This is a genomic window from Mesorhizobium sp. M8A.F.Ca.ET.165.01.1.1 (assembly GCF_004792065.1).
Taxonomy (GTDB): Bacteria; Pseudomonadota; Alphaproteobacteria; order Rhizobiales; family Rhizobiaceae; genus Mesorhizobium.
In genome coordinates, this window is the sequence record NZ_SRTH01000004.1 from 398,434 (window position 1) to 453,306 (window position 54,873).

The following is a 54,873-nucleotide window of genomic DNA, read 5'->3' on the forward strand; positions in this document are numbered from 1 at the left end:
TTCGAGGCCGAAGTGTGGATGGTTGCCGGCCTTGCCGGTTTCCCTTCGGTCTGGCTTTGGCAGAAGATATCGGCGCGGATCGGGCTCTATGCCGCCTATGCGTTGGGGTGCTTCGTCGAAGTTGTCGGCGTTACCGCGAGCGTCGCCGCAGGCGGGCGCACGGGGCCGCTGCTTGGCGGCGTGCTGCTCGGCGGCACCTTCATTGCCATCACGGCGCTTGGCCTGCAGGCCGCACGGCAGCAGGCGCCGAAGTCACCCCGGCGCATCTTTGCCTTGATGACCGCCTCCTTCGGTCTTGGCCAGATCATCGGCCCGATCGCGGCCGGGCTTCTGGCCCAGGCGTCGGGCGATTTCTTCCTCGCCTCCATCGTCGCCGCGGCCGTCCTGGTCGTCTCCGGCGCCGTCACATGGTCGGCCGCGCCAAAATCGCCATGATTTGTGGTCTTGCTCTGCGCCTGAACTCGGGCAGGCATTTTCTTTCCCCCTAATGTGTGACCTTATGCCCGCCGAACCCACCTGATTTGCGCATAGATCGAGGAATTCGCCACAGTGTTCGTATCCTTCTTCCCGCAGCCGAAGCTTTTCTTCTCTTCGGCCGCCATCTGGAGCCTTGCGGCGATCCTGTTCTGGTTTTTCGGCGGGGAGCAATTGGGGGGCCTTGTGGGCCTTCCGCCGGCAGCCGCCGATGCGGCGCCCATCATCGGCATCGCCGTGCTGGTGTCGAAACCGTTCCTCTGGTTTTACATCTATTTCGCGCTTTGCGTGGCCATCTTCTACGCATTCTGGAGCTGGTATTCGCCGCATCCTTGGCAGCGCTGGTCGATCTTGATGACGGCGGTCATCCTATTTTTCATCTATTTCAACGTGCAGGTCAGCGTCGCCGTCAACGCCTGGTACGGCCCCTTCTTCGACTATGTGCAAGGGTTGATGTCGGGGACCGGAAAATCGACCAACGGCGAATTCTACACCGGGCTGGCCGACTTTTCGTGGCTCGCGCTGGTCGGCATGAACGTGCAGGTGGTCAATGCCTTCATCGTCAGCCACTGGATCTTCCGCTGGCGGACGGCGATGAACAACTACTTTATCGAGAACTGGAGCAGGCTGCGCCATATCGAGGGCGCCTCGCAGCGTATCCAGGAGGATACGATGCGGTTCTCGCAGATCATGGAGGATCTCGGTTCCAGTTTCGTCCAGTCGATCATGACCTTGATCGCCTTCCTGCCGGTGATGATCCAGTTGCAGGCCCATATCAGCGAACTGCCGATCATCGGCGCGATCCCGCAGCCATTGGTGGTCGCGGCACTTGCCTGGTGTCTGTTCGGCACGATCTCGGTGATGATTGCCGGCATGAAGCTTCCGGGGCTGCAGTTCCGTAACCAGCGCGTCGAAGCCGCCTACCGCAAGGAACTCGTCTATGGCGAGGATCATGCGGACAGGGCGCAACCCGCCACCACCGCCGAGCTGTTTGCCAATGTCCGGCACAACTATTTCCGGCTCTATTTCCACTACATCTATTTCAACGTCGTCCGGTACACCTACCTGCAGGCCGACAACATTTTCTCGCTGTTGATCCTGGGTCCGTCGCTGGTCGCGCACAAGATAACGTTCGGTGCGCTGAACCAGATCTCCAACGCCTTCGGCAAGGTGACGGGTTCGCTGCAATTCCTGCTTACCTCCTGGTCGACTATCGTCGAACTGCAGTCGGTCCATAAACGCTTGCGCGCCTTCGAGGCGACGCTGCTGGGTGAGCCGTTACCGGACATCGATCAGCGCTATCTGGCAAGGCAGGGTGCAGAAGACCCGGCTTAGGAAGTCTGGGATTTATGCGAAACGGGTTGGCAGCTCAGCCGCCAACCGTCGCCTGCTTCTGGCTGCCGTCCCGCCGCGAAACATAATCGCGAAAACTGATGCACTCGACATCTGATTTGACGCAGACCTCGCCGGCAAAGCGTTCCAGTGCGTTCCAGTAGGCGCCGTCATTCATCAGTGTGAAGTGGAAGCCGAGTTCCAGCGGAATGCGCTTGCCCTGATATTGCGTGTTGAAGGCGGCGCGGAAGGCCTGGTAGGTGCGGTCGGCGAATTCGCCGGCCTTGCTTGGCCGCTCGAAGCCGCCGGAATGCCGGACATAGAGATTGTAATCCATGGCGATCACCGGCCGTGATTTCGGCCCTTCCGGAATCAGCGGCAGGGAAAAGCGGGTGATGCCGCCGATGGTCGGCGGCAGGGCAGGGCCCTTTGAAACGCCGCTGGCGTCGAACTGATAGCCGGCTGCCGGCAGCGCCTCGTAAAGCGCCTTGCTTGCCGACAGGTAGGGCGCCCGGAAACCCGCCACCGCATGCGCGAAATCGCGCCAGCCCTCGGGTTCGGGCGCAATGCCGTTGATGGCATAGGCGTTTTCTAGAATGTGCTCGAACGAGGCGAATTCCGTCAGCCAGTCGGCCTTGCTCCAGTCCTTGCCGTCGAAATGGCCGCAGGCGTGGCTGGCGATGTCGTGGCCCTCATGGGCGGCGAGACCGATCTGTTCCAGCCGCTCGGCCACGTCCTGCCTGGAGGCGGCAAAGCCGATGTTGGATTTGCCCGCGGTCTTGCCAGGTGCCGCGTATTGGCCGCGTGTCTCGGGCGACAGCAGGAAGACACAGGACAGAAAATAGGTGAAATGCGCCCCGGTGCGCTGGGCCAGCGCCCGGCTACGCTTCCACTGCGAGATGTCGCGGGCACTGTCGAACGAGATGATGACGACCTGCTTCGGCCTCGCTGGTTCTGCTGGCGCGGGCGGGTCGGCCAGGGCCGCGCCGGCGGCGGCGAGCGAGGCAAGCGAAAACGCAATAACACGGGACAGACTGGGCATCGGCAATTTTACAGGCTCCGGGTGGTCAGCAAGCCGGCTATCCCCGAAATGTGGCGCCGGTGCGATTGGGTTTTCGTGGGTTTGCCCCGGGGCAAACATCCGTTTGCCCCCGGGAATAGCCGATTTTCCGGTCGAACCCCTTCCATGCCGACAAAATTTCGCTAAAACGCGGGCTCACGAACGGCCCCGGCCCGGGGCCAAGAATGGTTTTGATCGATGTCCGACGACAGTTTTATCCGTGAAGTCAATGACGAGATGCGCCGCGAGCAGGCGCAGAAGCTGTGGGACCGTTTCGGCCCGGCCTTGCTTGTGATTGCCATCCTGGTGGTGCTCGGTACCGCCGCCTTCGTCGGCTATCGCTATTGGGACGAGACGCGCGCCAACCGCTCCGGCGATGCTTTCTCGCAGGCGTTGAAGCTTGCCAATGACGGCAAGAACGACGACGCGCTGGCCGCGCTCGATCAGCTGGAGAAGGATGGCTACGGCGCCTATCCGCTGCTCGCCCGCATGCGCGCAGCGACCGTCAAGGCCAACAAGGGCGACGTCGACGCAGCCGTCAAGGATTTCGACGACGTCGCCGCCGACACCGCCATTCCCCAGGGCCTGCGCGACATGGCGCGGCTGAGGGCAGCACTCCTGCTCGTCGACCATGGCTCCTTCGCCGACGTGTCCAGCCGTGTCGAGGCGCTGACCTCGGACACCAACACGCTGCGCCACAGCGCGCGCGAGGCGCTCGGGCTTGCGGCCTGGAAGGAAGGCAAGACGCAGGACGCGCTGAAACTGTTCGACCAGATCGCCTCCGATGACGGCGCCCCGCGCAACACGCGCGAGCGGGCGACCTTGATGTCCGAACTGATCCGCGGGTCGGGCAGTGCATCGTGACCTTCAAAGTCGCCATCATAGGCAGACCTAACGTCGGCAAATCGACTCTTTTCAATCGGCTGGTGGGAAGGAAGCTGGCGCTTGTCGACGACACGCCGGGCGTCACCCGTGACCGCCGTGTCCATGCCGCCAAGCTTTACGATCTGCATTTCGACGTCATCGACACAGCGGGCTTCGAGGATGCCGGCGCCTCGACCTTGCCGGGCCGCATGCGCGCGCAGACCGAAATCGCCATCCGCGAGGCGGATCTGATCTTCTTCACCATCGACGCCAAGTCCGGCCTGCTGCCCGATGACAGGACCTTTGCCGAGATCGTGCGCAAATCCGGCAAACCGGTCGTCCTCGTTGCCAACAAGGCCGAGGCGAAGGGCGCGCAAGGCGGCATGCTGGAGGCCTGGGAACTCGGGCTTGGCGAGCCGATCCCGGTTTCGGCCGAGCACGGCCAGGGCATGCCCGACCTGCGCGACGCCGTGATCGAAGCGCTTGGAGAGGCGCGCGCCTTCGGCGAAGACGAGGACAGCGAAAACGAAGAAGCCGCCATCAACGAAGTGCTGATCGGCGAGGACATCGCCGATCCGGATGCCGAGCCGGCCTATGACGATACCAAGCCGATGCGCATCGCCGTCGTCGGCCGTCCTAACGCCGGCAAGTCGACGCTGATCAATGCGCTGATCGGCGAGGAACGGCTGCTGACCGGACCGGAGGCGGGCATCACCCGCGATTCCATCTCCGTCGATTGGGACTGGCGCGGCCGCCGCATAAAACTGTTCGATACGGCCGGCATGCGCCGCAAGGCCAGGATCCACGAAAAGCTGGAAGTGATGTCGGTGCAGGATGGCTTGCGCGCCATCCGTTTCGCCGAGATCGTCATCATTGTGCTCGACGCCACCATTCCCTTCGAGAAGCAGGATCTGCAGATCGCCGACCTGATCATCCGCGAGGGGCGGGCACCGGTGATCGCCTTCAACAAATGGGACCTGATCGATAACCCGCAGGAGCTGTTGGCCGAACTGCGCGAGAAGACCGAGCGGCTGCTGCCGCAGGCGCGGGGCATACAGGCCGTGCCGGTCTCGGCCGAGACCGGACGCGGCCTCGACAAGCTGATGGATGCGGTGCTGAGGACGCACAGGGTCTGGAACAGCCGTGTTTCCACCGGCAAGCTCAACCGCTGGCTCGAGGCCATACTGGCGCATCACCCGCCGCCCGCCGTTGCCGGGCGCCGGTTGAAGGTCAAATACGTCACCCAGGCCAAGACGCGGCCGCCGGGTTTCGTGGTCCAGTGCTCGCGGCCGGACGCGATGCCGCAGAGCTATGTCCGCTATCTCTCCAACAGCCTGCGCGAAGCCTTCGACATGCCGGGCGTGCCGATCCGCATCGCGTTGCGCACCTCGGACAATCCGTTCGCCGGCCGGGCCAAGAAGCGCGGCTGAGCCTCGGCGCTCGTGCTGATCAGGCCGCGGCACGCAAGCCGGCGGTCCGCGTATTTTCCGGCAGGGCCTGCCGCGCCGCCTCCAGTAATATGTCGGCAAGGCGGGCCGCCACGGGCTCGGGTTCGGCATCCCGACGATGCAGGAACAGCGCCATCTTGGGCAACGCCGGCAGGCCGGCGATCTCGGGCTTCATCGCACTGACGCTGGCCGGCAAGCCGATGTCGGTGCGGATCGTCAGCCCCAGCCCCGCGGCGACAGCCGCCCAGATGCCACCCAGACTGGGGCTCGAGAAGGCCATGCGCCAGGGCAGCCCGGCGCGGTCGAGCGTTTCAGTCGCGACCGTGCGCAGCAGACATGGCGCTTCGAGCGCCACCAGCGGCAGTGGCTCGCCGTCGCGCAGGCTCGTCTCGATGCGCTTGGCCGGACCGATCCAGCGCATCGGAACATCGGCGACATGCTCGCTATAGGGCAGCGTCTGGCCACAGTGCCAGGCAAGCGCGATGTCGAGGCTGCCTGACATCACCCTTTCGGCGAGGTCGTGGCTGCGCGCGATCCTGGCCTCGATCTTGACCTTGGGATGGGCTCGGGCAAATCGGCCCAGCACGTCCGGCAGCACGGCCTCGCCGAAATCCTCCTGCAGACCGAGCCGCACCCAGCCTTCCAGTTCGACGTCATGGATGGCCGCCGCCGCTTCGTCGTTCAAATCGAGCAGCCGGCGCGCATAGCCGAGCATGGTCTCGCCGGCCTCCGTCAGCGCCAGGCCGCGCCCCACTTTGCGGAAGATCGGCGTCGCTGCCTGTTCTTCCAGTTTCTTCAATTGCGCGCTGACCGCCGAGGTCGACCGGCCAAGCCGGTCGGCGGCCTTGGCGAAGCTGCCCAGCTCCATGCCGGTGACGAAACTTCTGAGGACGTCGAGGTCGAATGCCACCCGTTGCATCGTAATGTCCTGTTTTTCAGGATTGATCGTCAAAAACTTCCTTATTTTAAGGACGGATTTATGGCGATAGAGAGATGCCGTCAAGGCCTGAGACACCGGCCCGCAACGGGAATGAAATCATGTCCGCCATCGACTGTGCAGATCAACAGCCACCACAAATCCTGCAAGGCAGCGCTGCCAGCCCTGCCGGCAGAGTGTTCGGCCCCAACCACCGCTGGAAGGTCCTGGGCATCGGGGTTGCCGCGAATGCCGGTTTTTCGGCCACTTTCTCGGGCATACCGGCAACGGCGGTGGTGCTTCGCCAGAGCTATCACCTGGGCAATGCCGAACTCGGCCTGGCACTCGGCCTGCTTGGGCTGGGGGTTGCGCTCAGCGAATTGCCATGGGGTCTGCTCACCGATCGCTGGGGAGATCGCCGCGTGCTTCTGATCGGGCTTGGCGCGACGGCGGCCTGGCTCCTGGCCATGGCGATGCTGGTCGTGCCGACAATGTCAGGCATTCCCGATGTCATGCTGCTGGCGGCAAGCCTGCTCCTCACGGGACTGCTCGGCGGCAGTGTCAATGGTTCGAGCGGCCGCGCCATCATGGCCTGGTTCAGGGAGAATGAGCGCGGTTTTGCCATGAGCATCAGGCAGACGGCGGTACCGCTCGGCGGCGGCCTCGGCGCGCTCGTCCTGCCTTCGCTTGCCCTGGCTTTCGGTTTTGCCGCGGTATTCGGGCTTCTGGCGGCAGTATCCGCGCTCTCCGCCTTGTTTGCCTGGCGTTGGCTGCACGAACCGCCGCCGGCGGCTGAAGCCCACGCCGTCTTATCGGATGGACCGGCTCCGTTGCGCAACATCGAGGTCTGGCGCATCTCGACCGCGATCGGCCTGCTCTGCTATCCGCAAGTGGCGGTCCTCACTTTCGCGTCGGTGTTCCTGCACGACTTCGCCGGGCTTGGCACGACGGCGATCAGCGCGAGCCTCGTCGCTGTACAGGTCGGCGCCATGGTCATGCGCGTCTGGAGCGGCCGCTTTACCGACCGCCACGGCAACCGCCGTCAGTTTCTTCGCTTGTGCAGTGCGCTCAGCGCGCTGGCCTTCGTCGTGCTCTGGGTGCTGGTTCTGGCCGTTCCCGCAATGCCTGCCAGCCAATCCTTCCTGATCGCTGTCCTGCCCTTGGTGCTTGTCGTCGCCGGCATCTCGGTCTCCGCCTGGCACGGCGTTGCCTATACCGAACTTGCCACGCTGGCCGGTGCCGGCCATGTCGGAACGGCACTCAGCCTTGCCAACAGCTTTGTCTTCGTCGGCTTCTTCCTCGTACCGGTGGCCATTCCAGGGCTGCTGCACCTCTGGTCATGGCCCGGCGTCTGGCTGTCGGCCGCCGCCTGCGCCCTGGTTGCCTGGCCGATCTTCCTGAAGCGGGCCTGAGCGCTCCCGTCGCAAAACCGCCGGACTTCGAAGCCACGACCTCCAGCCGGCTGAGAAAACCCGACCGATCCCGTTAACGTCCCATCAAGGTTAATGCATCATTTTGCTCTCCAGTGGGGTCAGTAGCGTTCCTGGAGAGAGTTCCGTGCATCGACGTGTCTTGACGCGGCTGGCCGCCGCCGCCGGTGAGAAGAAACGCGGCCTTGTGTCTCCGTTCATCATCGGCCTCGGCATCTGGATCGGCTTTCCGACCGTCGCCGCCTACCAGGACATGACAAGCCTTGTATCCGGCCTCGAAGCGCCGACCGCCCGCTGGAACTCCTATGTCGAGAAATCCGTCGCCGGCTCGGTCCACGCCGCCGAGATGCCGTTCGTCGATTCCGACGTCACCGGCTCGATCTCGGGTTCCGGCGTTCGCCTTCCCGGTATCGGCTCCGTCTCGTTCCGCGGCAAGGGCGGCAAGGTCAGCGGGTCGCCCGACGAGGATCGTGTCGTGCGCGCCGACAAGAAGGGCCGCATCGTCCAGGTCTCTCCGGTAGCGCCGCCGAAGAACTTCAATGCCGGCTCGATCTTCCAGCGGACCTCCTCGCTGATGCGGCCGAGCATGGACAGCGACCTGAAAATGGCCTTCGCCAAGCCTCAGATCAAAGGCAAGGAAATCCTGATCGCCGCCGCATTCCACGCGCGTGAAGACAAGAAGCCGGATCCCGGCGTGCCGGCCATGCTCGCTGCCCTCGTCAACAACGACCACCCCGATGTGCTGGCGACCGCCTACGCACAATCCGAGCCGGACTACGCCAAGGCTTCACCCTTTGAAGCCCTGCTTCAGGACGAGCAGCCCAACAGCGGCCGCTTCATTCCGCCGATGGCCAAGGGCGACCACGCCTGGATCCAGAATCCGCTCCCGGCCAGCGTCTTCTCCAAGCCGGAGCAGAAATGCCTGGCCAACGGCATCTATTTCGAGGCACGCGGCGAAACCGTGCGCGGTCAGGCCGCTGTCGCCCAGGTTATCCTCAACCGGGTCCGCAATCCCGCCTATCCCAATTCGATCTGCGGCGTCGTCTACCAGAACGACAGCTGGTTCAACCGCTGTCAGTTTTCATTCGCTTGCGACGGCAGAAAGAAGCGCATCGACAACCCTGTCGCCTACAAGACCGCGCAAGACATCGGCATGGCCGTCACCGCTGGCAAGATCTTCATTCCGGAAGTGGGATCGTCAACACATTACTACGCCAACTATGTCCATCCCGGCTGGGCGCGCACGATGCAGAAGATGACCAAGATCGGCCTGCATATCTTCTACCGGACCTATGGTGGCGGCTGGAGCTGAGCGGGTCGCCGGGCGCCGCTCTTTTCGCGCGGCCGCACGGTCGATCGGAGAGCCATTGCCTGGGGGATTCGCGCAACGCATCCCCCCGATCGCCGCGGGCACGATGTCGCACCTTTCTAATCCATTGATTTTACTATTTAAAATACACAGCGCGGAACTTCCCTCCGTGGCTTGACGGGCGCAAACCCTCTAACTATGTTGCCGGCGACTTTAGAAGCGGACGGACGGTGACGGTCTGCCCGGGCAGGGGGGTTGCGATGGCCGAGAAAAAAGGGCCAGACGGAACCGGAGAAACCGGCCGCGGCAAAGAGCATGACGCCGAAATCCGCGACGACGATCTTGAGCGACGTCGGCGTGAACTTGGAGCATCGCTTGCGACAAGGCTGCCGAACCGGCTCGAGGGGAAAGACGACGCGAAACCAGTGACCGGATACGGTCAGGCGATCAAACTATCCAGCGAGTTTATCGCCGGGGTGGTCGTGGGCGCCGGCATCGGCTGGATCATCGACCGTATGGCGGGGACATCGCCGTGGGGTCTGATCGTTTTCCTGCTGCTTGGTTTTGGCGCCGGCGTGCTCAATGTCATGCGTTCGGCTGGCGTTGTGGCGGAATTCGGGCAAGGCGCGAAGCCGCGCCGTGACCGGGACGACGGCAAATGACCGCCCTTCAGGCGGCATTTGGAAATAGCCGCTTCCATGCGGCAAGGTAATTTTGGCCGTACGCGGCATTGACGGGGTTTGAACGTGGCAGCTGACAAGGTCGATCCGATCCACCAGTTCCATATCAACAAGCTGATACCGATCGAGATCGGCGGCTATGACCTGTCTTTCACCAATTCCGCCCTGTTCATGGTCGCCACCGTGGTTGTCGCCGCGGCGTTCCTGTTCCTGACGACGTCGAGCCGCAGCCTGGTTCCAGGCCGGCTGCAGTCGGTCTCCGAAATGGCTTATGAATTCGTCGGCAACATGCTGCGCGACGCCGCCGGCACGCAGGGCATGAAGTTCTTTCCCTTCGTGTTCTCGCTGTTCATGTTCGTGCTGGTCGCCAATCTGCTCGGCCTGTTTCCCTATTTCTTCACGGTCACCAGCCACATCATCGTCACCTTCGGCCTCGCGGCCCTGGTGATTGGAACCGTGGTGGTCTACGGCTTCATGAAGCATGGTCTTGGTTTCCTCAAGCTGTTCGTGCCGCATGGCGTGCCGGTGTTCCTGCTGCCGCTGGTGGTGCTGATCGAGGTCATTTCCTTCGTGTCGCGCCCGGTCAGCCTCTCGGTTCGTCTGTTCGCCAACATGCTTGCCGGCCATATCACGCTCAAGGTTTTCTCCGGGTTCGTCGTCAGCCTCTCCGCGCTGGGCGCGGTCGGCGTGGCGGGTTCGATCCTGCCGTTGGCTATGGCGGTGGCGCTGACGGCGCTTGAACTGCTGGTCGCCTTCCTGCAGGCCTACGTCTTTGCCGTATTGACCTGCATGTATCTCAACGACGCCCTGCATCCCGGGCACTGAGGCAAGAGTTCCGGCCAAGAGTTTTCAACATTGGTGCCGGATGAAATCGCAACGGAATTTTCAGATCCAAAGGAGTTGAACAAATGGACGCAGAAGCAGCAAAGTACATCGGCGCCGGCATCGCTTGCCTGGGCATGGGTGGCGCGGGCATTGGCCTGGGTAACATCTTCGGCAGCTACCTCTCGGGCGCGCTGCGCAACCCTTCGGCTGCCGACGGCCAGTTCGGCCGCCTGATTTTCGGCTTCGCCGTGACCGAAGCTCTGGGCATCTTCTCGCTTCTCATCGCGCTGCTGGCCCTGTTCGGCTGAGTACTGAGAAGATTGGACAGGCCGGCCGCGCAAGCGGCGGGCCTGATATCTGGGGATAGTCCATGTTCGTGACATCTGCCTTCGCGCAAGAGTCCGCGCCATCAGCCGACACCAGCCACGCTGCGACCGGAGGCGACACGCATTCCGGCACCAGCGTGCCTGCCGAAGCGCACGGCACGTTTCCGCCATTCAATCCGGAGACGTTTCCGTCGCAGCTTCTGTGGCTGGCGATCACGTTCGGGCTGTTCTACCTCTTCCTGAAGCGGGTCGTGATGCCGCGCGTCGGGGGCATCATCGATGTCCGCAACGACCGCATCAGCCAGGATCTCGACCAGGCTGCCAAGTTGAAGGGCGAGGCAGACGCCGCCGTTGCCGCTTACGAGCAGGAACTGGCGGAAGCCAAGAAGAACGCGAGCTCGATCGGCCAGCAAGCCAACGATGCGGCCAAGGCGGAAGCCGATGCCGCGCGCAAGAAGATCGAGGCTGCGCTCGACGGGAAGCTTGGCGAGGCCGAGGCACGCATTGCTTCTATCAAGGCCAATGCCATGAAGGAAGTCGGCAGCATTGCCGAGGATACCGCTTCGGCGATCGTCGAGGCACTCGTTGGCGGCAAGGCCAGCAAGGCCGAGATCGCGGCCGCGGTCAAATCCGTGGCCCGGTGAGGAGCGCATCATGGACGCTACATCTCTCGCAACGCTCTGGGCCACGATTGCCCTGATCATCTTCCTGGCCATCGCCGTCTACATCAAGGTGCCCGGCATGATCGCCAAGGCGCTCGACGCCCGCGCCGCCAGGATCAGCAGTGAGCTCGACGAGGCACGCAAGCTGCGCGACGAAGCCCAGCAATTGCTTGGCCAGTACAAGAAGAAGCGCAAGGAAGCCGAGCAGGAGGCTGCCGACATTGTCGCGGCCGCCAAGCGCGAGGCCGAACTGCTGGCCGCCGAGGCCCACAAGAAGACCGAGGACTATGTCGCCCGGCGCACCGCGCTTGCCGAACAGAAGATCGGCCAGGCCGAGCGCGAAGCGATCGGCGAAGTGCGCGCCAGCGCCGTCGACATCGCTGTCGAGGCGGCACGTGCATTGCTCGCCGCCAAGGTTGACGCCAAGGCAGGAGCCGATCTGTTCAAGTCCGCGCTGCAGGATGTGAAGGCCAAGCTGAACTGAGCTGACAACATCAAGCAAATCAAAAGCCGTCCGGGAAACTTGGCGGCTTTTTTTGTACGGTGCGTTGACGCCGCCAATCTCCCCCCTCATGGGGAGATGCCCGGCAGGGCAGAGGGGGGCGCGAAGGATCGCCGGCGTTCGATTCTTTATCCGTCGCACCGGCTGAGAAGTATCCGGCGAATCTGATCGCAATGAAATGACAGGTCGGCGGGACAGCGCCCCCTCTGTCCTGCCGGACATTTCCCCCACGAGGGGGAGATCGGCTGTAGTTCGGCGCCGCTTTCGCCTCACTCCAGCCCGGCCAAGCTCTCTTCCTCAACCACCTCGACACCCCCAAGCCTGAATGGTGCGAACGAAGTGCGGTGCAGCCGCGCTACCGGCCCGTGCGCCTCGATCGCCGTGCGATGCCGGGCCGTGGCGTAGCCCATATGGACTTCGAAGCCGTAACGATGGTGATGATTGCCGCAGCCACACATCATGCGGTCGCGCATGACCTTGGCGACGATCGAGGCGGCGGCGATCGATTGCGAGCGCTGGTCGCCCTTGACCAGCGCGCGTCCCTCGCAGGGCAGTCCCGGCGGCACGTCGCGCCCATCGGCGAGCGCGAGCTTTGCCTGAACCGGCAGCCCGACCAGCGCGCGGCGCATCGCTTCGAGGCTCGCCTTGAGGATGTTGCTGCCATCGATACCCTCCGCGCTGATCGACGCCATCGAGACGCCGAGCGCGGAACCGAGGATGCGCAGGAACAGCGCTTCGCGCTGCAAGTGGCTAAGCCGCTTGGAATCGTCGAGCCCTTCGGGAATGTTGGCGGGGTCGAGCACCACTGCCGCCGCGACCACCGGACCCGCCAGCGGGCCACGGCCGGCTTCGTCCATCCCCGCGACCGGCCACAAACCATCGGCCATCGCCTTCGTCTCGAAGGAGAAATCGGGTTTCTCGACGATTTCGAAGAGAAGCGGAGAATCAGAACGCGCGCGAGCCATGTTGCGGCGAGGTTCGCATCGGCTCCGATTCTCCGCAAGTCCCTCCGGGTCGGGTGGGGCGCCGGACCGGGAGGGCACCGTCTGCAGGCCGGGGCAGGCCGGACGGGATTCTTGGCCGCGGCGGTCATGAACAGCCGCGGCGATTTTCAATTTTCAGAGCAGCATCAACTGCTCCTGGTCCTTGCCGGCGGCCACGAACTGGTCAGTCCGCAGCGTGCGCCGCTCCGCATTGAGGCCGAGCCGCTTGGCGGTGATTTCGAAGCGCCGGCCGATCTGCCAGGCATAGGGGCCGGCGCCCTTCATGCGCTTGCCCCATTCCGAATCGTAGTCCTTGCCTTCGCGCATCGAACGGATCAGCGACATGACGTGGCGATAGCGGTCGGGATAGTGGCGCAGCAGCCAGTCCTTGAAGATCGGGCTGACCTCCAGCGGCAGGCGCAGCACCACATAGCCAGCCTCGCGCGCCCCAGCATGGTGTGCCGAGTCGAGGATGCGTTCCATCTCCTGGTCGGTCAGGCCCGGAATGATCGGCGCCACCATCACCGAAGCCGGAATGCCGGCCTCCGAAAGCTGCCTGATCGCTTCCAGCCGCTTGGTCGGCGTCGAGGCGCGGGGTTCCATCGTCCTGGCCAGCATGCGGTCGAGCGTCGTCACCGACAGCGCCACCTTGGCGAGCCCGCGCTCGGCCATGCGCGACAGAATGTCGATGTCGCGCACCACCAGGGCCGATTTGGTGACGATGCCGACCGGATGACCGCGTGCCTCCAGCACTTCGAGGATTTCGCGCATGATCCGGTACTGCTTCTCGATCGGCTGGTAGGGATCGGTGTTGGTGCCGATGGCGATGGTGCGGGGCTGGTAGCCGTCCTTCGACAACTCCTTGTCGAGCAGGCGTGCCGCGTCCGGCTTGGCGAACAGCTTGGATTCGAAATCCAGGCCCGGCGACAGGCCCATGAACGAGTGTGTCGGCCGCGCGAAGCAATAGACGCAGCCGTGCTCGCAGCCGCGATAGGGATTGATCGACCGGTCGAAGGAGATGTCCGGCGATTCGTTGCGGGTGATGATGGAGCGCGGCTTCTCCACCTGCACCTCGGTCTTGAACGGGGGCAGTTCCTCCAGCGAACTCCAGCCGTCGTCGAAGACATGTCGGCTCACGGGTTCGAACCGGCCGGACGGATTGATGCCTGCCGACCGGCCGCGGTTGCGGTCCGGACGGACCCGCATGCCGCTCTGCTCGATCATCGCGTTGGCCATTTCGGCTCGTCCTGCTCCGAAGGCTGCAATGTCGGCGCGCATGATCGGTTCCATCTTCGCCCGCTCCCAGGGACTGTCCATGTTCTGTCGAATCGCTCTGCTCATGAAATTATTCCTATTTTGTTGATGAGAACAAAGCAAGAACTTTTTATGGTGCGGCGCAAAAACTGGCGTCGGTCGGCGCTTTCCGCTATTCGGCTCATGATGCTCAGTGTTCTCATCGAAACGCATAATGACGAGGAGGGTCTCGCCCGCACGCTGGCGACGCTGATCGGCGGCGCGGTCGAGGGCGTGGTGCGCGATGTCGTCGTCTGCGACACCGGCTCCACCGACCATACGCATCGCGTGGCCGAGCATGCCGGCTGCCACTATGTGGGGAGCGGCGGCATCGCCGCCGGCATTCGCCAGGCCAAGGGTGACTGGCTGTTGTTTCTCGAACCGGGTGCGAGGCTGGTGGAGGGCTGGATCGACGCGGTTGTCGCCCATACCGCCAGGCAGACAATGGCCGCCCGGTTCTCGCGGGCGCGGGGCAGCCGTCCGCCGTTCCTGGCCCGGGTCTTTTCGGCAAACCGTGCGCTCGCCGACGGCCTGGTGATCAGCAAGCGGCAGGCGGCATCTCTGTCCAAGAATGCCGGCAGCGCCGAGGCGTTGGCGCGCGGTCTGGCGACAAAGAAGCTCGACGCCGAGATCTGGGCGGCGCCGCCGAGGCAGAGGTGATTTTTTGCGGCTGCTCTGTCCATTGTGCGTTGCACAAAAACTGACGCGCGGGTAACTTTCCGACAAGGCGGGTGAATTGGGTTTGGGTCATGCCGGAACGGCAGGCTCCGACATTGCGTCGGCGCTGCATCATACCCTTGAGGATCCCCATGACCCTTTCGACCACTGACAAGTCCGGCACTGCCAGTCTCGAGGCCATTGCACGCAATGGCAGCCTGCTGCGCCGCATCGCCGTGCGCATCCCGACCTATCTGAAGGACCTGCGCGAAAACCCTGCCTGGCTGCCGATGTTCGTTCTGGCGCGTACCATGCCCGGGCGCCGGATGCATTGGCTGGGCGCGAAGCGCGCTCGTCCGGCCGACAATGCCGGGGACACGATGTTCAAGGGCGTTCAGCGCGAGGCCGTCGTCGGCGCGTTGCGGTCGGACGGGCTGTTCTCGGGGCTGATCCTGCCGCCTGATATCCACGAGGAGATTGCCAGCTTCGCCCGGCGCACGCCCTGCTACGGCAATTTCGACCGCCGGCTCGAATTCGTGCCCGGCGAACATGCCGAAGCCGAAAAGCGCCTTGGCCGCTCATTGCTGAGCGGCCATTATTTCGAACGCATCCTCGACTGCCCGGCGGCACTCGCCATACAGCGCGACCCGCTGCTTCTCGACATCGCCGCGCACTATCTCGGCGGCCAGGCGAAACTGATCACGACACGCGTCTGGTGGAGTTTTCCTACCGGCGAGGCGTCCGACGCCGACAAGAACCTTGCCTCGCTCGGCAAGTATCATTTCGATCTCGATGACTGGCGGATGTTGAAATTCTTTTTCTACCTCAAGCCCGTCGACGCCGAGACCGGTCCGCATGTCTATGTCAGGGGAAGCCACAGGCGCCGCGCCATAAGGCATCAACTCACCCTTCTCGTCGGCCATCCCGCCCAGGATGTGCTGGACGTGTATGGCGAGCAGAGCCCGGTGACCCTGACCGGAGAGGCTGGCCTCGGCTTCGTCGAAGACCCCTTCGGTTTCCACATGGGCACGGTGCCGGCACGCACGCCACGGCTGATGATGGAAGTTGGCTTCGGCGTCTCCAAGCCGTCGCGCCGTCGTTTCCATGGCGAGCCGGTCATCCGCTGAAGGCAGGTCAGGCGAAGCTCATCTCGACCGGCATCCAGCGAAGGCGACGCCTGGCTTGCCGCTCAGCTCTGTTTTCCCAGTCGAAGTCGACCAGGACCGATTCTCCGGTGAACGCCCTGTGATCGTCCAGGGCGTTGACGATCAGGATGGCCCTGGCCTCGTCATTTTCCCCGGCGATCGCGGCGGCATAGACGCCGCATTCTCGGCAAATCAGATAGTCGGCGGTCTCCACTCCGAACCGGTATTTGCGCAATCGCCTTGCGTCCTTGACCGAGATGATCAGCCTGCCGTCAGGATCGGCGACGGCGCGCGCGCCATGCTTTGTGCAGAACGAGCATTGGCAGGCGCGGACTTCGATTTGCGATGGATCCAGCTCGGTCGAAAATCGCAGGCGTATATTGCCGCAATGGCACCCACCAGTGTGCATGGTTCCAGTTTGCACGGCCATATCTGCCTTCTCGTGAACGGTAGGGATCGCCCACGAAGATACTGTCTCCGGCATCCGGTTTGGAATGGCCGTTCGAAGGCGCCCTGCGCTGTTCTGCCTGGCGAACACGGCGTGAAGTCGGCACTTTGCCTAGGCTTTTTAAGGGGCTGATTTGCCGCGCCGCAGATGTTCGTCCAGGCGCGGCATGATCTCGACGAAGTTGCAAGGCATGTGCCGGTAGTCGAGCTGTGCCTCGATGATGCCGTCCCAGGCGTCCTTGCAGGCACCGGGCGAGCCCGGCAGCACGAAGACGAAGGTGGCGTTGACGACGCCGCCGGTCGCCCGGCTCTGGATCGTCGAGGTGCCGATTTTGTCGTAGGAGATGCGGTGGAACACTTCCGAAAAGCCGTCCATGCGCTTTTCGAAAATCGGCTCCAGCGCCTCGGGCGTCACATCGCGGCCAGTGAAGCCGGTTCCGCCGGTGGTGATCACGACGTCGATGGCCTTGTCCCGCGACCACGCCAGGACGGTGTTGCGGATCTTTTCGCGGTCGTCGGTGACGATGTCGCGGCCGGCCAGGATGTGGCCGGCCGCGGTGATGCGATCGGCCAGCGTCTGGCCGGACTTGTCCTCGGCGAGGCTGCGTGTGTCGGAAACCGTCAGCACCGCGATGCGCACCGGAATGAAGGCACGGCTCTCGTCAATCCTGGCCATCTCACTCAGCCTCCGACGCCATGCTACGCGTTGCCGCGACGAACCAATCGGGCTGGCGGCCGCGGATCTCGGCCGCCGCGCGCTTGGCGACATTGCCGGTCTCGAACAGGCCGAAGCACGTCGCGCCCGATCCGGACATTCGTGAAAAACCCGATCCAGCCTTATCAAGCCATGAAAGCGCCCTGCCTATGGCGGGCTGCATCGCAAGGGCTGGCTGCTCGAGATCGTTGCGGGTCACCTCCAGCCAGTTGCGCAGGCTGTGAAACTCGATGCTGCGCGGCAGCGGCGGCAGTGGCTCATTGTCGCGACGGGACAGTGAAGCGAAGATTTCCGCTGTCGAGACGGGCGTTCCCGGATTGACCAGCACCAGACCCAGCGCCGAAAAATCCGGCACCATCGACAGCTCCTCACCGATGCCGCGCGCCACCAGCGGCTTTGCCGCCAGGCACATCGGCACGTCGGCGCCTAGCGAAAGACCGATCCGCGCCAGCTCGGTGCTGTCGATGTCCAGGCCCCAGCTCTCCGCCAGCCCGCGCAGCACGGCCGCCGCGTCGCTCGACCCTCCGCCCACGCCGGACGCGACCGGAAGGTTCTTTTCGAGCCTGATGGTCACGGGCGGCGTGCTCCGAATGCCGGCGGCCTGCCGCAACGCATCGCGTGCCTTCAGCACCAGATTGCCGCCATCGAGCGGGACGTCCGCCGCATAGCGGCCGGACACGCTGAAATCGTCGGCTTCAGCCGGCGCGATCTCGATCCTGTCGCCAAAGCGCGTGAACACAGCCAGGCTTTCGATGAGATGGTAACCGTCGGGGCGCCTGCCGGTGACGTGCAAAGCAAGATTTATCTTGGCGGGTGCCGCCCAGGTCCGGACACGCGGACCGGATTCCACAGTCTCTATTGCGAGTGAAATGAGGGTCAGTCCTTGGCCAGCCGGTATTCGCCGGTCTTCGGATCCTTGACCAGCGTTCCCATCGCGCCGTTGGCCGCCTGTTTTTCGGTCCGCCGCACCTTGGCCGTCACGCGCTCGGCCTCGCGCAGGAAGGTGCGGTAGCCGAAATAGGCGGCGACGCCGACGACGGCGAAGAAAATGAGCTGCGGCATGTCAAAACTCCTACCACGCTGGGCCGGTAAGGGCGGCCGGTCGGGTCTTTCGGGCAACCATGCTAGACGCTTTCATGGCTTTTTCAAAGCCCGAAGCGCGCCCACAATGCGCGCTCTTCCGCCGCATCGATGACGCCGCTGGCGGCAGCCGCGGCGATATCGGGCGCTGAAAAGCCCTTGTTCGAGCCGAACAGGCCGAAGCGGCCGAGGAAACCGCGCGGCGCCGAGACCAGCCTGAGCTGGGTCTTCGGCCCGAAGCGGGTCTTCAGCACCGTGCGCATGTCGCCGAGTGCATCCACGAGGCCGAGTTCCAGGCCTCGCTTGCCGGTCCAGAACAGCCCGGTGAACAGATCCGGATCGTCCTTGAGCTTCGTGCCGCGCCGCTCCTTGACCAGATCGATGAAAGTCTCGTGCACTTCGAGCTGCAGCGCTTTCAGCCGCTCGACGTCTTCCTTCTTCTCCGGCTTGAACGGGTCGAGCACCGCCTTGTTCTGGCCGGCGGTGTGGACGCGCCGCTCGATGCCGATCTTCTTCATCAGCTCCGGAAAACCGAACGAGGCCGACACCACGCCGATCGAGCCTACGATGGACGATGGGTCGGCGAAGATCTCGTCGCCGGCGACAGCGATCATGTAGCCGCCGGAGGCCGCGACATCCTCGACGAAGACCAGCACTTTTTTATTCTTCTCGACCGCAAGGTCATGAATGCGCTTGAAGATCAACCGCGACTGCACCGGCGAGCCGCCGGGGGAGTTGATCGAGATCGCGACCGCCGGCGCGTCGAAGGAAAACGCTTTTTCGATCAGTCCGGCGGTGGAAGCAAGCGACAGGCTCGGCCGGAACTGGCCGCCGCCGGCCATGATGGTGCCGTGCAGCCGGATGACCGGAACGGTGACGACGGTGGAGCGCCAGGACTTCGGCAGCAGACGGTTGAAAAGACGTTTCACGATGACGTGGTCTCCGGCGGTGGTTGCAGGCATGTAGGGATTTCCCGGCCAACGGCAATGTGCAGGGCCGCGAACAGCTCAATCTCCGAACAGCGAGGCGAGCCCGTTGGTGATCATTTCGCTGCGCTCGTCGGGGCCGTTGCCCGATCGCGCGTGAAGCATCAGGGGCGGACGGATGGCGAGCTTTCCCCGTGCCCCAAGTGCTGCCCGCACGACAATGCGGATTGCCGCTGCGTCCGGGCGAGGGTGCACGGCGAGCATCTCGGCTTCGCCGAAGCGGCCTGAAATCGCGTCGAGAATGGAGCCGAGCTGTTCGGGCCGGGCGATGACGGCAAGTCCGCCGCGCGACCTGACAACCGCCGCCGCGCTGCGGATCCAGTTTTCGAACAGCCCGTCCTCCATGACATGGGCTTCCTTTCTTAGCTGCTCGGGAGTGGCGCGGTCCCGTGCGGCGTTGAAAGGCGGGTTCATGATGACGAAGTCGAAATCATTGTCGGCAAGGCCGGCGGCGGCCCGGGCCCGACCCGACACGGTGACATCGGCCACAAGCACGGCCGCGCGATCGCTGAGATGTGCATTGCCGGGATGGGCAAGCGTGGCCGCCGCGAAGGCCGCCATCTCGGGCGCGCGTTCGACCAGCACAGCCTGGGCGCCCGGACAGCGCGACAGCACCGCCAGACCGGCAGCACCGGCGCCGGCTCCGAAATCGGCGAGCCGTCCGCCAAAGGAGGATGGCACGGACGCGGCCAGCATCATCGCATCCATCCCGGCGCGATGGCCGCCATGCTTGGGCTGCACGAGCCAGAACCGGCCGCGGTGGAAGGCATCGACCGTATGGGCCGGCGCATCCGTGGCAAGGGCGGCTGGCGCGGCCGACATTATTTCCCCCGGATCTCGTTTGCGATGCCGGCATCGGTCAGGATGCGGCGCGCGGCGTCGGCCTGGTCGGCATCGACCATGATGCGCCGCGGCAGGATACCGAGCGAGCCGTCGAGCACGCTCATGTTCTGGTCGGCGACGAAGCAGCCGATGCCGGCATCGCGCATCAGCGATTCGACAAAGGAGATGATGACGGCGTCGTTGGTGCGGATGAGTTCTATCATCGCAAGAAACTCGCAGGTTGCAGCGTGCATGTAAACGTGCGGCCGCATTCCCGCATTTCCCGGCGTTGACACGCTGTCGCCGCCGCCGCGCCAATTCGCCACTTGCCGTGCCCGTGTCCGCCGCCCTAGAGTCCATGCCGGGACTAAGGGTGCCGTCGCACGCGTTATACCAAGACGGGAGTGATTGTCGTGGGTGTCGTTCTCAACATTGAAAACGGGAAGCGGGAGCCCGCCTCCATCAAGGATCTGATCGATCTGACGGCGACCGATATGGGGCGCGTCAACGAGCTGATCCTGTCCAAGGCCGGCTCCGACGTCGAGATGATTCCCGAGGTTGCCAACCACCTGATCTCGTCCGGCGGCAAGCGGCTGAGACCAATGCTGACGCTGGCCGCGGCGCAGATGTTCGGCTATGCCGGCGAAGGCCATGTCAAGCTCGCCACTTCGGTCGAGTTCATGCATACGGCCACGCTCCTGCACGACGACGTCGTCGATGAAAGCGGCATGCGGCGCGGCAAGAAGACCGCCCGCATGATCTGGGGCAACCAGGCCAGCGTGCTGGTCGGCGATTTCCTGCTCGGCCAGGCCTTCCGCATGATGGTCGACGTCGGCTCGCTCGAAGCGCTCGACATCCTGTCAAGCGCAGCTTCGATCATCGCCGAGGGCGAGGTGATGCAGCTTGCCGCCGCCAAGAACCTCGAAACCACGGAGGACGAGCACTTCGCCGTCATCAAGGCAAAGACCGCCGCGCTGTTTTCGGCCGCCGCCGAGGTTGGCCCGGTCATCGCCCAGGCGACCCGCAACGATCGCGCGGCGCTGCGCTCCTACGGCATGAATCTCGGTCTTGCCTTCCAACTCATCGACGACGCGCTGGACTATGGCGGCACCAGCAAGGATCTCGGCAAGAATGTCGGCGACGATTTCCGCGAGGGCAAGGTGACCTTGCCGGTCATCCTCGCCTACCGGCGCGGCAGCAAGGCCGAACGCACCTTCTGGAAGCGCGCCATCGAGGACAATGTCGTCGATGACGCCGGACTGGAAAAAGCGATCGGCCTGATGACCCGCCACGGCGCCATTGCCGACACCATCGGGCGCGCCCGCCATTTCGGCGAGATCGCCCGCGACGCACTGGCGCCGCTGGAAGAGACGCCGCAGAAATCGGCGCTGATCGACGTCATCGACTTCTGCATCAGCCGGGTGAACTGAGAAGACCGGCTTCACGGGGCTCCTACCGGCTGCGCCAGTGGAGAGACGCCTGTGAATTCGCCCCTTCCGTCTCGACAAGCGGCCTTGCCGCAAATTATCTATAAATCATGGCAAAGGGCACGGACGACACCATAGCGGTGCGCATCAGCAAGGTACTGGCGGACCGCATCATCTCCGGCGCGATCGAGCCGGGGGCGAGGCTGCGGCAGGATCATGTCGCCGAGGAATTCAACACCAGCCATGTCCCCGTGCGCGAGGCGTTCCGCCGCCTCGAGGCGCAGGGCCTGGCCGTCAGTGAGCCGCGCCGTGGCGTGCGCGTCGCTGCCTTCGATCTGGGCGAGGTCAAGGAAGTCGCCGAAATGCGGGCCGCACTCGAAGTGCTGGCACTGCGCCACGCCGCGCCGCACCTGACTTCGGCCATTCTCGACCAGGCCGAGGAGGCGACCAAGGCCGGCGACAAATCCCGCGACGTCAGGTCGTGGGAGGAGGCCAATCGTGCCTTTCACCGGCTGATCCTCGCACCATGCGGCATGCCGCGCCTGCTTGCCACCATCGACGACCTCCACGCGGCAAGCGCCCGCTTCCTGTTCGCGGCATGGCGCTCGGAATGGGAGACGCGCACCGATCAGGACCACCGGGCGATCCTCACCGCCTTGCGGCAGGGAAATACCGAATCCGCCGCGGCAACACTGGGACGGCATGTCCAATGGATTGGCCGCAAGCCGATCAGGACAGCCTCCGGCGCCACGCGCGAAGCCTTCGCGATCGTGGGGTAAGCGACCTTTTCCCAAGCCCGGGCTTGCTATCGGTCCAAAAATGTGGATTCGATAATAGATCGAATGCAGAAATTATCTATAATTTTGGATCGATTGAAGGGAAGCCTATGACCAACCTCGCATTCTCGTCCGCAAGACCGTCCTTCAGCCCGCTGCGCCTCCAGCAGCGATCGCTCGGCTGGCAGGCCGGCGCCGTCGTGCTTGGCACGCTCTTCCTGGCGCTATCCTCCTACATCGAGGTGCCGATGGTGCCGGTTCCGGTGACCATGCAGACCTTCGCCGTGACGCTGATCGGCGCACTCTATGGCTGGCGGCTTGGCGCGGTGACGATCGCCGCTTGGCTGGTCGAAGGCGCTGTCGGCTTTCCTGTCCTGGCCGGGGGAGCTGCCGGCATGCAGCACTTCGTCGGCCCTACGGGCGGCTATCTCTTCGCTTTCCCGGTTGTCGGCGCGCTTGTCGGCTGGCTGGCCGAACGCGGCTGGAACGGCAACAGGGTCGTGCTCGCCTTTATTGCCATGCTGCTCGGCAATCTTGCCTGCCTGGTGCTCGGAACGGCCTGGCTTGCCGTCATGATCGGCGCCGAGAAGGCCATCACGTTCGGCTTCGTGCCGTTCATCGTCGGCGGATTGCTGAAGTCGGCGCTTGGCGCCGCGACGCTGATGGCGCTTCCGCGCGGCAAGATGAACCTGCTGAAGCCGTGACGATCAGGCTTCGCGCCCATCATCTCCTTTGCCTGCTCACTTATGTGGGCAAGGGATACAGTCCCGCTTTCACCGCCAATTACGACGGGATCGCGGAGCGCCTGAGCCGGGGCGAGGACATCCTCCTCGTTTCCGGACCGGACGACATCTGCGCCCCGTTGCTTGGCGAGCCGGATCCGCACTGCCTGCGCGACAGCGCGGCCGGGCGAGACCGGCAGGCAAGGGATGACGTGGAAGCGCTGCTGGCTCGGCCGATCCGTGACGGCGTCCGCCTCGATCTCGATGCCACGATCCTGATGCGGCTACGGCAGGCGTTTTCGGCCGGCCACGTGCGCAAGGCTTGCGTGGGCTGCGAATGGAACGGGCTGTGCGGCGCGGTGGCAAGCGGTGGTTATCGCGATACGCGGCTGCAACGGCCTGTTGACGCGCAAAACTGTCCCATTTAGCCATGGTTTGTTAATCGGGTGACCCGATTGTGAATTTCGGGTAGATTGAAGCGCGACCCCAAAAAGGCCATGCTTTGCCCGGAAAGATCGAGTCTGGGTCGATCCCGCTGACGCGGAGATGGCGCCTGGCTGAAAGGGATATGATGCAGCAAGGACGTGCGCGCTGGCTGACAAGGCTGGCAATTGTGACGGGCATGGCGATCTCGGCTTTGCCGGCCTATGCCAAGCAATCAACCGAACCGGTCAAGATCTCGTCGTTCTCGGGCGCCTACCTGGCTGCCCGGATCGCCGAAGGCGACAACGACCTCGACAGCGCCATCGCGTACTACAAGCAGGCCTTGGCTTTCAATCCGAGCGACACCGCACTGCAGCAGAGCCTGATGCTGTCGCTGATCGCGCAAGGCCGCTTCGACGAATCGCTGGTCTATGCCGACAAGCTCAAGGAAGTGCCTGATGTCGAGCGCTTCTCGCGCCTGGCGCTGGCGGTCGATTCCTTCCACAAGAAGGATTTCACCAAGGCGCAGTACTGGCTGAAGCTGTCGCTGGAATCCGATCTCGACCGGCTGATCTCCGGCGTCATGTCCGGCTGGGCCGAACAAGGTGCCGGCCAGGCCAGCGAAGCGATGGCTTCGATCGACAAGCTGCAGGGGCCGGACTGGTTCGGTCTGTTCAAATCCTTCCACCGCGCCCTGATCGCCGATGCCGCCAACATGCCTGAAAAGGCGGAGGCGATCTACGCCGCGACGATGCAGGATACCGCCGCCGGCGGTGCGGCGCCTGAAACCTGGATGCGCAACGCGCAGGCCTATGCCTCATTCCTGGCCCGCAAGGGCGACAAGGCCAAGGCGATCTCGGTGCTCGACCAGGCCGAGGCGTTTTCGCCGGGCAAGCTGGAAATCGTCGCCCTGCGCGCCAGGATCAGCAAGGGCGACAAAATCGCGCCCTTCGTGTCCGGTCCGTCCGACGGTGCTTCCGAAATCCTGCTCGATCTTGCCACCGCGCTCAACCGTGGCGGCGGCGAGCCGTTCGTGCGCCTGTATTTGCAATATGCCTTGGCCCTGAAGCCGGACAGCGACGCGGCCCTCGTGCAGCTCGCCGCCGTCGCCGAACAGTTGAAGGACGGCGAAGGCGCCATCGCGCTCTATCGGCGTATCCCCGACTCTTCGCCGCTGAAGGAGATTTCGGACCTGCAGCTTGGCCTCAACCTTGCCGATCTCGACCGCCATGACGAGGCGATCACCCATCTCAAGGCCTTCGTCGAAGCCCATCCCGACGACATGCGCGCCTATCTGGCGCTCGGCGGTGTCTACTCCTCGAAGGATGATTTCCGTTCCGCCGCCAATCTCTACGACAAGGCCGTCGAGGTGCTGAAGACGCCGACCGCTGCCAACTGGAACATCTTCTACCAGCGCGGCATCGCCTATGAGCGGCTGAAGGAATGGCCGAAGGCCGAGCCGAATTTCCGCAAGGCGCTGGAGTTGCAGCCAGACCAGCCGCAGGTGCTGAACTATCTCGGCTATTCCTGGGTCGACATGAACACCAACCTGAAGGAAGGCCTGGAGATGATCCAGAAGGCCGTCGATCTCAGGCCGAGCGACGGCTACATCGTCGATTCCCTGGGTTGGGCCTATTTCCGCCTCGGCCGCTTCGATGACGCGGTGCGCGAGATGGAGCGCGCGGTCTCGCTGAAGCCGGAAGATCCGGTTCTGAACGACCATCTGGGCGACGCCTATTGGCGCGTCGGCCGCAAGCTGGAAGCGACTTTCCAGTGGAACCAGGCCCGCGACCTGAAGCCCGATCCCGATGTGCTGGCCACCTTGCAGCAGAAGCTGATGAAGGGCCTGCCGCCGATCGAGTCCAACACGGCGCAGGAAACCCCGAAGGTCAAGCCAGAGCCGGTTCCCGCCCCGAAGGGGTGAAAATCGCCTTTTTTTGAAATGCGAACGGGGCTCTTCGGAGCCCCGTTTTCGTTGGAAAGGCGCATGGCGTCCCCAGAAGACGCGGCGACGCGCTGGAGCGTCCTCAGAACATCTTTCGATAGACGACGAAGCCCGAGCGTTCGCCGACCTTGTCATAGAGCTTCATCGCCGTGTGATTGGTTTCATGCGTCAGCCAGTACACTCGGCCGGAACCGGCCGCCAGGGCGCGCTCATAGACGCCTTCGATCAGCGCCCGGCCGATGCCTTTGCCGCGCGAGGCCTCGTTGGTGAAAAGGTCCTGCAGATAGCAGTTCGGTGCGATCGCCGTCGTGCTGCGGTGGAACAGGTAGTGGACGAGGCCAAGCAACTGGCTCCCGCTTTCGGCGACCAGCGCATGGACCGGCTCGTAGGCGTCGAAGAAGCGCGACCACGTCATTGCGGTGATGTCGCTCGCCAGCGCCGTCTCGCCCGAACGGCCATAGAACGCGTTATAGCCGTCCCACAGCGGCAGCCACTGCTCGAAATCGTGGCGCGTGACGGGGCGGATGATGATCGGGTTGGACATGGCTCGACCTGCTGTGCTTGACGCGGATGCTTCGTCGAATTGGATCGCGGACCGTGGCGGCGGGCAATGGGCCAGTCGCTGGCAAAGTTTCAACATAGTCCGGCATGCTCACCGCGGCCCGCATCGGACGCGCCTTGCTTGACGCTTCGCCGCCGTGTCTCTAGGACGTGGCCGCAAGCTAGCCTGTGTCGCCGAGGCCATCGTGACGATTGAAATCCCAGCCCATATGCACCCCAGCCGCTCGTTCCAGGGGCTGATCCTGACCTTGCACAATTATTGGGCCGCCTATGGCTGCGTCATCCTGCAGCCCTATGACATGGAGGTTGGCGCCGGCACGTTTCATCCGGCAACGACGCTGCGCGCACTCGGGCCAAAGCGCTGGAACGCGGCCTACGTCCAGCCTTCGCGCCGTCCCAAGGACGGCCGCTATGGCGAGAACCCCAACCGGCTGCAGCATTATTACCAGTACCAGGTGATCCTGAAGCCCAATCCGCCAAACCTGCAGGAGCTCTATCTCGGCTCGCTGGCCGCGATCGGCGTCGACCCCCTGCTGCACGACATACGCTTTGTCGAGGACGACTGGGAAAGCCCGACGCTGGGCGCCTGGGGCCTTGGCTGGGAATGCTGGTGCGACGGCATGGAAGTGTCGCAGTTCACCTATTTCCAGCAGGTCTGCGGCATCGAATGCGCGCCGGTGGCGGGCGAACTCACTTACGGCCTGGAGCGCCTGGCCATGTATGTGCAGGGCGTCGACAATGTCTACGACCTCAACTTCAACGGCCGCGAAGGCGCCGACAAGGTCACCTATGGCGACGTGTTCCTGCAGGCCGAGCAGGAATATTCGCGCCACAATTTCGAATACGCCAACACGGCGATGCTGCTGCGGCACTTCGAGGACGCCGAAGCCGAGTGCAAGGCGTTGCTCGAGGCCGGCGCGCCGGCATCGAACGACAATCTGCCGATGCACAAAATGGTCTTTCCAGCCTACGACCAGTGCATCAAGGCGAGCCACGTCTTCAACCTGCTCGATGCGCGTGGCGTGATCTCGGTCACCGAGCGGCAGAGTTATATCCTGCGGGTGCGTAATCTGGCGAAAGCCTGCGGCGAGGCGTTCCTGAAAACGCAGGCCGGTGGATTGGCGGCGGCCTGAGTCTCAAGCGCCGTTGATCATTTCGAGGGAAGCGCTGATCGGCGGCAGGATCTGGCCACTCGGACCAGACATCGTCCGCAGCGCCTGCCGCACGCCCGGCATGGAGAAGGCGCCGTGGGCCTGCGCGGTGAAGCAGGCGCTGAGCGCGAGGATTTGAAGAAGTCTGGATGCCGTTTTCATCGTCGTTCAGCCAATAGTTCTCTGCCTGAGCGTGGGTCGCTTCAGCGCTGCGTTAGGTTCATGGAAATCTTTGATCCAAGGACGGGCCGGATCGCCTCATCCCGACAGGAGGGTCAAAATTTCTGGAAAGGGTGACAGCGGCCAGCCGAGTTGCTATGCCCCGCGCGGACCACTCTCCCGCATGAGCTGACCCTATGCCTGACCTGCTTCTAGAACTTCGCTCCGAGGAAATCCCCGCTCGCATGCAACGCAAGGCGGCGGGCGATCTGAGAAAGATGCTGACCGACGGTCTGGTCGAGGCGGGACTGACCTATGAGGCGGCGCGTGAGTATTGGACGCCGCGGCGCCTTACCCTCGATATCCGTGGCCTCAACGCTCGCTCGAAGGACATTCACGAGGACATCAAGGGGCCGTCGACATCAGCGCCTGAACAGGCCGTCCAGGGCTTCCTGCGCAAGGCCGGGCTGTCATCGATCGCCGAAGCGCATGTCCATTCCGACCCGAAGAAGGGCGACTTCTACGTCGCCCATATTTCGAAGCCGGGCAGGGCGGCCGAAGAGATCATCGCCGGACTGGTGCCTGATATCATCCGCAATTTCCCCTGGCCGAAGTCGATGCGCTGGGGACCGGCCTCGGCCAAGCCGGGATCGCTGCGCTGGGTGCGGCCGCTGCAATCGATCCTGTGCACCTTCGGCCCCGAGACCGAGGAGCCGGTCGTGGTCGATTTCGAGATCGACGGCATCCGTTCCGGCAACATCACCTACGGCCACCGTTTCCTTGCACCAGGCGAAATCACGGTGCGCCGCTTCGACGATTACGTGAGCAAGCTGGAAGCGGGCAAGGTCGTGCTCGATGCCGACCGGCGCAAGGAGATCATCCTTGCCGATGCCCGCAACCTCGCCTTCGCCAACGGGCTCGACCTGGTCGAGGACGAGGGCTTGCTCGAAGAAGTGTCCGGGCTGGTCGAGTGGCCTGTCGTGTTGATGGGCGAGTTCGAAGAGGCTTTCCTGGCCATTCCGGCCGAGGTGATCCGGCTGACCATCCGCGCCAACCAGAAGTGCTTTGTCACGCGGCCGCAGGGTGAAAGCGAGGCGCTCTCCAACCGCTTTATCCTCACCGCCAACATCGAGGCGAAGGACGGCGGCAAGGAGATCGCCCACGGCAACGGCAAGGTGGTGCGCGCCCGCCTGTCCGACGCGCTCTATTTCTGGACGACCGACCAGGGCGATCTGCCCGATCTCGTCGAACTGGAAGCATCGGCGAAAAAATTTGGGCTCGATCTGAAGAAGCCGCTCGACCAGCGCATGGCCCGGCTCGACCATCTCAATGTCACGTTCCATGCCAAGCTCGGCACGCAGGGCGAGCGGGTGGAGCGGATTGCCCGGCTGGCGGAAGAACTGGCGCCGATCGTCGGTGCGGATCCAGTGCTGGCGCGCCGTGCTGCTGTCCTGGCCAAGGCCGATCTCACCACCGAAGTGGTCGGCGAATTTCCGGAATTGCAAGGCGCCATGGGCCGCAAATATGCGCTGCTGCAAGGCGATCATTCTTCTGTCGCGGCGGCGGCGGAAGAGCACTACAAGCCGCAGGGCCCGTCCGATTATGTGCCGAGCGATCCGGTGTCGGTCGCCGTGGCGCTCGCGGACAAGCTGGATACGCTGGTCGGGTTCTGGGCCATCGACGAAAAGCCGACTGGATCGAAGGATCCCTACGCGCTGCGTCGCGCTGCGCTCGGCGTCGTGAGGGTCATACTGGAAAACAAGCTCAAGCTTTCGCTGGGCATCGCCATCGCGACCGCGGTCTCCTCGGCACTCGCCGCGTACGAACAAAAAGGCGAAGGCGCCGAGAGCAGTGGCGTCGTTGCGATGCTCGACTTGCGCATTCGCGACTACAAGGGTGCAAGCCGATTGTTGTCGGAAGCAGGCGTGATTTCCAACTTGTTGAAAGGCGGGCTGGCCAAGGCGAACTCAGAAACCTTTGGCTCCGCCGATCAGGAGCGAGAGTTCTTTGACGGTCAGCGTCTGATGGAGCTTGAGGCATCGCTGTCGCCATTGATCGCTGACCTCTTGTCGTTCTTCCACGACCGCCTCAAAGTCTATCTCCGCGACCAGGGCGCACGGCATGATCTGATCGACGCCGTCATCACGCCGCAGTCCGACGACTTGCTTCAGATCGTTCGGCGCGTCGAAGCGCTCGGCTCCTTCCTCGACACCGAGGATGGCAAGAACCTGCTCGCCGGCACCAAGCGTGCGGCGAACATCCTGGCCGCCGAGGAGAAGAAGAAAACGCTGGTCGCCGAAACCGTTGAGCCGGCGTTGTTTCGCCAGGATGCCGAGAAGTCGCTGTTCGCGGCGGTGAATCAGGCCGAGAAGCAAGCCGGCGAAGCGATTCAAAACCAAGACTTTTCCGCTGCCATGCTGGCGCTTAGCGTGTTGCGTGAACCCGTTGATTCATTCTTTGAGCATGTTCTCGTGAATGATGAGGACCTGTCCGTGCGCGCCAACCGCCTTGCGCTGCTCACGCGCATTCGCACGGCTACCGGTCAGGTCGCGGATTTCTCGAAAATCGCTGGTTGAGAGGCGAGGAAAATATCGTCCAGCCGGCCGTTCGAGCCGGCTTACAGTCATATGACGATGATCTCTCCGTGGCAAAAGGGACATGTTCCCCAACCCAACGGAGGCTTCCATGAATTCCGATCACGAAATCGAAGTGACAGAAGAAACCTCGGCCCCCGCCGAGGCGATTGAATCTGCTTCCGAAACCGCTCTCGATCATGCCGCTGCCGCGGTCGAAGCCGCCGATCTGTCAGACGAAGACGAGGATGGTGATGACGAAGAAGGCGACGACGAAGACGGCGAAGAGTCCGACGAAGACGACGCCGATGACGCCGGGAAGGCCGAAGGCGACGACGCCGAGGGCGAGGAAGAATCCGAAGACGGCGAGGCCGAAGAAGACGACGACGACAAGGAAGAAGCGGCCTGATTTTTCAGGCGGATTTCGCGAAAAAGGGCGGCGCTCTCGCGTCGCCCTTTTTCGATTTGATTAGTTTTCCCGAACGCCGACTTTTCAGTTCTCCAGAATGCTGACGCGCACGCTGTTCTCGTAGACGTCGACCTGGATCAGCGGTTCGCCATTGACGATGGCGCGCTTGGTTGAGGAACTCATAGCGCCGGGGCGCTCCAGCATGCGCTGCAGGTCGGCCCGCTGGTCATTGGTCCTGAACCAGGCGTCGCCCTCGTCGTCGCTGTCGCGGCGATGGAATTTGTGCCAGTTGGCGCGGTCCTGCCGCACCATCTGCGCGGCGCTGTCCAGCGCATAGCCGTCACTTGCCTGGTGATCGCGATCGGAAATGCGCGCGACATAGGATCCCAGCATGTCGTCCGCATGGGCCACGCCGCTAAGCAATGACGCCAGCAAAAGCCCAGCCACTGTAACGGTCTTCGATTTTTTCATGAGCAACCCCCTTGCCTTGAACGATGCAATCCCATCTGCCGGAGCCGCTTGGCGAAAGGCCGACCGCAGGGCCGCCAGCGAGATACGTCTGGAAGAAATTCGCCTGACAATGGTGCACGGGGCGCCGGACTGCCGTCAAGCCGTTGAGCATTTTGATCGGTCAGTTGGCAGGTCGCTATTTGACCTTGCCGGCTCCTGAAGCCGGCTGTTTGGCTGGCGGTGGCGCGGCTGCCGCCGCTTTTCCGTGCGCTGGCGCGGGGGCTGCCGAGGCGGTCGCTGTCGCGGGTGCGGTCGCTGCCGCGGGTGCGGTTGCCGTAGCGGGGGCGGTTGCCGCAGCCGGCGCCTTGGCTTGCACGGGTGTCTGGAAGGCGCCGCCGACGACGCCGCCACGAATGATCGTCGGGCTCTGCGGGAAGGGGTGCCTCGCCTCGGCCTTGTCCGGGATTGCCGCCACCTTTTCATAGGTGACGTCGGGCTCGCCGAGCGCAACGACCGACACCACGTCGCTCGCCTTGCCGTCGGTCGCCTTCAGCACAACGACGGAGGGCGTCGAGGCCGGCGCGCCGGGAAAGACCAGCGACGAGGCCTGAGTCTCGCCAACCGCGGCAGCCAGAGTGATAACAAGCGTTCCCCAGATACGCAAAGACACTGACATAGCTCCCCATTGCCCAGAAGCTGCACGATAGGGCCCGGCGATTGATGCCGGCTTTCATGGAAAGATAGCATTTTAGGAATTGACGAATTGCCTTTGCCCGCTTGCCCCGGCGGCGCTGTCGTACTACGCAGCCGGCATCCGCGAGGTGACGAGAGTGGCTGAAATACTTGCCGTCGGCGAAGCGATGGAACCGGCGTTGGCGCTGCTTGAGGGCGGCGATGTCGTCGCCATTCCGACAGAGACCGTCTATGGACTGGCCGGCGACGCCACCAACGGCATCGGCGTGGCGCGCATTTTCGAAGCCAAGGGTCGGCCGCGTTTCAATCCGCTGATCGCCCATGTCGCCGACATGGCGATGGCCGAGCGCATCGCGCTGTTCGATCCGCTGTCGAGGAAACTCGCGCTTGCCTTCTGGCCGGGTCCGCTGACGCTGGTGCTGCCGCAGCGCCCCGGCAACGGCATTCATCCGCTGGTCACCGCCGGGCTCGACACGATCGCCTTGCGTATGCCGAGGGGGTTTGGTGGCGACCTGATCGCCAGGCTTGGCAGACCGCTTGCCGCGCCCAGCGCCAATTCATCCGGCAGGATCAGCGCCACCACTGCGCAGGCCGTGGCGGCGGACCTCGGCGCCCGCATCAAGCTCGTGGTTGATGGCGGCGCCACACCGGTCGGGCTGGAATCGACCATCGTCAAGGCCGAAGGCGAAAGACTGCGCCTGCTTCGGCCAGGCGGCATCGCCGCCGCGGACATCGAGGCGGCCATCGGCATGGAGTTGCTGCGCGGCGGCGCCGCCGGGGTCGAGGCGCCGGGCATGCTTGCCTCGCACTACGCGCCGGGCGCGGCGGTGCGGCTCAATGCCGGCACGGTTGGCGAAGACGAAGCGTTGCTTGCCTTCGGCGACCAGCGCGCGAAAGGCTGGCATCATGCGGCCGCATTCCTGAACCTGTCCGAAACAGGTGACCTGCGTGAAGCGGCAAGCAATCTCTTCGCCTACATGCAGGATCTCGACCGTAGCGGCGCGCGCACCATCGCGGTTGAGAAGATTCCCTTTGACGGGCTCGGCGAGGCGATCAACGACCGGCTCTCCCGTGCCGCCGCTCCTCGTGACAACGCACAGCCCACAACGTAGTTTTCCCAGATGACCGAAACCGCAAAGACACTCGATCCCGCTCTCATCGATCGGTTCGCGGCGATCGTCGGCGACAAATACGCGCTGCGCGACCGGCAGGACATCGCGCCTTATCTCATTGAGCGACGCGGCCTCTGGCATGGCGCGACGTCCCTGGTCCTGCGGCCGGGCAGCGTCGACGAGGTCAGCCGGATCATGCGGCTGGCGACAGAGACCGGAACGCCAATCGTGCCGCAAAGCGGCAACACCGGGCTGGTCGGTGCGCAGGTGCCTGACAAATCCGGCCATGAGATCGTCCTGTCGCTGTCGCGGCTGAACCGCATCCGCGAGATCGATGTCCTGTCCAACACGGTCACGGTCGAGGCCGGCGTCATCCTGCAGACCTTGCAGGAAGCGGCCGACGCCGCCGACCGGCTGTTCCCGCTGTCGCTCGCCGCGCAAGGCTCCTGCCAGATCGGCGGCAATCTTTCGTCCAATGCCGGCGGCACCGGCGTGCTTGCCTATGGCAATGCGCGCGAGCTCTGCCTCGGCGTCGAGGTGGTGCTGCCGACCGGCGAGGTCTTCGACGATTTGCGCAAGCTGAAGAAGGACAACACCGGCTACGACCTGAAGAACCTGTTCGTCGGCGCCGAAGGCACGCTAGGCGTGATCACCGCCGCCGTGCTCAAACTGTTTCCGAAGCCCAAGGGAAGGGACGTCGCCTTCGTCGGCCTGTCGTCGCCCGAGGCCGCCCTTTCCCTGTTCAGCCTGGCCATGGACCGCGCCGGGGCCGCGCTCACCGCGTTCGAACTGATCGGCAAGCGGCCATACGATTTCACGCTGGCGCATGCCCCGGGCGTGACACGGCCGCTGATCGAGGATTGGCCCTGGTATGTGCTGATGCAGATTTCATCCGGCCGTTCGTCGGAGGATTCGCGGGCGCTGATCGAGGATGTGCTTTCGGCGGGTCTCGAGCAGGAATTCGTCGGCGATGCCGTCATCGCCGCCAGCCTCGCGCAGGGCGATGCCTTCTGGAACTTCCGCGAGCTGTTGCCCGAGGCACAGAAGCCGGAAGGCGCTTCGATCAAGCACGACATATCGGTGCCGATCGCATCGATACCGCGTTTCATCGCGGAGGCCGCCGGCGCGGTGGCCTCGGTCAGTGCCGGCGCCCGGGTGGTATGCTTCGGCCATATGGGCGACGGCAACCTTCATTATAACATTTCACGGCCCGTCGACGGCGACGACGAGGCGTTTCTGGCGCTCTACCATGCCATGAACAAGGCCGTGCATGACGTGGTGCGCAGCCTGCACGGTTCGATCTCGGCGGAGCACGGCATCGGCCAGTTGAAGCGCGACGAACTGATCGCCACCGCGCCGCCGATGGCCATCGATCTGATGCGCAGGGTGAAGACCGCCTTCGACCCGGCCGGCATCATGAATCCCGGTAAGGTTATCTGATCCTTTCAACATCTTGTGGCTGGTGGCATTCCGATAACCATCCCTGAGATCAGCAAAATTTAACCGACTTTCTTAAGCGCGGCGGTAAGGAGCCGGCGCTACTGTTTCCCCATAACGAGGCCGGGAAAACTGGCCCGGAGAGAACCGGACACCGGCTCTCAGGAGACAGACAGGAAGGCGCTCTATGAACGTGAACACCGGACTTAAGCCAGTCTGGGCGGGACGCAACATGCGTCTCGACCCATTCCGCCTGCCGCAGGTGGTGAGCTACGCGACGCGCGACGATTATGGCGACGTAACCTTCACCATCGACCAGCGTGGCGCCGTGATCCGCCGCCTGCTCGAGATGAGCGGCCTGCCGGCGATCATCGTGCTGCCCGCCAATGCATTTCGCGGCGTCGCCGCCCGTGCGATGGAGGATCCGGAAGGCAATGTCACGGTGACCCTGGAACTCCTGCACAACGATCCGATGCTGTCGGTGCCGCTGCTGGTGGCCGACGATCTCGAAGACGTCGCCGCCGACTGGCGCGCCTGGGCCGATGCCTACCGTCTGCCGATGCTGCTCATCGAATCGGACGGCGTCGCCCGCACGCTGGAGGAATCGCTCGGCGCCGCCATCAAGACACTGCCGCCGCAGGACCGTCGCAAGGGCCGCGTTTCCAACACGCGCCGCCCACGCTTCCTTGCCCGTCGCAGAACCGGGGACCTCGGCCTCAGGCTGGTCATCGACGGCCAGGAAATCATTTCCCGCGATTAGCTTTCTTCTCCCCGTCTCTATACGGGGAGAAGTGCCCGGCAGGGCGATGAGGGCAGCGCCGACCTCCGCTGATTTGGCCATTTCAAACTTTGGTAGAATGCAAGCGGCCTGTCGCCGCCGTGCATTTCGCCTCGCCTTCAAGGTCGGCGCTGCCCCTCATCCGGCTGCCGCCACCTTCTCCCCGTATAGTGACGGGGAGAAGGAAAAAGCCGCTACACCAGCGGCTTCAGCGCCACCCACAGCGCGCCACCGATCAGGCCGAGGAAGATCAGCCAGCCGACCTGGTTGTTCGACCGGAACAGCCGCAGGCACTGGTCCGGATCGTCGATGTGCAGCACCGCGATCTGCCGGGCAAGATGCGCACCGGCGGCGATCAGTCCCGCCAGCGCCACCACCGGGGCCTGCGCCGAGGCGAAGGCGACGGCGAAGCAGATCAGCATGCCGCCATAAAGCCCCGCGAGCCACGCCTTGGTGTTGTCGCCGAACAGCCGTGCCGTCGAACGCACGCCGACAATGGCGTCGTCTTCCTTGTCCTGGTGCGCGTAGATCGTGTCGTAGCCGATCACCCACAGGATCGAACCGATATACAGCATGATGGCGGGGCCATCGAGATCACCGAACTCGACCGCCCATCCCATCAGCGCGCCCCAGGAAAAGGCAAAGCCGAGAAACAGTTGCGGCCAGTTGGTTATCCGCTTCATGAATGGATAGACGGCGACGATCACCAGCGAGCAGACGCCGAGCAGGACGGCAAAGCTGTTGAACTGCAGGAGAACCGCCAGGCCGACCAGGGCCTGCAGCACAAGAAACAGCCAGGCTCGCCGGCGCGTGGTCTGGCCGGACGGCAGCGGGCGCGAGCGTGTGCGTTCGACCTGGTTGTCGATGTCCTCGTCGACAATGTCGTTATAGGTGCAGCCGGCGCCACGCATGGCGATGGCGCCAATCAGGAACAGTACGAGATACAAGGGCGCCGGCAGCAGCGAAAGCAGCGGGTCGCCAGGCCGGGGATAGGCGCTCGCCGCCAGCGCGGCCGACCACCAGCATGGCCACAACAGCAACTGCCAGCCGATCGGCCTGTCCCATCGCGCAAGCTGGGCATAGGGCCAGATCGCGCGCGGCAGCACGCGGTAGACCCAATGGCCGTTCGGCGCATCGGCGACGCGGCCCTGGGACGCTTTCGACTGGACAGGTTCCATTGGCATGGAGTGGCAGCAGCGGCGGAACCCGTCAAGCGGCAAGCAGGCAGGGAGCGCCCAACCATCCGTCAGGAGGTGAAGATATCGCGTGTGGAAAACCAGACTTTCGCCACCTCGATGAAAGCCAGCGCCGCGTTCGACACGCGCTGCTGCGTATCGTGGGTGAGAATGATGCGCTGCATGGGCAGCGGATCCGACAGCGGTTTGCACACCAGACGCAAGCCGTCATAGCTGTGGTCGCCATGCGGGCGGGTATAGCTGACCGCGACGCCGAAGCCGTTGGCCACCATGCTGCGCTGGAGTTCGAACGAGCTTGTGCGCATGTCGGCGACGGGCGACAGGCCACGGCCGCGGAACAGGTCGAGCATATGCTGCCAGCTATGTGGCTGGTCGGTTGTGATCAGCGGGTAGGCGGCCAGATCCGCAAGGCTGACCTCGGAACGCTCGGCCAGCGCATGGCCCGCCGGCAACAGCGCATGCGGCCGCAGCTCGTGCATCAGGATGCGGGCGAAATGCGACGGCAGGCCGAGATCATAGCTGAGGCCGAGATCGACGGCCGCGTCCGCCAGGCGCCGCCCGAGCGTCTCGAACGTCTCGTCGCGGACGATGACGGTGACCGCTGGATGGCGTTCGGAGAAGGCGCGGATGAGGCCCGGCGCGAAAAAGGGCGCCAGATCCTCGAAGCAGCCGAGCACCAGTTCGCCGCCGACCGCCGAGTTGGCCTTCCCCAGGCCCAGGAGTTCGTCTGTCTCGGCAAGAACCTGCCTGGCCTTCGCCACCACGACACGGCCGAAGGAGGTCAGCGAAACACCGCTTCCCCGCTGGCGCACGAACAGTTTCTGGCCGAAATCCTTTTCGATGGCGTCGATGGCCACCGAAATAGACGGCTGCGAAACGTTGAGCGCCCGGGCAGCGCCGGTGACACTGCCATGGCGGGCGACGGCGATGAGATAGCGGAGTTGGGTGAGGGTGAGACTAATAGTCAAAACCTATGTGTCAGATGAGAAGTTATTATTTTACTGAATGAGCGGCCATTGCGATAGTCGCCTCCATCCTGAAAGGAGGACATTATGGCTTCCCAAACCGCTACACGGGCAACGGACACCGAAATCATCGATGCCCGGACAATCGCCGACTACCAGCGTGACGGCGCGGTCTGCATCCGCGGCGCCTTCAAGGGCTGGGTCGACACGATCGCCGCCGGCATCGAGCGCAACATGCAGAACCGCAGCGCCACCGCGTCCGACATCGCCAATGGCCGCGGCAGTTTCTTCGACGATTACTGCAACTGGGAACGCATCCCCGAATTCGTCAAGGTGGTGCGCGAATCGCCGGCGGCGCGACTAGCAGCCGCGGTGATGCAGTCGCGTACGGCGCAGTTCTTCCACGACCATGTCCTGGTCAAGGAACCCGGTACGCAGAAACCGACGCCGTGGCACCAGGACATTCCTTATTATTTTGTCGATGGCCAGCAGACCGTGAGCTTCTGGATCCCCATCGATCCGGTGAAGGAGGCGACGCTGCGCCTGATCGCCGGCTCGCACAAATGGGACAAGATGATCCTGCCGGTACGTTGGTTGGACGACGGCAATTTCTATGCCGCCGAGGGCGATTATCGTCCGGTGCCGGATCCCGACCAGGATCCATCGATGAAAGTTATCGAATGGGAGATGGAGCCCGGCGACGCCATCCTGTTCGACTTCAGGACGGCGCACGGCGCGCGCGGCAATATGACAGCGGCACGGCGCCGGGCGCTGTCGCTGCGCTGGGTCGGCGACGATGCCCATTATGTCGAGCGGCCCGGCCGCACCTCGCCACCCTATCATGGCCATGGCATGCAGCCGGGGCAGAAGCTGCGCGAGGACTGGTTCCCGGTGGTCCACCAGGGCTGAGCGAGTGCCGGAATAGGGGCGCCGGTGGCGGGCGCCCCTATTGCGCAGGGGGATAACGTTCCCGTGCGCAATTCCGATCAATCCACCCTGATGCCTTGACCCGTCGTCCAGAGAGCAATAGCGGGTTGTTCTCTCTATGGGATAGTTGGCATCAAGAGGTGGCCATGAACGTTCTTCTTCTCGGCTCCGGCGGCCGCGAACATGCACTGGCCTGGAAGATCGCCGCCTCGCCGCTGCTGACCAAGCTCTATGCCGCTCCAGGCAATCCGGGCATCGGCGCAGAGGCCGAGCTGGTGAAGTTGGATATTGCCGACCACGCCGCCGTCGCCGCCTTCTGCCGGGAGAAAAAAATCGACCTCGTCGTGGTTGGCCCGGAAGGGCCGCTCGTCGCCGGCATCGCCGATGATCTGCGCGCCGAAAACATCCGCGTCTTCGGGCCTTCGAAGGCCGCCGCGCGGCTGGAAGGCTCGAAGGGCTTCACCAAGGATCTCTGCGCCCGGTACAACATCCCGACCGCCGCCTATGGCCGTTTCGGCGATCTGGCCTCCGCCAAGGCCTACCTCGAAAAGACAGGCGCGCCGATCGTCATCAAGGCCGATGGGCTCGCCGCCGGCAAAGGCGTCACCGTCGCCATGACAATGGATGAGGCGCAGGCGGCACTCGCTTCCTGCTTCGACGGCTCCTTCGGCGCCGCCGGCGCGGAGGTGGTGATCGAGGAATTCATGACCGGCGAGGAGGCGAGTTTCTTCTGCCTCTGCGACGGCACCACGGCACTTCCTTTCGGCACGGCCCAGGACCACAAGCGCGTCGGTGATGGCGATGTCGGGCCCAACACCGGCGGCATGGGCGCCTATTCGCCGGCCCCTGTAATGACGCCTGACATGATCGAGCGCACCATGCGCGAAATCATCGAGCCGACCATGCGCGGCATGGCCGAGCTTGGCGCGCCCTTCGCCGGCATTCTGTTCGCTGGCCTGATGATCACGCAAAACGGGCCGAAGCTGATCGAATACAACACCCGCTTCGGCGATCCGGAATGCCAGGTGCTGATGATGCGGCTCAGGGATGACCTGCTGGTCCTGCTCAATGCCGCCGTCGACGGCCAGCTCGCGCATACCTCGGTGCGCTGGCGCGGCGAGGCGGCGCTGACCGTTGTGATGGCGGCGAGGGGTTACCCCGGCACACCGGAAAAAGGCTCCGTCATTCGCGGCGTCGAGGACGCCGCGGGCGAAGGCGTCCAGATTTTCCATGCCGGCACCGCCATCAATGGCGGTGCGCTCGTCGCCAATGGCGGCCGCGTGCTCAACGTCACGGCGACCGGAGCCACGGTTGGCGAGGCGCAGGCGCGAGCCTATGCCGGGCTCGACCGCATCGATTGGCCGGACGGATTCTGTCGCCGCGACATCGGCTGGCAGGCCGTGGCGCGCGAAAAGGCGGGCTGAAGCTCCGACCGGTGGGCGACGGCTACCGCTGGCTGCGATCGAGTTCGGTCGAAGCGGTGCTGAGCGGATCGGCCGCAGCGAAGGCGGCGTCGAGTTGTGTGGGCGAGCGCTGCCCGGCCCGCTTCCAGGCGACATACTGGACGATGCCGAAGCCCGGCCGTGGCGGCACCGTCTTCACGACAGGCATGCGAAACCCGTCGCGGAATTTCGACCAGCGCGAACCGAGCACAGCGACCATTTCCTCGACAGTCGGCGGCGTCGCAACGTCGGCATAAATGATGGTGGCCTTGCCGGCCAGTGCGGCTTCCCGCGAGAGCGGCACCGGCACGCTGGCAAGATAATCGGAAGGCACGTCGAGCAGTCCGCCGAATGGCCATTGCTGGCGCAGCGCGGCGGCATCCGTCGGCACCACGTTGACGTCGATATCGTTCGGCGTGCCGGCGACCCGATAAGGGCAGCGGAAGCGGCCGCAATTGGCCTGCGCCGAGAACTGCCAGAGCGCATAGCCCTGCCAGTTGCCCATCGGAAAATGCACTTCGATGTCAGGTTTGTAGCGCGCGTACCAAAGCGGCAGCCGCGACAGGAGCCGGTATTTGTAGCGGTTGTCAGCGATGTACTGGGCGGTCTTGCCGTTGGTGTAGAGCACAGGGAAGCGGCCGATGCGCCGGTGCACCTGGCGCACGAACTCCTCGGCGTCGTCGAGCGACATCCATTGCGTGGGATCGATGCCCTCGATGTCGAGGGCCATGAGATCGTCCGGCGCGGGGTCGGCGAAATCGAGGAAATTGTTGGCCTGCTCGACTGGATTGCCGGGGCGGGCGAGGTGATAGGCGCCCCACTTCATGCCGAGCGCCTTGGCCACGACCCTGCGTGTCTGGAACAGCTCGCGCGTCACCGCGTGGCGCTTCCATAGCGTCTTGCAGAGCTTCACCTCGGTGTCGCCGCCGGAACAGAAATAGGGCGGCGGCATGCCGTCGGACGCCTTGTTGATGAAGGCGACGATGCGCTTGTCGGTGGCAAGCTGGGCCCAGTCGATGGAATTGTATTCGTAGGCGTCGATGACCAGGGCGCGGTCGGCGTTCTTCCACGGCTCGGAGAAATCCGAAGCCTTTGCCGCGGGCGACAGCGCCATTGCTGCCGCGAAAGCGAGAAGCGCCGTGCGGCGAAGGAAGCGCGCTGTCCTTTTCAAAACAGGGAATCCCCGTTGATCAAAGGCGAATGCTGAACCGCTATGGTTAAGGAAATGCTTCTCGAGCCGATGCGGTGCGTCAGGCGAACAGCTTCAACGCCGTCGCTACCAAGCTGTGGTCACCGTCGGATAAGGGGCTGAAATTCAAACGGGTCGGGCGCGGGCTCTTGTCGCAATGTGCCTTCCGCGACGCGCTTGCGGTGATGGGCAAGCGAGCATCGCGGCGAGCACAATATGCCGCGATCCGACCAGTAGGCGGCGCCGTTTGCCAGCTCGCCGTGATAGTAGGAAAACCCGGCTGCCCGGTAGGGCAAGCCGCATTCGATACAGCGATAGGCGTCAGGTCTGGCTAGCATGGAATGTTCCGGTCGGCTGGTTTTTTCGCCGGTCGATTTGATCCGGCATTGATCGAATTTAGTACAGGCCGGCCCGATTGCAAAATCCGCGTGACAAAATTTGACGTTTACGTAAAAAGAAGATGGGAGACCGCCCAAAGGCGGATAGTTTTGCGGTGGCACTCGCTCTAGGGTCGGCGAGGCCGATGCATCAGGAGGATCGAGCGGCATGTATCGGGCACCGGTCGAGGATATCGCGTTCACCCTGAAGCATGTGGCCGGCATGAAATCGGCCATCGATGCCGGAGCGTTCGGCGATCTCGGCGAGGATCTGGTCGATGCCGTCCTTGGCGAGGCCGGCCGTTTCGCCACCGAGGAGGTGGCCCCGCTTTACAAGATCGGCGACGAACAAGGTGCCGTGCTGAAGGATGCGGTCGTCACCACCCCGACGGGCTGGAAAGAACTCTATCGCCGCTGGATCGACGGCGGCTGGAACGCGCTCTCCGGGCCGGAAGAGTATGGCGGGCAGGCGCTGCCGACGATGCTCGGCGTCGCCGCGCTCGAAATGTGGAATTCGGCCGCCATGGCGTTCGGCATCGGCCCGACGCTGACCATGGGCGCGGTCGAAGCGCTGGACAAGCACGCTTCCGAGGACCTCAAGGCGAAATACCTCGCAAAGCTCGTCTCCGGCGAGTGGATGGGCACGATGAACCTGACCGAGCCGCAGGCGGGCTCCGACCTCGCAGCGCTACGCGCCCGCGCCGAGCCGGCCGGCGACGGCACCTACCGCATCTTCGGCCAGAAGATTTTCATCACCTATGGCGAGCACGATTTCACCGACAACATCGTCCATCTGGTGCTGGCGCGGCTGCCCGATGCGCCCGCCGGAACACGCGGCATCTCGCTGTTCCTGGTGCCGAAATTCCTGGTCGGCGACGATGGGTCGATCGGAGCGCGCAACGACGTCTTCTGTTCCGGCCTCGAGCACAAGCTCGGCATCCACGCCTCGCCGACCTGCACCATGATCTATGGCGACGGCTTTCAAGGCGCCAAGCCAGGCGCCATCGGCTGGCTGATCGGCGAGGAGAACAAGGGCCTCGCCTGCATGTTCACCATGATGAACAATGCCCGCCTGGCCGTCGGCATGCAGGGTGTCGCGGTCGCGGAAGCCGCGACCCAGAAAGCGATCGCCTACGCCAATGAACGGCGTCAGGGTAAGGCGGCGGATTACGCTGGTGCCGGCATGGCGCCGATCGTTCACCACCCGGACGTGCAACGCAATCTCCTGACGATGAAGGCGCTGACGCAGATCGCCCGCGCCATCAGCTACAGTTGCGCCCACGCCATCGATCTCGCGCGCGTATCGTCGGGTGACGAGGCGGGGCATTGGCGCGACCGAGCCAATCTCTTGACGCCGCTGGCCAAGGCTTTTTCCACCGATATCGGCGTCGAGGTTGCCTCGCTCGGCGTCCAGGTGCATGGCGGCATGGGCTTCATCGAGGAAACGGGTGCGGCGGCTCTCTACCGCGACGCCCGCATCGCGCCGATCTATGAGGGCACCAACGGCATCCAGGCGATCGATCTGGTGATGCGCAAGCTGCCGCTCGGCGGCGGCGAGCACGTGCATCGCTTTATCGACGAACTGGCTGGTATCGCCAATGCAGTGCGCACCTCCAACCTGCAAGGCTTCGGCCGAACCGCCGATCTTCTGGGTGCGGCCCTTGGCGATCTGACGCAAGCGACCCGCTTCCTGCAAAAACTGGCGGCCGATGGTCAGACGGACAAGGCGCTGGCTGGCGCCACGCCGTATCTGCGGCTGATCTCGCTCGCCGCCGGCGGCGCCTATCTGGCGCGCGGCGCTCTTGCCGATCAGGGCCGCATCGCGCTGTGCCGCTTCTTCGCCGAGAATCTTATCGGCGAGGCCGGCGCGTTGAAAGACCGCGTCATCGACGGCGGCGACAGCCTTGCCGCTGCTGGCAAGGCGCTGATTTCCGCCTGACATTCACTGAGGATACAATCGTGACAGACCACATTCTAGTCGAGCGCCAGGGCGCGATCCAGATCATCCGCATGAACCGCCCCGACAAGAAGAACGCGCTGACGCGCGCCATGTATGCGACGATGTCGGCGGCCCTTGCCGAAGGCGACGCCGATCCGGCGATCCGCGTCCATGTCTTTCTCGGCGTGCCCGGCGCCTTCTCCTCCGGCAACGACCTCGGCGACTTCATGGTGGTGGCCACTGGCGGCGATGGTGGCACGGAGGTCTGGGATTTCCTGATGGCGCTGGCGCGGGTCGAGAAACCGATGGTCTCGGGCGTCGACGGCATCGCGGTCGGCATCGGCACCACGATCAACCTGCATTGCGACCTGACCTTCGCCACGCCACGCACCGTGTTCCGCACGCCCTTCGTCGATCTCGGCCTCGTGCCCGAGGCCGGATCGAGCCTTTTGGCGCCGCGCATCCTCGGCCAGCAAGCTGCGTTTGCGCTGCTCGGCCTCGGCGAGGGCTTTTCGGCCGAGCGGGCGAAGGCCGTCGGGCTGATCTACGAGGTGGTCGAGGAAGGCGCGCTGGAGGCTTCGGTGCTGGCGGCGGCTGGCCAGATCGCGGCCAAGCCGCCGCAGGCACTGAGGATCGCGCGCGACCTGATGCGTGGCTCACGCGACGACCTCGTCGCCCGCATCGGGGTAGAGAGCGAGCATTTCCGCGAGCGGCTGAAATCCGACGAGGCGCGCGCCGCCCTCACGGCATTCATGACCAGGAAAAAGGGCTGAACCTTACCCTTTCAGGGATACAGCCTCGTCTTGCTCCAGCCACCATCGGCGTCGCGCGAGAAGACCACTCGGTCATGCAGCCGGAACGGCCTGTCGTGCCAGAATTCGATGGTCTTCGGTACGATGCGGAAGCCCGACCAATGTTTCGGTCGCGGGATATCGCCGATGGCATAACGCGCCGTGTATTCGGCGACCGCCTTTTCCAGCGCGAAGCGGCTTTCCAGCGGTCGCGATTGCTTCGAGGCCCAGGCGCCGATGCGGCTGCCGCGCGGGCGCGTCGCATAATAGGCGTCGGCCTCGGCATTGTTGACGATCTCGACTGGACCGCGCACGCGCACTTGCCGGCGCAGCGATTTCCAATGGAAACACATCGCCGCCTTCATGCTGCCTAGAATCTCATGGCCCTTGGCGCTCTCGAAATTCGTGTAGAACACGAAGCCGCTTTCATCGAACCCCTTGAGCAGCACCATCCGTACGTCCGGCATGCCCTCGGCATCGACGGTCGCCAGCGCCACGCCGTTGGCGTCGTTGATTTCGCTCTTGGTGGCGTCGTCCAGCCATGCGGCAAAAAGGCGAAACGGCTCGGCGGCCTGGGTAAAGTCACCGCTTGTTAACTCTGCATCACTCATAGTTTTTCTCAAATTGTCACGAAATCAGGGAGGTTGCCGATTGTCGCGTATCGCGCAAGCTTTTGACAGCAGGCAATGGGGCGTTATCGCTTCGGCCAGCGCGAAAGTTGCGATCGTGTCAATCGCCCTGCCGCTTGCTGGCTGCGGCGCGGGAGGCTTCAGCCTTGAGAAAGCCGAAGTCGACCGCTCGATCCTGACCTCAAGCACATCGGCTTCGGCCAAGCCGGCCGATTCGGATCGCGACTCCGACCAGACGACGATCGGCAACGCGGTATCGTCCGCCGACATCGAGCAACTCGGTGGCCAGGCCGTGCCCTGGGCCAATGCCGGCACCGGCTCGCGCGGCTCCATCACGGAACTGGCGGAATTGAAGGACAGCGGCCAGACGTGCCGCCGCTTCAAGGCTTCGCGCGAGAGCTTTGACGGCGTTGCCATGTTCGAGGGCGAACTGTGTCTTGCCAGTGCCGGCGGCTGGCGCATGCAGGGCTTCAAGGCGCTCTGATTTTCCAGCTTTGATATGACGCACCGCTACTGGAATTTCTTCCTATGCGAGCGCATATAGGAGGCAAGTATGGACTCAACTCATTTCCAGGGCAGGAAGCATGCGCGACCCCTATGAGGTCCTGGGCGTTGCAAAGAACGCATCGGCCAAGGACATAAAATCGGCGTACCGGAAACTCGCCAAGAAGCATCATCCGGACCAGAATCCGAATGATCCCAAGGCGAAGGACCGTTTTGCCGCGGCCAATCAGGCCTATGAGGTCATCGGCGACGAGAAGAACCGTGCCGCTTTCGATCGTGGCGAGATCGACGCCGACGGCAAGCCGCGTTTCCAGGGTTTTGAAGGCGCGGCCGGTGGCGGCGACCCCTTTGCCGGGTTTCGCCGCCAGCAACAGGGCGCCGGCGGCTCGCGATTCGAGTTCCGCTCGGGCCGTCCAGGTGGCGATCCGTTCGACGGCAACAGCGACATCTTCAGCCAGATTTTCGGCGATGCCTTTTCAGGCGCGCGCGGGCCAGGCGCAGGCGACCGCCGCCAGCCGGCGACATCGGCCGATTTGAACGTCACGCTCGACATTACCATCGAGGAAGCCGCGAACGCCGAAAAGGTGACGGCGATGTTCCCGGACGGCCGCAAGGTGGCGGTCAAGCTGCCGGCCTATGTCGAGGATGGCCAAACCATCCGTTTGAAAGGCCAGGGTGAGCAGGGGCCGGGCCAGCCCGGCGACGCACTGGTCAAGATTCACATCCGTCGCCATCCGCGCTACCGCATCGAGGGCCGCGACCTGCACGCCGATCTGCCGGTGACGCTGGCGGATGCGGTGCTGGGCGCCAAGGTGCCGGTCGAGACGCCGACCGGCAGACTCGCGGTCAATGTTCCCGCCTGGTCGAGCTCGGACAAGGTCCTGCGGCTCAAGGGCAGGGGCCTGCCCGAGAAAGCCGGCGGCCATGGCGATCTCTACGCGCATGTGCGCATCATGCTGCCGGAAGGCGGCGACAGCGCGCTCGAATCGCTGTTGCGTGGCCAAAAAGGCTGATCGAGAGCTTTGTCCCCCGAACTGTCCGGTTTGAACGCTTGAAGGGGCTGTGTGCCTGTGCGATAGGCACTCCACAAAGCAGAAACCTTGCGGAGAGCGCTGACATGGCGGGTGGACAGGGCCTAATGGCCGGCAAGCGCGGCCTTATTCTTGGCGTCGCCAACAACAGGTCGATCGCCTATGGCATTGCCAAGGCCTGCGTCGATCACGGCGCAGAGATCGCACTGACCTATCAGGGCGAAGCCTTCAAGAAACGAGTCGAACCGCTGGCGGCGGAGCTGGGCGCCTTTGTCGCCGGCCATTGCGACGTCACCGACCCCGCGAGTTTGGACGAGGTTTTCGCCAACGTCGCCAAGCATTGGGGCAAGCTCGATTTCCTCGTCCACGCCATCGCTTTTTCCGACAAGGACGAGCTGACCGGCCGCTATGTCGAGACGACGCGGGACAATTTCCTGCGCACCATGGACATTTCGGTCTATTCCTTCACCACCATCGCCAAGCGCGCCGAAGCGCTGATGACCGAGGGCGGTTCGCTGCTGACGCTGACCTATTACGGCGCCGAGAAGGTGATGCCGCACTATAACGTCATGGGCGTCGCCAAGGCGGCACTCGAGGCCAGCGTGCGTTACCTCGCGGTTGATCTTGGCGCCAAGAAGATCCGCGTCAACGCGATTTCCGCCGGCCCGATCAAGACGCTTGCCGCCTCCGGCATCGGCGATTTCCGCTACATCCTGAAGTGGAACGAATACAATTCGCCACTGAAACAGACGGTCACGCAGGAAGAAGTCGGCGATTCCGGGGTCTATTTCCTGTCCGACCTGTCGCGTGGCGTCACCGGCGAGGTGCACCATGTCGATTCCGGCTATCACGTCGTCGGCATGAAGGCGGTCGACGCGCCGGATATTTCGACGGTCAAGGATTAGTTCTCTCCGCCTGTCCTGCGTCCAGGCCCTGGCCCGATCTCCGGAAGAGCTGATGTATCCGCTGGTTTATATCGTGCGCCACGGCCAGACCGCGTGGAACGCCGAGTTCCGGCTTCAGGGCCAGGCCGACACCGATCTCAATGCTCTCGGCCGCGAGCAGGCGACCGGAAACGGGCATCGGCTGGCCGAACTCGTCGGCGTTCCACAGGAATTCGACTTCGTCGCCAGTCCGATGAGACGCACGCGCGAGACGATGGAACGCATCCGCGCCGCCATGAAGCTCGATCCGCTCGCCTACCGAACCGATATCAGGCTCATTGAAGTCAATTTCGGCGATTGGCAGAGTTTTACCTTTGCCGAGCTCGAGACGCGGTCTACCGGGGCAAGCAGGACCCGTGCTCGCGACAAATGGAATTTTCAGCCGCCGGGCGAAGGTGCCGAGAGCTACCAGATGCTGCTCGAGCGGGTGAAGCCATGGTTCGACGAGATCGACCGCGAGACGATTTGTGTCACGCATGGCGGCGTCATGCGCACCCTGTTTCGCTTCGTGCTTGATATGCCCGAGGACGAAGCCGCGAACCTGGAGATACCGCAGGATCGCGTGCTCAAACTTGAAGGCAGGAGCCTGGAGTGGCTTTAGGGCGCCTGATGACGGCCTATTGCTAATGCATGTCGCCCAAAAGTGACCTCGGTTTTGGGGAAGACGACATGCATAAAAACAAAGACCTAAAGCGCGTCGCGACGCGCTTTAGTTCGTGTCGCCGTCTCCCGGCAACTGCATGTCGGTGACGACGTTTTCGCCATCGGTAACATCGTAAGCGATGACGATGTCCATGCCCGGCTTCAGCGCGTCGAGATCGGTTTCGGCGTTCAGCTTGTAGGATTTGCCGTCGTCCAGCGTCAGGGTCAGCGCATCCTTGTCGACCTTCTTGATCAGGCCTTCGGTCTGGCCGGCAAAGGCGGCGGTGGAAAGCAACAGCGTGGCGGCAACAGCGCCAATCAGGGTACGCATTATCGTCCTCTTTGGTCATTGCGCCGGCCTGGGTGGCGGCGGGTCCTCAACGGCGGATGGAAGAAAGCAGAAACCAGCCGAATGTGTCAAAACTTAAACGGCGGGGATGACAGTTTGACCACTGTGGAAAACGCCAATAGAAGGCAGGCTTCAGCCGGTTTTGATGCCGGGCAGGGCGCTTTTCCATGTCTCACAACACGTTTGGCCATCTTTTCCGCGTCACCACCTGGGGCGAGAGCCATGGCGCGGCGCTCGGCTGTGTGATCGATGGCTGTCCGCCGGGCATCCGTTTCACGCGCGATGAAATCCAGGCCGAACTGGACAAGCGCCGCCCGGGCCAGTCGCGCTTCGTCACCCAGCGCCGCGAACCGGACGAGGTGAAGATCCTCTCGGGCTTTGTCCTCGACGAGGACGGCGCGACGATGATCACCACCGGCACGCCGGTGTCGATGCTGATCGAGAATGTCGACCAGCGCTCGAAGGACTATGGCGAGATCGCCCGCCAGTTCCGACCGGGCCATGCCGACTACACCTACGACGTCAAATACGGCATACGCGACTATCGCGGCGGCGGCCGCTCCTCGGCGCGCGAGACGGCGGCCAGGGTCGCCGCCGGCGCGCTCGCCCGCAAGGTGGTGCCGGGCATGGTGGTGCGCGGCGCGTTGGTGTCGATGGGCGAAAAGGCGATCGATCGTGCCAACTGGAACTGGAATTTCATCGGCGATGCGGAGAACCCGTTCTTCACCCCGGATCCGGCTTCCGTGCCTGTCTTCACGCAGTACCTCGACGGCATCCGCAAGGCCGGCTCTTCGGTCGGCGCGGTGATCGAGATCGTCGCTGACGGTGTGCCTGCCGGCCTCGGCGCGCCGATCTACGCCAAGCTCGACCAGGATATCGCCTCCGGCCTGATGTCGATCAACGCCGTCAAGGGCGTCGAGATCGGCAATGGTTTCGAGGCCTCGCGTATCACTGGGGAACAGAATGCGGACGAGATGCGCATGGGCAATGACGGCAAGCCGGTCTTCCTCTCCAACAATGCCGGCGGCATCCTCGGCGGCATCTCCACCGGGCAGGCGATCGTCGCGCGCTTTGCCGTCAAGCCGACCTCGTCGATCCTGACGCCGCGCAAATCCATCGACAAGGACGGCAACGACGTGGAGGTGATGACCAAGGGTCGCCACGACCCCTGCGTCGGCATCCGAGCCGTGCCGATCGGCGAGGCCATGGTTGCCTGCGCCATCGCCGACCACTATCTGCGGCACCGAGGACAGACAGGAAAGGGAATAGGCAGTAGGGATTAGGCATTAGGCCAGTCTGCCCGCCCGAAAGAGCCAAAGTTTCCTTTCCCTACTGCCTATTTCCTCCGAGCGAAGCGAGCATTTCCATGCCTTACGACCAGAAGAAGATCGTCGAAGCCATCCGGGCTTTCGAACGCGGCGAGATCGTCGTCGTCATGGACGATGATGGGCGTGAGAACGAGGGCGACCTGATCGTCGCCGCCGTCCACTGCACGCCGGAGAAGATGGCCTTCATCGTGCGCAACACGTCGGGCATCGTCTGCACGCCGATGCCGCGCGAAGAAGCCAAGCGGCTGAACCTCGCGCCGATGGTCGCCGACAATGATTCGGCCCACACCACCGCCTTCACCGTCAGCGTCGACTTCAAGCACGGCACGACGACAGGCATTTCAGCCGACGACCGCACGCTGACCGTGCGCAATCTTGCCAACGGCAATGTCGGCGCTTCGGATTTCGTCCGCCCCGGCCACATCTTCCCGCTCATCGCGCGTGAAGGCGGCGTCTTGATGCGCTCGGGCCATACCGAGGCGGCCGTGGATTTGTGCAAGCTCGCTGGCCTGCCGCCAATCGGTGTCATTTCCGAACTGGTCAATGATGACGGCACCGTCAAGCGCGGCCCGCAGGTACAGGCTTTCGCGGAGCAACACGGCCTGAAGCAGGTTTCGGTCGCCGATCTGATCGCTTACCGGCAACGCAAGGAAACGCTGGTCGAGCGCGTCGCCTGCTCCGACATCGAAACGCTGGGCGGCAAGGCGCAGGTCTTCACCTACACGCTGCCCTGGGACACGATGCATCACGTCGCCATCGTCTTCGGCGACATCCGCGACGGCGAGGACGTCCCGGTGCGGCTGCATTCGGAGGATGTGGTGACCGATGTGTTCGGCACCAGCCACCGGCTGGACGCCATCATGAAGGCGATGGGCGAGCGCAAGCGCGGCGTCATCGTCTATCTCAGAGAGGGCTCGGTCGGCGTCGCCCACCAGGAGCGCAATCGGCCGGTGTCGGGCGACCGCGAGGACCATGAAGAGGCGCGCCGGCGCGAGAGCGAATGGCGCGAGATCGGGCTTGGCGCCCAGATCCTGAAGGATCTCGGCATTTCCTCGATCAACCTGATCGCCTCACGCGAGCGCCACTATGTCGGCCTCGAAGGCTTTGGCATTCATATCGCCAGGACCGAGATTATCTGAGCTCAACAAACCCTGGCGGTCATTCGGCAGGGATTGCCGCCTCGCATCCTTCCAACTCGCATTCGTGGGTGGCGAGGCTGCGCTGGCCGAGCAGCACCGTAACCAATGCGATAACGCCTGATGCAACCGAAACCCAGAACCCGTTCTGGGCGCCGAACGCATCCACCACCGCGCCGGCGGCGAAGGAACCGAGCGCCATACCGATGCCGATGCCGGTCATCACCCAGGTGATGCCTTCGGTCAGCATCGCTTCCGGCACATGCCGTTCGATCAGGCCGAAGGCGGTGATGAAGGTCGGCGAGATCGCCACGCCGCTGATGAACACGGTCAGCGCCAGCAGCGGCACCGTACCGGCGGTGAGCGGCAAAAGCGTGCCAAGCGCGACCAGGGCGACCGCGATTGCCAACTGGCGTTGCAGCGGTGCTTGCAGGTTGAGGGCGCCGACGATGATGCCGAGCACGAACGATCCTAGCGCATAGACGCCGATGACAAGGCTGGCGGCGCCCGGCTGGCCGAATTCCCCAGTGATGGCCACGGTGCTCACCTCCGTCGTCGCGAAGGTCGCGCCGATGAAAATCAGGGCAAGGGTGATGATCTGCACCGGCCGCAGCCTTATTGCCGAGCCGCTCGTGGCACGGTCCACCGGCCGCACCTGCGGTTCGGTCGAGCGCTGCAGGATGAAGGCCGTCGAACCGATGGCGAGGAGCACGGTGCTGACCAGCACGCCGGCTTCGGGAAAGAGACCCGCACTGAGCCCCACCGACAGCGACGCGCCGGCGATATAGACCAGCTCGTCCGCCGCCGATTCGAAGGCGAAAGCGGTGTTCATCTGCGGCCGTCCTCGGAAAATCTCGGTCCAGCGGGCGCGCACCATTGCCGGCATGCTGGGCATGGCTGCGGCCGCCAGTGTCGAGACGAACAGCGTCCAGACCGGCCAATCCTGATTGGCTGCCGCGATGAGAACCGCGAAGGCAATCACGGTGATGATGGTGGTGGGGACCACGATGCGTGTCTGGCCCAGACGGTCCACCAGCCTTGATATTTGCGGCGCCACGAAAGCGTTGCCCAGCGCGAAAGTCGCCGAGACCGCGCCGGCCAGCCAGTATTCGCCACGCGTTTGAGACAGCATCGCGACGATGCCGATCGGTGCCATGGCGATCGGCAGGCGCGCCAGGAAGCCGGCGGCCGCAAAGCCTTTGGTTCCGGGGGCTCGAAAGATTTCCGAATAGGGGTTTTGCATGGCTGGTTCCTCGACAAAGGATGATGCGACAATTACATACGATGCGTATGAATGTCAGATAGTTCATACGTAGCGTATGTCAATTGGCATACGAGACGTATGTGGATAGGTCCAGAACCATGCACAGACCCCGCAAGGAGATGATTGCCGAGACGCGAGCCAAGCTGATCACGGCGGCCCGCCAGGCTTTCGGCACCATTGGCTACGCCGAAGCGTCGATGGACGATTTCACCGCATCGGCCGGGCTGACGCGCGGCGCCCTCTATCATCATTTCGGCGACAAGAAGGGACTGCTGCAGGCGGTTATCGCCGAAATCGACGCGGAAATGGCTGCACGGGTTAATGAGGTCGCGGCGAGGGCGCCGACCCGCTGGCAGCATTTCGTCGACGAATGCACGACCTACATCGAAATGGCGCTGGAGCCGGAAATCCAGCGCATCATGTTCCGGGACGGTCCGGCCGTGCTGGGAGACCCGGCGCAATGGTCGAATGCCAATGCCTGCGTCGGTTCAATGACCGATCATCTGACGGCGCTGCAACAGGAGGGGATGGTGGTGCCGGGCGTCGATCCCGAAACGGCGGCGCGATTGATCAACGGTGCGAGCAGTCAGGCCGCACAGCGGATCGCCAACTCGAACGATCCCGAAGCGACGTCGAGGAAGGTGGTGGCCGCATTCAAGCAACTGCTCGAAGGCCTGCTCGAGAAACCGGAAGCGCGGTCAAACTGAGCCGCCGCGGCGCTTCCGCCACCGCCTGCAATTGACAATAGCCGGTTTGGGCGCATCCTCCCCAGCCATCTCTGAGGGGAGAATCGGGCATGTGGGATTTCGATATCGGCAGGTCGGTGTCCATCATGATGCGGACCTGGCCTTTCATTGTCTTTCGCATGATCGTCTATTTCGGCATCACGCTGGCCTACATCATGGCCACCGGCACCGGTGCCTCGGTCGGCTACGGCGTCGGCCATATCTCCACCGATCCGGACGGACCGTTGTCCTTTGCCCTTTGGGGCGGTGTGGTCGGTTTCGGCGTCGTCTCGATCGCTGTCTACTGGCTGCGCGAATACATCCTCTACGTCGTCAAGGCCGGCCATATCGCCGTCATGGTGCATCTCATCGACGGGCATGACGTTCCCGACGGCCAGAACCAGATCGCCTACGCGAAAGAGGTTGTGACCGAGCGCTTTGCCGAGGCGAACATCCTTTTCGTCGTCGACCAGTTGGTCAAGGGCGCCATCCGCGCCATCACCGGCCTGCTGGGTGGCATCGCGGCCTTCCTGCCCATCCCAGGCCTGAGCGGCCTGGTCTCGTTCCTCAACACGGTGATCCGGCTATCGCTGACCTATGTCGACGAGATCATTCTCGGCTACAACATCCGCATCAATTCGTCCTCGCCGTTCGAGACGGCGCGCCAAGGCGTGGTGCTCTACGCCCAGAACGGCAAGACCATGGTCAAGAACGCCGTCTGGCTGGCGGTCATCATGTGGGGCGTGTCTTTCGTGATTTTCCTGCTGATGCTGGCTCCGGCAGCCGCCATTCTTTATGTCATGCCCGGGCAACTCGCCGGCTGGGCTTTCGTGCTCGCCATCGTCTTTGCCTGGGCTTTCAAGGCGGCCTTCATCGAGCCATTCGCCATTGCCTGCCTGATGCAGGTCTATTTCAGGACCATCGAGGGCCAGGTGCCTGATCCGGCCTGGGACGCCAGGCTGGCCGAAGCCTCATCGAAGTTCCGGGAACTCAAGGACAAGGCGCTGTCCACCTTCGGCGGCTCGCGCTGGGGCACGGCCGGCGCGACGCGCTGATCGGCGGGGCTGGCGGGCGCACCTGCGACGGTGTCGAGGCGCGCCACCGCCGATTTGAGCGGTGCCTCACCCTGGCCGCAAAACGTCTCGCTCATGATCAGGTCGGGCAGCGGCAGGCGTCGGCCCCAGCCATGTGTTTCGAGGTCGGGTTTCGGCGCGAACTCCGAGACACGACCGACGCAGAGATAGGCGACCGGCGTCACGTGGTCGGGGACAGACAGCAGGCTTTTCAGCGCTTGCGCCTCGATGATGCTGACCCAGCCGACGCCAACACCCTCGGTGCGTGCCGCCAGCCAGAAATTCTGCACCGCGCAGACCGTGCTGTAGAGGTCCATTTCCGGGTTGTGCCAGCGCCCCAGCGGCGAGCCTTTCGAGCGCTCGCGGTCGCAGGTGATACAGATGTTGAATGCGCTTTCGCAAATGCCTTCAAGCTTGAGCTTGCGGTAGAGCGCCTGCCGGTCTGCCTCGATTGCCGGCAGTTCCTGCTCACGCGCGGCAAGGAACAGGTCGCGCACCTCCGCCCGTCGCTTGGCATCGCGGATGACGATGAAGTTCCAGGGTTGCATGAAGCCGACCGATGGCGCGTGGTGGGCGGCAAGCAGCAGCCGCGCCAGCACTGCATCGTCGATCGCCTCCGATGTAAAATGGCTGCGGACGTCGCGCCGCGTGAACATGGCGCGATAAACCGCGTCACGCGCTATCTGATCAAATCCATCGCCCATTGGAGCGGTCATGGCTTCCGGCATCGCTTGTCCCCTTGCGATTGCAGCAGTTCAAATTCTCAGAGCGAACTTTGCGCGTCCAAGAGGACCCACATCGCTCTGATGTCATCCGCCTGACCATGCGGATGACGATGCCTGCCAGGCCGGTCTTCTGGCTCGGGATCAACCCGCGTCCGGTGCCTTCCCGTCATCGACAGTGGCATTTACCGGCGCGGTCCCCCTTACAGCGTTGGGCACGCCACGGAATTTAACCGTGTTCCCGATTCTCCCGCCGGAGCATTTGCAGCCAAGTGAAATCATTTGGCGTCGCAGAATGCGGCTAAAACAAACAGACCGGCAGGCACCAGGCAGTGGCGGCAACCTTACGCCGAAGCCCCGGCGGCGCCAATCCCCGCAGCGACGCCAATGGACGCAGGCGTGATTTTCCCCAGCGATCAAGCCGCCACGCATGGCCATTACGGCGTCGGGGCACTAGATAGGGGAGATGGCTACCCGTCTCTACACGCACCCCATCTTTCTCGAACACGTCACCCCGCCGGGCCACCCCGAGCGGCCCGACCGCCTGCGCGCCATCGAGCGCGTGCTCGACGACGAAGCTTTTGCCGCGCTCGACCGCGTCGAGGCTCCGCAAGGCGACGAGGCGACGATCCTCTACGCGCATCCCGCCGATTTCGTCGCGCGTGTCCGCGCCGCCATCCCCGACGAAGGCATTGCCCACATCGACGCCGATACCACCGCCAGCCCGAAGAGCTGGCAGGCCGCGATCACGGCGATCGGCGCCGCCAACGCCGCCGTCGACGATGTCTTTGCGGGGCGGGCCGACAATGTCTTCGTCGCCGCCCGTCCGCCCGGCCACCATGCCGAAAAGACCACGGCAATGGGCTTCTGCTTCTTCAACACGGCGGCGATCGCTGCCCGCTATGCGCAGAAGAGGCACGGCGCCGAGCGTGTCGCCGTCGTCGACTGGGACGTGCATCACGGCAACGGCACGCAGGATATTTTCTGGGACGATCCGTCGGTGCTCTATTGCTCGACGCACCAGATGCCGTTGTACCCAGGCACCGGGGCGAAGAACGAGACCGGTGCCGGCAACATCGTCAACGCGCCGCTGGCGCCACAGACCGGCAGCGAGGTGTTTCGCGATGC

At 63.8% G+C, this 54,873-nt stretch carries 59 protein-coding genes, 1 pseudogene and 1 riboswitch (2 of these 61 cut by a window edge); of the genes and pseudogenes, 37 read left to right on the forward strand and 23 right to left on the reverse strand.

The genetic code is table 11. The features are described 5' to 3' along the window. Together EN808_RS15135 and sbmA are read left to right on the forward strand one after the other, a co-directional pair. A protein-coding gene (locus EN808_RS15135; RefSeq protein ID WP_135881556.1) for a YbfB/YjiJ family MFS transporter crosses the window boundary here: on the forward strand, positions 1-435 show its end. The gene continues 726 nt to the left of window position 1, outside the view; only the last 435 of its 1,161 coding nucleotides appear in the window; its start codon lies beyond the left edge, outside the window; it ends in the stop codon at positions 433-435. Between the two features lie 114 nt (positions 436-549). Further along, positions 550-1,809, forward strand: a complete 1,260-nt coding sequence (sbmA, locus tag EN808_RS15140) for a peptide antibiotic transporter SbmA (protein ID WP_135865271.1) — start codon at positions 550-552, stop codon at positions 1,807-1,809. Between the two features lie 34 nt (positions 1,810-1,843). On the opposite strand, the gene EN808_RS15145 is transcribed toward sbmA, so the two are convergent. Then, entirely contained in the window at positions 1,844-2,848 is a 1,005-nt protein-coding gene (locus tag EN808_RS15145; RefSeq protein WP_127281116.1) for a polysaccharide deacetylase, read from the reverse strand. Between the two features lie 216 nt (positions 2,849-3,064). Between EN808_RS15145 and EN808_RS15150 the strand changes: the two genes are divergently transcribed. Both EN808_RS15150 and der read left to right on the forward strand, forming a co-directional pair. After that, on the forward strand, positions 3,065-3,730 hold the full coding sequence (locus EN808_RS15150) for a tetratricopeptide repeat protein (protein ID WP_127281117.1): 666 nt from the start codon (positions 3,065-3,067) through the stop codon (positions 3,728-3,730). Then, positions 3,727-5,160 (forward strand): ribosome biogenesis GTPase Der, encoded by a 1,434-nt coding sequence (gene der / locus EN808_RS15155; protein ID WP_135916258.1) that lies wholly within the window; start codon positions 3,727-3,729, stop codon positions 5,158-5,160. Before EN808_RS15150 ends, der begins: the two co-directional genes overlap by 4 nt. A 19-nt stretch (positions 5,161-5,179) precedes the next feature. Here der and EN808_RS15160 read toward each other — a convergent pair whose 3' ends face one another. Continuing rightward, positions 5,180-6,097 carry a LysR substrate-binding domain-containing protein gene (locus EN808_RS15160; RefSeq protein WP_135916259.1) on the reverse strand — a complete coding sequence of 306 codons (918 nt, stop codon included), beginning with the start codon at positions 6,095-6,097 and terminating at the stop codon, positions 5,180-5,182. 119 nt (positions 6,098-6,216) lie between these two features. On the opposite strand from EN808_RS15160, the gene EN808_RS15165 reads away from it, so the two are divergent. From EN808_RS15165 to EN808_RS15195, 7 genes are all read left to right on the forward strand, one after another. Further along, entirely contained in the window at positions 6,217-7,506 is a 1,290-nt protein-coding gene (locus EN808_RS15165) for an MFS transporter (protein WP_135916260.1), read from the forward strand. Between the two features lie 145 nt (positions 7,507-7,651). Next, complete coding sequence (locus EN808_RS15170) at positions 7,652-8,836, forward strand: cell wall hydrolase (protein ID WP_135916261.1); 1,185 nt, start codon at positions 7,652-7,654, stop codon at positions 8,834-8,836. A 257-nt stretch (positions 8,837-9,093) separates the two neighbouring features. Further along, positions 9,094-9,495 carry an AtpZ/AtpI family protein gene (locus EN808_RS15175; protein ID WP_127281075.1) on the forward strand — a complete coding sequence of 134 codons (402 nt, stop codon included), beginning with the start codon at positions 9,094-9,096 and terminating at the stop codon, positions 9,493-9,495. A gap of 84 nt (positions 9,496-9,579) precedes the next feature. Next, positions 9,580-10,338: a F0F1 ATP synthase subunit A gene (locus EN808_RS15180; protein ID WP_027142301.1), complete on the forward strand. Its 759-nt coding sequence runs from the start codon at positions 9,580-9,582 to the stop codon at positions 10,336-10,338. A gap of 83 nt (positions 10,339-10,421) precedes the next feature. Then, on the forward strand, positions 10,422-10,646 hold the full coding sequence (locus EN808_RS15185; RefSeq protein WP_013896722.1) for a F0F1 ATP synthase subunit C: 225 nt from the start codon (positions 10,422-10,424) through the stop codon (positions 10,644-10,646). Positions 10,647-10,708: 62 nt separating this feature from the next. Further along, positions 10,709-11,308 (forward strand): F0F1 ATP synthase subunit B, encoded by a 600-nt coding sequence (locus EN808_RS15190; protein WP_127873077.1) that lies wholly within the window; start codon positions 10,709-10,711, stop codon positions 11,306-11,308. A 10-nt stretch (positions 11,309-11,318) separates the two neighbouring features. Then, positions 11,319-11,810, forward strand: coding sequence for a F0F1 ATP synthase subunit B (locus EN808_RS15195; RefSeq protein WP_127280808.1), 492 nt, complete (start codon positions 11,319-11,321; stop codon positions 11,808-11,810). A gap of 287 nt (positions 11,811-12,097) precedes the next feature. Here the strand turns inward: EN808_RS15195 and EN808_RS15200 are convergent, their stop codons facing one another. Both EN808_RS15200 and EN808_RS15205 read right to left on the reverse strand, forming a co-directional pair. Beyond that, entirely contained in the window at positions 12,098-12,793 is a 696-nt protein-coding gene (locus tag EN808_RS15200; protein ID WP_135916262.1) for a ribonuclease HII, read from the reverse strand. A 153-nt stretch (positions 12,794-12,946) separates the two neighbouring features. Beyond that, positions 12,947-14,101 carry a PA0069 family radical SAM protein gene (locus EN808_RS15205; RefSeq protein WP_135916321.1) on the reverse strand — a complete coding sequence of 385 codons (1,155 nt, stop codon included), beginning with the start codon at positions 14,099-14,101 and terminating at the stop codon, positions 12,947-12,949. 150 nt (positions 14,102-14,251) lie between these two features. Between EN808_RS15205 and EN808_RS15210 the strand changes: the two genes are divergently transcribed. Together EN808_RS15210 and EN808_RS15215 are read left to right on the forward strand one after the other, a co-directional pair. Further along, positions 14,252-14,764, forward strand: coding sequence for a glycosyltransferase (locus tag EN808_RS15210; RefSeq protein WP_127873156.1), 513 nt, complete (start codon positions 14,252-14,254; stop codon positions 14,762-14,764). A gap of 149 nt (positions 14,765-14,913) precedes the next feature. Then, positions 14,914-15,888, forward strand: coding sequence for a hypothetical protein (locus EN808_RS15215; protein WP_135916263.1), 975 nt, complete (start codon positions 14,914-14,916; stop codon positions 15,886-15,888). Positions 15,889-15,895: 7 nt separating this feature from the next. Here EN808_RS15215 and EN808_RS15220 read toward each other — a convergent pair whose 3' ends face one another. The 7 genes from EN808_RS15220 to EN808_RS15250 form a co-directional block, all read right to left on the reverse strand. Next, a complete protein-coding gene (locus EN808_RS15220; protein WP_135916264.1) occupies positions 15,896-16,336 on the reverse strand; it encodes a hypothetical protein in 441 nt (146 codons plus the stop codon). A gap of 138 nt (positions 16,337-16,474) precedes the next feature. Further along, the gene (gene moaB / locus EN808_RS15225; RefSeq protein ID WP_135916265.1) at positions 16,475-17,029 is read right to left on the reverse strand and encodes a molybdenum cofactor biosynthesis protein B; all 555 of its coding nucleotides are present in this window, start codon (positions 17,027-17,029) and stop codon (positions 16,475-16,477) included. A gap of 1 nt (position 17,030) precedes the next feature. After that, the gene (locus EN808_RS15230; RefSeq protein WP_135865285.1) at positions 17,031-17,918 is read right to left on the reverse strand and encodes a 4-(cytidine 5'-diphospho)-2-C-methyl-D-erythritol kinase; all 888 of its coding nucleotides are present in this window, start codon (positions 17,916-17,918) and stop codon (positions 17,031-17,033) included. Between the two features lie 26 nt (positions 17,919-17,944). Continuing rightward, complete coding sequence (locus tag EN808_RS15235; protein WP_127277518.1) at positions 17,945-18,130, reverse strand: hypothetical protein; 186 nt, start codon at positions 18,128-18,130, stop codon at positions 17,945-17,947. An 83-nt stretch (positions 18,131-18,213) separates the two neighbouring features. Next, positions 18,214-19,077, reverse strand: coding sequence for a S49 family peptidase (locus EN808_RS15240; protein ID WP_127277532.1), 864 nt, complete (start codon positions 19,075-19,077; stop codon positions 18,214-18,216). A 78-nt stretch (positions 19,078-19,155) separates the two neighbouring features. Further along, the gene (locus EN808_RS15245) at positions 19,156-19,956 is read right to left on the reverse strand and encodes a methyltransferase (RefSeq protein ID WP_135865288.1); all 801 of its coding nucleotides are present in this window, start codon (positions 19,954-19,956) and stop codon (positions 19,156-19,158) included. After that, a complete protein-coding gene (locus tag EN808_RS15250) occupies positions 19,956-20,180 on the reverse strand; it encodes a DUF2007 domain-containing protein (RefSeq protein ID WP_091576439.1) in 225 nt (74 codons plus the stop codon). Before EN808_RS15250 ends, EN808_RS15245 begins: the two co-directional genes overlap by 1 nt. 189 nt (positions 20,181-20,369) lie before the next feature. On the opposite strand from EN808_RS15250, the gene EN808_RS15255 reads away from it, so the two are divergent. The 5 genes from EN808_RS15255 to EN808_RS15275 all read left to right on the forward strand — a co-directional run bounded on the left by EN808_RS15255 (position 20,370) and on the right by EN808_RS15275 (position 25,228). Continuing rightward, a complete protein-coding gene (locus EN808_RS15255) occupies positions 20,370-21,386 on the forward strand; it encodes a polyprenyl synthetase family protein (protein ID WP_135916266.1) in 1,017 nt (338 codons plus the stop codon). A gap of 107 nt (positions 21,387-21,493) precedes the next feature. Further along, a complete protein-coding gene (locus tag EN808_RS15260) occupies positions 21,494-22,162 on the forward strand; it encodes a GntR family transcriptional regulator (RefSeq protein ID WP_135916267.1) in 669 nt (222 codons plus the stop codon). 107 nt (positions 22,163-22,269) lie between these two features. Continuing rightward, entirely contained in the window at positions 22,270-22,863 is a 594-nt protein-coding gene (locus tag EN808_RS15265; RefSeq protein ID WP_135916268.1) for a biotin transporter BioY, read from the forward strand. Then, complete coding sequence (locus EN808_RS15270) at positions 22,860-23,309, forward strand: DUF1284 domain-containing protein (RefSeq protein ID WP_127873084.1); 450 nt, start codon at positions 22,860-22,862, stop codon at positions 23,307-23,309. Before EN808_RS15265 ends, EN808_RS15270 begins: the two co-directional genes overlap by 4 nt. Positions 23,310-23,452: 143 nt before the next feature. Further along, the gene (locus tag EN808_RS15275; RefSeq protein ID WP_127277505.1) at positions 23,453-25,228 is read left to right on the forward strand and encodes a tetratricopeptide repeat protein; all 1,776 of its coding nucleotides are present in this window, start codon (positions 23,453-23,455) and stop codon (positions 25,226-25,228) included. A gap of 103 nt (positions 25,229-25,331) precedes the next feature. Here the strand turns inward: EN808_RS15275 and EN808_RS15280 are convergent, their stop codons facing one another. After that, positions 25,332-25,793, reverse strand: coding sequence for a GNAT family N-acetyltransferase (locus EN808_RS15280; RefSeq protein ID WP_135916269.1), 462 nt, complete (start codon positions 25,791-25,793; stop codon positions 25,332-25,334). Positions 25,794-25,995: 202 nt separating this feature from the next. Between EN808_RS15280 and EN808_RS15285 the strand changes: the two genes are divergently transcribed. Continuing rightward, positions 25,996-26,943, forward strand: a complete 948-nt coding sequence (locus EN808_RS15285; RefSeq protein WP_127873087.1) for a glycine--tRNA ligase subunit alpha — start codon at positions 25,996-25,998, stop codon at positions 26,941-26,943. Positions 26,944-26,946: 3 nt separating this feature from the next. Here the strand turns inward: EN808_RS15285 and EN808_RS36325 are convergent, their stop codons facing one another. After that, positions 26,947-27,123 carry a hypothetical protein gene (locus EN808_RS36325; RefSeq protein ID WP_189521882.1) on the reverse strand — a complete coding sequence of 59 codons (177 nt, stop codon included), beginning with the start codon at positions 27,121-27,123 and terminating at the stop codon, positions 26,947-26,949. Positions 27,124-27,317: 194 nt separating this feature from the next. On the opposite strand from EN808_RS36325, the gene glyS reads away from it, so the two are divergent. Both glyS and EN808_RS15295 read left to right on the forward strand, forming a co-directional pair. Beyond that, positions 27,318-29,696, forward strand: a complete 2,379-nt coding sequence (gene glyS / locus EN808_RS15290) for a glycine--tRNA ligase subunit beta (protein WP_135916270.1) — start codon at positions 27,318-27,320, stop codon at positions 29,694-29,696. 109 nt (positions 29,697-29,805) lie between these two features. Then, on the forward strand, positions 29,806-30,102 hold the full coding sequence (locus tag EN808_RS15295) for an ATPase (protein ID WP_127873090.1): 297 nt from the start codon (positions 29,806-29,808) through the stop codon (positions 30,100-30,102). 84 nt (positions 30,103-30,186) lie between these two features. On the opposite strand, the gene EN808_RS15300 is transcribed toward EN808_RS15295, so the two are convergent. Beyond that, entirely contained in the window at positions 30,187-30,573 is a 387-nt protein-coding gene (locus EN808_RS15300; protein ID WP_127873091.1) for a hypothetical protein, read from the reverse strand. 175 nt (positions 30,574-30,748) lie between these two features. Next, complete coding sequence (locus tag EN808_RS36330) at positions 30,749-31,222, reverse strand: hypothetical protein (protein ID WP_167531503.1); 474 nt, start codon at positions 31,220-31,222, stop codon at positions 30,749-30,751. Positions 31,223-31,382: 160 nt separating this feature from the next. Here EN808_RS36330 and EN808_RS15310 point away from each other — a divergent pair, with 160 nt between their 5' ends. The 3 genes from EN808_RS15310 (at position 31,383) to EN808_RS15320 (ending at position 34,554) form a co-directional block, all read left to right on the forward strand. Further along, a complete protein-coding gene (locus tag EN808_RS15310; protein ID WP_189524120.1) occupies positions 31,383-32,357 on the forward strand; it encodes an L-threonylcarbamoyladenylate synthase in 975 nt (324 codons plus the stop codon). 9 nt (positions 32,358-32,366) lie between these two features. After that, entirely contained in the window at positions 32,367-33,797 is a 1,431-nt protein-coding gene (locus EN808_RS15315) for an FAD-binding oxidoreductase (RefSeq protein WP_135916272.1), read from the forward strand. A gap of 190 nt (positions 33,798-33,987) precedes the next feature. After that, positions 33,988-34,554 carry a DUF6101 family protein gene (locus tag EN808_RS15320; RefSeq protein WP_127278163.1) on the forward strand — a complete coding sequence of 189 codons (567 nt, stop codon included), beginning with the start codon at positions 33,988-33,990 and terminating at the stop codon, positions 34,552-34,554. 212 nt (positions 34,555-34,766) lie between these two features. Here EN808_RS15320 and ubiA read toward each other — a convergent pair whose 3' ends face one another. Next, positions 34,767-35,750: a 4-hydroxybenzoate octaprenyltransferase gene (ubiA, locus tag EN808_RS15325; protein WP_189343699.1), complete on the reverse strand. Its 984-nt coding sequence runs from the start codon at positions 35,748-35,750 to the stop codon at positions 34,767-34,769. Between the two features lie 68 nt (positions 35,751-35,818). Then, positions 35,819-36,730, reverse strand: a complete 912-nt coding sequence (locus tag EN808_RS15330) for a LysR family transcriptional regulator (RefSeq protein ID WP_127278162.1) — start codon at positions 36,728-36,730, stop codon at positions 35,819-35,821. Positions 36,731-36,820: 90 nt separating this feature from the next. On the opposite strand from EN808_RS15330, the gene EN808_RS15335 reads away from it, so the two are divergent. Together EN808_RS15335 and purD are read left to right on the forward strand one after the other, a co-directional pair. Beyond that, positions 36,821-37,642, forward strand: coding sequence for a phytanoyl-CoA dioxygenase family protein (locus EN808_RS15335; protein WP_127278157.1), 822 nt, complete (start codon positions 36,821-36,823; stop codon positions 37,640-37,642). 164 nt (positions 37,643-37,806) lie between these two features. Beyond that, positions 37,807-39,084, forward strand: a complete 1,278-nt coding sequence (purD, locus tag EN808_RS15340) for a phosphoribosylamine--glycine ligase (protein ID WP_135916273.1) — start codon at positions 37,807-37,809, stop codon at positions 39,082-39,084. A gap of 22 nt (positions 39,085-39,106) precedes the next feature. Here the strand turns inward: purD and EN808_RS15345 are convergent, their stop codons facing one another. Both EN808_RS15345 and EN808_RS15350 read right to left on the reverse strand, forming a co-directional pair. Then, positions 39,107-40,216 (reverse strand): glycoside hydrolase family 25 protein, encoded by a 1,110-nt coding sequence (locus EN808_RS15345; RefSeq protein WP_135916322.1) that lies wholly within the window; start codon positions 40,214-40,216, stop codon positions 39,107-39,109. 176 nt (positions 40,217-40,392) lie between these two features. Continuing rightward, positions 40,393-40,629: a hypothetical protein gene (locus EN808_RS15350; protein ID WP_135916323.1), complete on the reverse strand. Its 237-nt coding sequence runs from the start codon at positions 40,627-40,629 to the stop codon at positions 40,393-40,395. A gap of 208 nt (positions 40,630-40,837) precedes the next feature. Between EN808_RS15350 and EN808_RS15355 the strand changes: the two genes are divergently transcribed. Beyond that, entirely contained in the window at positions 40,838-42,607 is a 1,770-nt protein-coding gene (locus EN808_RS15355) for an acyl-CoA dehydrogenase (RefSeq protein ID WP_135916274.1), read from the forward strand. Between the two features lie 20 nt (positions 42,608-42,627). Then, positions 42,628-43,380, forward strand: a complete 753-nt coding sequence (locus EN808_RS15360) for a crotonase/enoyl-CoA hydratase family protein (protein WP_127280933.1) — start codon at positions 42,628-42,630, stop codon at positions 43,378-43,380. Between the two features lie 11 nt (positions 43,381-43,391). Here the strand turns inward: EN808_RS15360 and pdxH are convergent, their stop codons facing one another. Beyond that, complete coding sequence (gene pdxH, locus EN808_RS15365) at positions 43,392-44,009, reverse strand: pyridoxamine 5'-phosphate oxidase (RefSeq protein ID WP_135916275.1); 618 nt, start codon at positions 44,007-44,009, stop codon at positions 43,392-43,394. A 40-nt stretch (positions 44,010-44,049) separates the two neighbouring features. Between pdxH and EN808_RS15370 the strand changes: the two genes are divergently transcribed. The 4 genes from EN808_RS15370 to EN808_RS15385 all read left to right on the forward strand — a co-directional run bounded on the left by EN808_RS15370 (position 44,050) and on the right by EN808_RS15385 (position 47,107). Next, positions 44,050-44,511: an RT0821/Lpp0805 family surface protein gene (locus EN808_RS15370; protein ID WP_127873103.1), complete on the forward strand. Its 462-nt coding sequence runs from the start codon at positions 44,050-44,052 to the stop codon at positions 44,509-44,511. A gap of 100 nt (positions 44,512-44,611) precedes the next feature. Then, positions 44,612-45,544 carry a J domain-containing protein gene (locus tag EN808_RS15375; RefSeq protein ID WP_135916276.1) on the forward strand — a complete coding sequence of 311 codons (933 nt, stop codon included), beginning with the start codon at positions 44,612-44,614 and terminating at the stop codon, positions 45,542-45,544. Between the two features lie 104 nt (positions 45,545-45,648). After that, complete coding sequence (gene fabI, locus EN808_RS15380; protein WP_015318818.1) at positions 45,649-46,467, forward strand: enoyl-ACP reductase FabI; 819 nt, start codon at positions 45,649-45,651, stop codon at positions 46,465-46,467. A gap of 52 nt (positions 46,468-46,519) precedes the next feature. Then, complete coding sequence (locus tag EN808_RS15385) at positions 46,520-47,107, forward strand: histidine phosphatase family protein (RefSeq protein ID WP_135916277.1); 588 nt, start codon at positions 46,520-46,522, stop codon at positions 47,105-47,107. 108 nt (positions 47,108-47,215) lie between these two features. On the opposite strand, the gene EN808_RS15390 is transcribed toward EN808_RS15385, so the two are convergent. Continuing rightward, complete coding sequence (locus EN808_RS15390; RefSeq protein ID WP_127279983.1) at positions 47,216-47,479, reverse strand: DUF1344 domain-containing protein; 264 nt, start codon at positions 47,477-47,479, stop codon at positions 47,216-47,218. Positions 47,480-47,664: 185 nt separating this feature from the next. On the opposite strand from EN808_RS15390, the gene aroC reads away from it, so the two are divergent. Then, positions 47,665-48,780 carry a chorismate synthase gene (gene aroC / locus EN808_RS15395; protein ID WP_135916278.1) on the forward strand — a complete coding sequence of 372 codons (1,116 nt, stop codon included), beginning with the start codon at positions 47,665-47,667 and terminating at the stop codon, positions 48,778-48,780. A gap of 83 nt (positions 48,781-48,863) precedes the next feature. Further along, complete coding sequence (gene ribB / locus EN808_RS15400) at positions 48,864-49,964, forward strand: 3,4-dihydroxy-2-butanone-4-phosphate synthase (protein ID WP_135916279.1); 1,101 nt, start codon at positions 48,864-48,866, stop codon at positions 49,962-49,964. A 19-nt stretch (positions 49,965-49,983) separates the two neighbouring features. Here the strand turns inward: ribB and EN808_RS15405 are convergent, their stop codons facing one another. Further along, a complete protein-coding gene (locus EN808_RS15405; RefSeq protein WP_135881531.1) occupies positions 49,984-51,204 on the reverse strand; it encodes an MFS transporter in 1,221 nt (406 codons plus the stop codon). Between the two features lie 119 nt (positions 51,205-51,323). Here EN808_RS15405 and EN808_RS15410 point away from each other — a divergent pair, with 119 nt between their 5' ends. Next, complete coding sequence (locus EN808_RS15410; protein ID WP_135881530.1) at positions 51,324-51,932, forward strand: TetR/AcrR family transcriptional regulator; 609 nt, start codon at positions 51,324-51,326, stop codon at positions 51,930-51,932. Positions 51,933-52,021: 89 nt separating this feature from the next. Beyond that, positions 52,022-53,005 carry a hypothetical protein gene (locus tag EN808_RS15415; RefSeq protein ID WP_245525077.1) on the forward strand — a complete coding sequence of 328 codons (984 nt, stop codon included), beginning with the start codon at positions 52,022-52,024 and terminating at the stop codon, positions 53,003-53,005. 167 nt (positions 53,006-53,172) lie between these two features. Here the strand turns inward: EN808_RS15415 and bluB are convergent. After that, positions 53,173-53,751: pseudogene (bluB, locus tag EN808_RS36990) on the reverse strand (5,6-dimethylbenzimidazole synthase); the annotation flags it as partial. A gap of 99 nt (positions 53,752-53,850) precedes the next feature. Next, positions 53,851-54,033, reverse strand: a riboswitch (cobalamin riboswitch). Between the two features lie 178 nt (positions 54,034-54,211). Here bluB and EN808_RS15425 point away from each other — a divergent pair. Continuing rightward, positions 54,212-54,873 carry the 5' portion of a histone deacetylase family protein gene (locus tag EN808_RS15425; RefSeq protein ID WP_135916281.1) on the forward strand. The gene runs 265 nt beyond the window's last position, so only the first 662 of its 927 coding nucleotides appear in the window; its start codon is at positions 54,212-54,214; its stop codon lies off the right edge, out of view.

What these genes read in the sequence shown, in the direction of transcription:
- EN808_RS15145 (WP_127281116.1), bottom strand. Translation starts at nt 2,848, where the DNA reads ATGCCCAGTCTGTCCCGTGTTATTGCGTTTTCGCTTGCCTCGCTCGCC.
- EN808_RS15150 (WP_127281117.1), top strand. Translation starts at nt 3,065, where the DNA reads ATGTCCGACGACAGTTTTATCCGTGAAGTCAATGACGAGATGCGCCGC.
- EN808_RS15160 (WP_135916259.1), bottom strand. Translation starts at nt 6,097, where the DNA reads ATGCAACGGGTGGCATTCGACCTCGACGTCCTCAGAAGTTTCGTCACC.
- EN808_RS15165 (WP_135916260.1), top strand. Translation starts at nt 6,217, where the DNA reads ATGTCCGCCATCGACTGTGCAGATCAACAGCCACCACAAATCCTGCAA.
- EN808_RS15175 (WP_127281075.1), top strand. Translation starts at nt 9,094, where the DNA reads ATGGCCGAGAAAAAAGGGCCAGACGGAACCGGAGAAACCGGCCGCGGC.
- EN808_RS15185 (WP_013896722.1), top strand. Translation starts at nt 10,422, where the DNA reads ATGGACGCAGAAGCAGCAAAGTACATCGGCGCCGGCATCGCTTGCCTG.
- EN808_RS15190 (WP_127873077.1), top strand. Translation starts at nt 10,709, where the DNA reads ATGTTCGTGACATCTGCCTTCGCGCAAGAGTCCGCGCCATCAGCCGAC.
- EN808_RS15195 (WP_127280808.1), top strand. Translation starts at nt 11,319, where the DNA reads ATGGACGCTACATCTCTCGCAACGCTCTGGGCCACGATTGCCCTGATC.
- EN808_RS15200 (WP_135916262.1), bottom strand. Translation starts at nt 12,793, where the DNA reads ATGGCTCGCGCGCGTTCTGATTCTCCGCTTCTCTTCGAAATCGTCGAG.
- EN808_RS15205 (WP_135916321.1), bottom strand. Translation starts at nt 14,101, where the DNA reads ATGGAACCGATCATGCGCGCCGACATTGCAGCCTTCGGAGCAGGACGA.
- EN808_RS15210 (WP_127873156.1), top strand. Translation starts at nt 14,252, where the DNA reads ATGCTCAGTGTTCTCATCGAAACGCATAATGACGAGGAGGGTCTCGCC.
- EN808_RS15215 (WP_135916263.1), top strand. Translation starts at nt 14,914, where the DNA reads ATGACCCTTTCGACCACTGACAAGTCCGGCACTGCCAGTCTCGAGGCC.
- EN808_RS15220 (WP_135916264.1), bottom strand. Translation starts at nt 16,336, where the DNA reads ATGGCCGTGCAAACTGGAACCATGCACACTGGTGGGTGCCATTGCGGC.
- moaB (WP_135916265.1), bottom strand. Translation starts at nt 17,029, where the DNA reads ATGGCCAGGATTGACGAGAGCCGTGCCTTCATTCCGGTGCGCATCGCG.
- EN808_RS15235 (WP_127277518.1), bottom strand. Translation starts at nt 18,130, where the DNA reads ATGCCGCAGCTCATTTTCTTCGCCGTCGTCGGCGTCGCCGCCTATTTC.
- EN808_RS15245 (WP_135865288.1), bottom strand. Translation starts at nt 19,956, where the DNA reads ATGTCGGCCGCGCCAGCCGCCCTTGCCACGGATGCGCCGGCCCATACG.
- EN808_RS15250 (WP_091576439.1), bottom strand. Translation starts at nt 20,180, where the DNA reads ATGATAGAACTCATCCGCACCAACGACGCCGTCATCATCTCCTTTGTC.
- EN808_RS15260 (WP_135916267.1), top strand. Translation starts at nt 21,494, where the DNA reads ATGGCAAAGGGCACGGACGACACCATAGCGGTGCGCATCAGCAAGGTA.
- EN808_RS15265 (WP_135916268.1), top strand. Translation starts at nt 22,270, where the DNA reads ATGACCAACCTCGCATTCTCGTCCGCAAGACCGTCCTTCAGCCCGCTG.
- EN808_RS15275 (WP_127277505.1), top strand. Translation starts at nt 23,453, where the DNA reads ATGCAGCAAGGACGTGCGCGCTGGCTGACAAGGCTGGCAATTGTGACG.
- EN808_RS15280 (WP_135916269.1), bottom strand. Translation starts at nt 25,793, where the DNA reads ATGTCCAACCCGATCATCATCCGCCCCGTCACGCGCCACGATTTCGAG.
- EN808_RS36325 (WP_189521882.1), bottom strand. Translation starts at nt 27,123, where the DNA reads ATGAAAACGGCATCCAGACTTCTTCAAATCCTCGCGCTCAGCGCCTGC.
- glyS (WP_135916270.1), top strand. Translation starts at nt 27,318, where the DNA reads ATGCCTGACCTGCTTCTAGAACTTCGCTCCGAGGAAATCCCCGCTCGC.
- EN808_RS15295 (WP_127873090.1), top strand. Translation starts at nt 29,806, where the DNA reads ATGAATTCCGATCACGAAATCGAAGTGACAGAAGAAACCTCGGCCCCC.
- EN808_RS15300 (WP_127873091.1), bottom strand. Translation starts at nt 30,573, where the DNA reads ATGAAAAAATCGAAGACCGTTACAGTGGCTGGGCTTTTGCTGGCGTCA.
- EN808_RS15315 (WP_135916272.1), top strand. Translation starts at nt 32,367, where the DNA reads ATGACCGAAACCGCAAAGACACTCGATCCCGCTCTCATCGATCGGTTC.
- ubiA (WP_189343699.1), bottom strand. Translation starts at nt 35,750, where the DNA reads ATGGAACCTGTCCAGTCGAAAGCGTCCCAGGGCCGCGTCGCCGATGCG.
- EN808_RS15335 (WP_127278157.1), top strand. Translation starts at nt 36,821, where the DNA reads ATGGCTTCCCAAACCGCTACACGGGCAACGGACACCGAAATCATCGAT.
- purD (WP_135916273.1), top strand. Translation starts at nt 37,807, where the DNA reads ATGAACGTTCTTCTTCTCGGCTCCGGCGGCCGCGAACATGCACTGGCC.
- EN808_RS15345 (WP_135916322.1), bottom strand. Translation starts at nt 40,216, where the DNA reads ATGGCGCTGTCGCCCGCGGCAAAGGCTTCGGATTTCTCCGAGCCGTGG.
- EN808_RS15350 (WP_135916323.1), bottom strand. Translation starts at nt 40,629, where the DNA reads ATGCTAGCCAGACCTGACGCCTATCGCTGTATCGAATGCGGCTTGCCC.
- EN808_RS15355 (WP_135916274.1), top strand. Translation starts at nt 40,838, where the DNA reads ATGTATCGGGCACCGGTCGAGGATATCGCGTTCACCCTGAAGCATGTG.
- pdxH (WP_135916275.1), bottom strand. Translation starts at nt 44,009, where the DNA reads ATGAGTGATGCAGAGTTAACAAGCGGTGACTTTACCCAGGCCGCCGAG.
- EN808_RS15375 (WP_135916276.1), top strand. Translation starts at nt 44,612, where the DNA reads ATGCGCGACCCCTATGAGGTCCTGGGCGTTGCAAAGAACGCATCGGCC.
- fabI (WP_015318818.1), top strand. Translation starts at nt 45,649, where the DNA reads ATGGCGGGTGGACAGGGCCTAATGGCCGGCAAGCGCGGCCTTATTCTT.
- EN808_RS15385 (WP_135916277.1), top strand. Translation starts at nt 46,520, where the DNA reads ATGTATCCGCTGGTTTATATCGTGCGCCACGGCCAGACCGCGTGGAAC.
- EN808_RS15390 (WP_127279983.1), bottom strand. Translation starts at nt 47,479, where the DNA reads ATGCGTACCCTGATTGGCGCTGTTGCCGCCACGCTGTTGCTTTCCACC.
- aroC (WP_135916278.1), top strand. Translation starts at nt 47,665, where the DNA reads ATGTCTCACAACACGTTTGGCCATCTTTTCCGCGTCACCACCTGGGGC.
- ribB (WP_135916279.1), top strand. Translation starts at nt 48,864, where the DNA reads ATGCCTTACGACCAGAAGAAGATCGTCGAAGCCATCCGGGCTTTCGAA.
- EN808_RS15405 (WP_135881531.1), bottom strand. Translation starts at nt 51,204, where the DNA reads ATGCAAAACCCCTATTCGGAAATCTTTCGAGCCCCCGGAACCAAAGGC.
- EN808_RS15410 (WP_135881530.1), top strand. Translation starts at nt 51,324, where the DNA reads ATGCACAGACCCCGCAAGGAGATGATTGCCGAGACGCGAGCCAAGCTG.
- EN808_RS15415 (WP_245525077.1), top strand. Translation starts at nt 52,022, where the DNA reads ATGTGGGATTTCGATATCGGCAGGTCGGTGTCCATCATGATGCGGACC.